The organism is Allobosea sp. TWI1241 (assembly GCF_039673065.1).
In the GTDB taxonomy this organism is placed as follows: domain Bacteria; phylum Pseudomonadota; class Alphaproteobacteria; order Rhizobiales; family Beijerinckiaceae; genus Allobosea.
Window position 1 is genome coordinate 1 of sequence record NZ_JBDJKW010000021.1, and the last position, 55,172, is coordinate 55,172.

The 55,172-nt window shown below is 70.7% G+C and carries 47 protein-coding genes, 1 tRNA gene and 1 pseudogene; 30 read left to right on the forward strand and 19 right to left on the reverse strand.

Annotation, left to right across the window (positions count from 1 at the left end):
• Positions 1–434: 434 nt before the first annotated feature.
• The 3 genes and pseudogenes from nirK (at position 435) to ABE438_RS19095 (ending at position 3,416) form a co-directional block, all read left to right on the forward strand.
• Complete coding sequence (nirK, locus tag ABE438_RS19085) at positions 435–1,562, forward strand: copper-containing nitrite reductase (protein WP_346504260.1); 1,128 nt, start codon at positions 435–437, stop codon at positions 1,560–1,562.
• 73 nt (positions 1,563–1,635) lie between these two features.
• A pseudogene (locus ABE438_RS19090) lies at positions 1,636–2,539 on the forward strand (SUMF1/EgtB/PvdO family nonheme iron enzyme).
• Positions 2,540–2,723: 184 nt separating this feature from the next.
• On the forward strand, positions 2,724–3,416 hold the full coding sequence (locus tag ABE438_RS19095; protein WP_346504262.1) for a Crp/Fnr family transcriptional regulator: 693 nt from the start codon (positions 2,724–2,726) through the stop codon (positions 3,414–3,416).
• Between the two features lie 502 nt (positions 3,417–3,918).
• Here ABE438_RS19095 and ABE438_RS19100 read toward each other — a convergent pair.
• Together ABE438_RS19100 and ABE438_RS19105 are read right to left on the reverse strand one after the other, a co-directional pair.
• Positions 3,919–3,994, reverse strand: a tRNA-Ala gene (locus ABE438_RS19100).
• A gap of 177 nt (positions 3,995–4,171) precedes the next feature.
• Entirely contained in the window at positions 4,172–4,570 is a 399-nt protein-coding gene (locus ABE438_RS19105) for a TIGR02300 family protein (protein ID WP_346504263.1), read from the reverse strand.
• A gap of 236 nt (positions 4,571–4,806) precedes the next feature.
• Here ABE438_RS19105 and cmk point away from each other — a divergent pair, with 236 nt between their 5' ends.
• Both cmk and ABE438_RS19115 read left to right on the forward strand, forming a co-directional pair.
• Entirely contained in the window at positions 4,807–5,490 is a 684-nt protein-coding gene (gene cmk / locus ABE438_RS19110) for a (d)CMP kinase (protein WP_346504264.1), read from the forward strand.
• A gap of 188 nt (positions 5,491–5,678) precedes the next feature.
• Positions 5,679–6,530 (forward strand): DUF1194 domain-containing protein, encoded by an 852-nt coding sequence (locus ABE438_RS19115; RefSeq protein WP_346504265.1) that lies wholly within the window; start codon positions 5,679–5,681, stop codon positions 6,528–6,530.
• A 13-nt stretch (positions 6,531–6,543) separates the two neighbouring features.
• On the opposite strand, the gene ABE438_RS19120 is transcribed toward ABE438_RS19115, so the two are convergent.
• Together ABE438_RS19120 and ABE438_RS19125 are read right to left on the reverse strand one after the other, a co-directional pair.
• Entirely contained in the window at positions 6,544–7,743 is a 1,200-nt protein-coding gene (locus ABE438_RS19120) for a multidrug effflux MFS transporter (RefSeq protein ID WP_346504266.1), read from the reverse strand.
• An 85-nt stretch (positions 7,744–7,828) separates the two neighbouring features.
• Positions 7,829–9,238 (reverse strand): sodium:proton antiporter, encoded by a 1,410-nt coding sequence (locus tag ABE438_RS19125; protein ID WP_346504267.1) that lies wholly within the window; start codon positions 9,236–9,238, stop codon positions 7,829–7,831.
• Between the two features lie 204 nt (positions 9,239–9,442).
• Between ABE438_RS19125 and ABE438_RS19130 the strand changes: the two genes are divergently transcribed.
• Positions 9,443–10,231 carry a class II glutamine amidotransferase gene (locus ABE438_RS19130; RefSeq protein WP_346504268.1) on the forward strand — a complete coding sequence of 263 codons (789 nt, stop codon included), beginning with the start codon at positions 9,443–9,445 and terminating at the stop codon, positions 10,229–10,231.
• Positions 10,232–10,275: 44 nt separating this feature from the next.
• Positions 10,276–12,774, forward strand: coding sequence for an ATP-dependent helicase HrpB (hrpB, locus tag ABE438_RS19135; protein ID WP_346504269.1), 2,499 nt, complete (start codon positions 10,276–10,278; stop codon positions 12,772–12,774).
• 6 nt (positions 12,775–12,780) lie between these two features.
• Here the strand turns inward: hrpB and ABE438_RS19140 are convergent, their stop codons facing one another.
• Positions 12,781–13,575, reverse strand: coding sequence for a HesA/MoeB/ThiF family protein (locus tag ABE438_RS19140; RefSeq protein WP_346504270.1), 795 nt, complete (start codon positions 13,573–13,575; stop codon positions 12,781–12,783).
• 152 nt (positions 13,576–13,727) lie between these two features.
• On the opposite strand from ABE438_RS19140, the gene ABE438_RS19145 reads away from it, so the two are divergent.
• Genes ABE438_RS19145 through ABE438_RS19170 form a run of 6 tightly spaced genes read left to right on the forward strand, consistent with a single transcriptional unit; the run spans position 13,728 to position 19,094 of the window.
• The gene (locus tag ABE438_RS19145; RefSeq protein ID WP_346504271.1) at positions 13,728–14,774 is read left to right on the forward strand and encodes a BMP family ABC transporter substrate-binding protein; all 1,047 of its coding nucleotides are present in this window, start codon (positions 13,728–13,730) and stop codon (positions 14,772–14,774) included.
• Positions 14,775–14,785: 11 nt separating this feature from the next.
• On the forward strand, positions 14,786–15,193 hold the full coding sequence (locus ABE438_RS19150; RefSeq protein WP_465248641.1) for a cytidine deaminase: 408 nt from the start codon (positions 14,786–14,788) through the stop codon (positions 15,191–15,193).
• A 54-nt stretch (positions 15,194–15,247) separates the two neighbouring features.
• Complete coding sequence (locus tag ABE438_RS19155) at positions 15,248–16,060, forward strand: purine-nucleoside phosphorylase (protein WP_346504273.1); 813 nt, start codon at positions 15,248–15,250, stop codon at positions 16,058–16,060.
• Between the two features lie 3 nt (positions 16,061–16,063).
• Positions 16,064–16,825: a deoxyribose-phosphate aldolase gene (gene deoC / locus ABE438_RS19160; protein ID WP_346504274.1), complete on the forward strand. Its 762-nt coding sequence runs from the start codon at positions 16,064–16,066 to the stop codon at positions 16,823–16,825.
• Positions 16,825–18,150, forward strand: a complete 1,326-nt coding sequence (gene deoA, locus ABE438_RS19165) for a thymidine phosphorylase (protein ID WP_346504275.1) — start codon at positions 16,825–16,827, stop codon at positions 18,148–18,150. The genes deoC and deoA overlap by 1 nt, the downstream gene beginning before the upstream one ends.
• Positions 18,147–19,094: a 2-hydroxyacid dehydrogenase gene (locus ABE438_RS19170; protein WP_346504276.1), complete on the forward strand. Its 948-nt coding sequence runs from the start codon at positions 18,147–18,149 to the stop codon at positions 19,092–19,094. Before deoA ends, ABE438_RS19170 begins: the two co-directional genes overlap by 4 nt.
• On the opposite strand, the gene ABE438_RS19175 is transcribed toward ABE438_RS19170, so the two are convergent.
• From ABE438_RS19175 to ABE438_RS19185, 3 genes are all read right to left on the reverse strand, one after another.
• Positions 19,088–19,960: a C40 family peptidase gene (locus ABE438_RS19175; protein ID WP_346504277.1), complete on the reverse strand. Its 873-nt coding sequence runs from the start codon at positions 19,958–19,960 to the stop codon at positions 19,088–19,090. The two genes, ABE438_RS19170 and ABE438_RS19175, sit on opposite strands and share 7 nt — an antisense overlap.
• Positions 19,961–20,008: 48 nt before the next feature.
• On the reverse strand, positions 20,009–20,362 hold the full coding sequence (locus ABE438_RS19180) for a MarR family winged helix-turn-helix transcriptional regulator (protein WP_346504278.1): 354 nt from the start codon (positions 20,360–20,362) through the stop codon (positions 20,009–20,011).
• Between the two features lie 80 nt (positions 20,363–20,442).
• The gene (locus ABE438_RS19185; protein WP_465248640.1) at positions 20,443–21,825 is read right to left on the reverse strand and encodes a leucyl aminopeptidase family protein; all 1,383 of its coding nucleotides are present in this window, start codon (positions 21,823–21,825) and stop codon (positions 20,443–20,445) included.
• 162 nt (positions 21,826–21,987) lie between these two features.
• Between ABE438_RS19185 and ABE438_RS19190 the strand changes: the two genes are divergently transcribed.
• Complete coding sequence (locus ABE438_RS19190; RefSeq protein ID WP_346504279.1) at positions 21,988–22,854, forward strand: tetratricopeptide repeat protein; 867 nt, start codon at positions 21,988–21,990, stop codon at positions 22,852–22,854.
• A gap of 144 nt (positions 22,855–22,998) precedes the next feature.
• On the opposite strand, the gene ABE438_RS19195 is transcribed toward ABE438_RS19190, so the two are convergent.
• From ABE438_RS19195 to ABE438_RS19235, 9 genes are all read right to left on the reverse strand, one after another.
• Positions 22,999–23,979: a type II secretion system F family protein gene (locus ABE438_RS19195; RefSeq protein WP_346504280.1), complete on the reverse strand. Its 981-nt coding sequence runs from the start codon at positions 23,977–23,979 to the stop codon at positions 22,999–23,001.
• A 10-nt stretch (positions 23,980–23,989) separates the two neighbouring features.
• The gene (locus ABE438_RS19200; protein ID WP_346504281.1) at positions 23,990–24,970 is read right to left on the reverse strand and encodes a type II secretion system F family protein; all 981 of its coding nucleotides are present in this window, start codon (positions 24,968–24,970) and stop codon (positions 23,990–23,992) included.
• Positions 24,971–24,992: 22 nt separating this feature from the next.
• Positions 24,993–26,441 (reverse strand): CpaF family protein, encoded by a 1,449-nt coding sequence (locus tag ABE438_RS19205; RefSeq protein ID WP_346504282.1) that lies wholly within the window; start codon positions 26,439–26,441, stop codon positions 24,993–24,995.
• 5 nt (positions 26,442–26,446) lie between these two features.
• Entirely contained in the window at positions 26,447–27,703 is a 1,257-nt protein-coding gene (locus ABE438_RS19210) for a CpaE/TadZ family protein (protein WP_346504283.1), read from the reverse strand.
• Complete coding sequence (locus ABE438_RS19215; protein ID WP_346504284.1) at positions 27,703–28,425, reverse strand: CpaD family pilus assembly protein; 723 nt, start codon at positions 28,423–28,425, stop codon at positions 27,703–27,705. The genes ABE438_RS19210 and ABE438_RS19215 overlap by 1 nt, the downstream gene beginning before the upstream one ends.
• Positions 28,426–28,467: 42 nt before the next feature.
• Positions 28,468–29,937 (reverse strand): type II and III secretion system protein family protein, encoded by a 1,470-nt coding sequence (locus ABE438_RS19220; RefSeq protein ID WP_346504285.1) that lies wholly within the window; start codon positions 29,935–29,937, stop codon positions 28,468–28,470.
• On the reverse strand, positions 29,934–30,713 hold the full coding sequence (gene cpaB, locus ABE438_RS19225) for a Flp pilus assembly protein CpaB (protein ID WP_346504286.1): 780 nt from the start codon (positions 30,711–30,713) through the stop codon (positions 29,934–29,936). The genes ABE438_RS19220 and cpaB overlap by 4 nt, the downstream gene beginning before the upstream one ends.
• A gap of 123 nt (positions 30,714–30,836) precedes the next feature.
• On the reverse strand, positions 30,837–31,349 hold the full coding sequence (locus ABE438_RS19230; protein WP_346504287.1) for an A24 family peptidase: 513 nt from the start codon (positions 31,347–31,349) through the stop codon (positions 30,837–30,839).
• A gap of 116 nt (positions 31,350–31,465) precedes the next feature.
• The gene (locus ABE438_RS19235; RefSeq protein ID WP_346504288.1) at positions 31,466–31,636 is read right to left on the reverse strand and encodes a Flp family type IVb pilin; all 171 of its coding nucleotides are present in this window, start codon (positions 31,634–31,636) and stop codon (positions 31,466–31,468) included.
• Positions 31,637–32,050: 414 nt separating this feature from the next.
• Here ABE438_RS19235 and ABE438_RS19240 point away from each other — a divergent pair, with 414 nt between their 5' ends.
• Entirely contained in the window at positions 32,051–32,599 is a 549-nt protein-coding gene (locus tag ABE438_RS19240; RefSeq protein WP_346504289.1) for a pilus assembly protein N-terminal domain-containing protein, read from the forward strand.
• A 173-nt stretch (positions 32,600–32,772) separates the two neighbouring features.
• On the opposite strand, the gene ABE438_RS19245 is transcribed toward ABE438_RS19240, so the two are convergent.
• On the reverse strand, positions 32,773–34,272 hold the full coding sequence (locus tag ABE438_RS19245; protein WP_346504290.1) for a phosphomannomutase/phosphoglucomutase: 1,500 nt from the start codon (positions 34,270–34,272) through the stop codon (positions 32,773–32,775).
• A 477-nt stretch (positions 34,273–34,749) separates the two neighbouring features.
• Here ABE438_RS19245 and ABE438_RS19250 point away from each other — a divergent pair, with 477 nt between their 5' ends.
• The 12 genes from ABE438_RS19250 to ABE438_RS19305 all read left to right on the forward strand — a co-directional run bounded on the left by ABE438_RS19250 (position 34,750) and on the right by ABE438_RS19305 (position 48,302).
• A complete protein-coding gene (locus ABE438_RS19250; RefSeq protein ID WP_346504291.1) occupies positions 34,750–35,976 on the forward strand; it encodes an iron-containing alcohol dehydrogenase in 1,227 nt (408 codons plus the stop codon).
• Positions 35,977–36,001: 25 nt separating this feature from the next.
• Positions 36,002–37,531, forward strand: coding sequence for an NAD-dependent succinate-semialdehyde dehydrogenase (locus ABE438_RS19255; protein WP_346504292.1), 1,530 nt, complete (start codon positions 36,002–36,004; stop codon positions 37,529–37,531).
• Between the two features lie 92 nt (positions 37,532–37,623).
• On the forward strand, positions 37,624–38,691 hold the full coding sequence (locus ABE438_RS19260; RefSeq protein ID WP_465248642.1) for an Ldh family oxidoreductase: 1,068 nt from the start codon (positions 37,624–37,626) through the stop codon (positions 38,689–38,691).
• 80 nt (positions 38,692–38,771) lie between these two features.
• A complete protein-coding gene (locus ABE438_RS19265) occupies positions 38,772–39,560 on the forward strand; it encodes a GntR family transcriptional regulator (RefSeq protein ID WP_346504294.1) in 789 nt (262 codons plus the stop codon).
• A 139-nt stretch (positions 39,561–39,699) separates the two neighbouring features.
• Entirely contained in the window at positions 39,700–40,884 is a 1,185-nt protein-coding gene (locus tag ABE438_RS19270) for a CaiB/BaiF CoA transferase family protein (RefSeq protein WP_346504295.1), read from the forward strand.
• Entirely contained in the window at positions 40,881–41,663 is a 783-nt protein-coding gene (locus tag ABE438_RS19275; RefSeq protein ID WP_346504296.1) for an enoyl-CoA hydratase, read from the forward strand. Before ABE438_RS19270 ends, ABE438_RS19275 begins: the two co-directional genes overlap by 4 nt.
• Positions 41,664–41,888: 225 nt before the next feature.
• Positions 41,889–42,803, forward strand: a complete 915-nt coding sequence (locus tag ABE438_RS19280; RefSeq protein ID WP_346504297.1) for an NAD(P)-dependent oxidoreductase — start codon at positions 41,889–41,891, stop codon at positions 42,801–42,803.
• On the forward strand, positions 42,800–43,738 hold the full coding sequence (locus ABE438_RS19285; protein ID WP_346504298.1) for an amidohydrolase family protein: 939 nt from the start codon (positions 42,800–42,802) through the stop codon (positions 43,736–43,738). The genes ABE438_RS19280 and ABE438_RS19285 overlap by 4 nt, the downstream gene beginning before the upstream one ends.
• Positions 43,739–43,787: 49 nt before the next feature.
• Positions 43,788–44,786 (forward strand): TRAP transporter substrate-binding protein, encoded by a 999-nt coding sequence (locus tag ABE438_RS19290; protein WP_346504299.1) that lies wholly within the window; start codon positions 43,788–43,790, stop codon positions 44,784–44,786.
• A gap of 74 nt (positions 44,787–44,860) precedes the next feature.
• Positions 44,861–45,469, forward strand: a complete 609-nt coding sequence (locus ABE438_RS19295; protein ID WP_346504300.1) for a TRAP transporter small permease — start codon at positions 44,861–44,863, stop codon at positions 45,467–45,469.
• Between the two features lie 12 nt (positions 45,470–45,481).
• Positions 45,482–46,756: a TRAP transporter large permease gene (locus ABE438_RS19300; RefSeq protein ID WP_346504301.1), complete on the forward strand. Its 1,275-nt coding sequence runs from the start codon at positions 45,482–45,484 to the stop codon at positions 46,754–46,756.
• Between the two features lie 241 nt (positions 46,757–46,997).
• Positions 46,998–48,302: a COG3904 family protein gene (locus ABE438_RS19305; RefSeq protein WP_346504302.1), complete on the forward strand. Its 1,305-nt coding sequence runs from the start codon at positions 46,998–47,000 to the stop codon at positions 48,300–48,302.
• Positions 48,303–48,306: 4 nt separating this feature from the next.
• Here the strand turns inward: ABE438_RS19305 and ABE438_RS19310 are convergent, their stop codons facing one another.
• Complete coding sequence (locus tag ABE438_RS19310) at positions 48,307–48,501, reverse strand: hypothetical protein (RefSeq protein WP_346504303.1); 195 nt, start codon at positions 48,499–48,501, stop codon at positions 48,307–48,309.
• A 952-nt stretch (positions 48,502–49,453) separates the two neighbouring features.
• Between ABE438_RS19310 and uvrB the strand changes: the two genes are divergently transcribed.
• The 3 genes from uvrB to ABE438_RS19325 all read left to right on the forward strand — a co-directional run bounded on the left by uvrB (position 49,454) and on the right by ABE438_RS19325 (position 54,939).
• Positions 49,454–52,267 (forward strand): excinuclease ABC subunit UvrB, encoded by a 2,814-nt coding sequence (uvrB, locus tag ABE438_RS19315; RefSeq protein WP_346504304.1) that lies wholly within the window; start codon positions 49,454–49,456, stop codon positions 52,265–52,267.
• A 104-nt stretch (positions 52,268–52,371) separates the two neighbouring features.
• Positions 52,372–53,862: an ATP-dependent nuclease gene (locus ABE438_RS19320; RefSeq protein ID WP_346504305.1), complete on the forward strand. Its 1,491-nt coding sequence runs from the start codon at positions 52,372–52,374 to the stop codon at positions 53,860–53,862.
• 627 nt (positions 53,863–54,489) lie between these two features.
• Positions 54,490–54,939, forward strand: coding sequence for an endonuclease domain-containing protein (locus ABE438_RS19325; RefSeq protein ID WP_346504306.1), 450 nt, complete (start codon positions 54,490–54,492; stop codon positions 54,937–54,939).
• Positions 54,940–55,172: the final 233 nt, after the last annotated feature.

Here is a 55,172-nt window from a genome sequence, read left to right on the forward strand (position 1 = left end):
CATCGCGGCCGGCGCCTCTTTGTCCTGGGCGCCGCCCGGCCCCCTTGGTCCCGGCCCCGCTGGGGGCGGGCGGCGCGCCCGCGCCGGGACCGGATCATCATCCGCCCCGCCTGGCAGGTAAAGCGCGCAGGGCGCCCCGTCGTGCGCGCTGGCGACGCCGGCCCGGCGCCTATTCCTGGCGCTATCTCGCGCAGGGGCCGGAGCTCTGGCAGGTCGCGATCGGCCGCGAGGCGGCGGCCGACGCCGCCGGCTGCGAGCCCGAGGCAGATGCGGACCATGCCTGCGCCTGTGGCGAATGAGCCGGCGCGGGCGCCTTGTGCCGCGGGGCGCCCGCCATCGTCGCCGATGTTGTCCTGCGACAAAGACCGGGTTCGGCAGGCTCCTAGAGTGGCGATGACCGAGCGTTCTCCGGTCATTCGGCAAGGAGACAAGCCATGGGCAAAGCCCTCAATCTGACCCGCCGCAGCATCCTCGCAGGGGCCGCCGCCGGCGGTGCTCTGATCCAGGCGGCGACCGCCCCGGCCCAGGCCCAGCCGGTGATGAGCAAGGCGACGGCCGCCGATGTGGCCAAGCTGCCGCGGGTCAAGGGCGTGCTGGTCGATCCGCCCTTCGTGCAGGCGCATGAGCAGGTCGCGACCGGCGGCCCCAAGGTCGTGACCTTCGAGATGACGATCCGCGAGAAGAAGATCGTCATCGACGATGCCGGCACCGAGGTCTTCGCCTTCACCTTCAACGGCACGGTGCCCGGCCCGCTGATGGTGGTGCACGAGGGCGACTATGTCGAAATCACCCTGATCAACGCCGAGAGCAACGAGCTCCTGCACAATATCGACTTCCATTCGTCGACGGGGGCGCTCGGCGGCGGCGGCCTGACCGAGGTCAGCCCCGGCGAGAAGGTGGTGCTGCGCTTCAAGGCCACCCGGCCCGGCGTCTTCGTCTACCATTGCGCACCGCCCGGCATGGTGCCCTGGCACGTCACGGCCGGCATGAACGGCGCGATGATGGTGCTGCCCCGCGACGGGCTGAAGGACCATCAGGGCAAGCCGCTGCGCTATGACCGGGTCTATTATGTCGGCGAGCAGGATTTCTACGTGCCGCGCGACGAGACCGGCGCCTTCAAGCGCTATGCCAGCGCCGGCGAGTCGCATGAGGACGTTCAGAAGGCGATGCGGACGCTGGTCCCGAGCCATGTCGTGTTCAACGGCAAAGTCGGCGCGCTGACGGGCAAGAACGCCCTCACCGCCAAGGTCGGCGAGACCGTGCTGATCGTGCACTCCCAGGCCAATCGCGACACGCGGCCCCATTTGATCGGCGGCCATGGCGACTATGTCTGGGCCACCGGCAAGTTCCGCAACCCGCCCGAGCGGGACCTCGAGACCTGGTTCATCCCGGGCGGCTGCGCGGGTGCTGCGCTCTACACCTTCCTGCAGCCGGGCATCTACGCCTATGTCAACCACAACCTGATCGAGGCGTTCGAGCTCGGCGCCGCCGGCCATTTCAAGGTCGAGGGCGAGTGGAACGACGATCTGATGAAGCAGATCACCGGCCCCGTCGGCATCTGAGCCGGCCTCGCGCCTCCCCGCACAAGCGGGGAGGCGTCCTCCTCACCATTCCCCGCCATCGGGACATCGTGACATGGCCATGACGCTGCGCCCGTCGCTGCCGGTCCTGACGACCTCCCTCGGCCTCGCCTTCATGGCGGCCGCCGCCACCCTGCTGCTCGCCGGCCAGGCGCTGCGCCCCGCGCCGGCCCTGCCCGCGTCGCAGACCCTGCCGGCGCCGCAGACGGTGACCGTCGCGCCCGCGACGCTGCTGCACCGGCTCGATGGCGAGTACAGCCGGGCCGGCCGGCCGGTCGACGCGCCGCGGCTTTCGGTCCGGGCCGCGGCGCCGCTGGCGATCATGCGCCACCAGGTCACGGCGGGCGACTATGCGCGCTGCGTCGCGGCCGGCGCCTGCCGCCGGCTCGACCGGCCGGCCGGCCGGGCGCGGCGACGTGCCGGTGACCGGCGTCAGCCATGTCGACGCCACCGATTATTCCCGCTTCCTGTCGCAGGGCACCGGCCAGCGCTGGCGCCTGCCGAGCGATCTCGAATGGGCCCAGGCGGCGGGCTCACGCTTCGTCGACGATGCGCGCGGCCTCGATGCCGGCGCGATCAATCCGGCCCTGCGCTGGCTCGCCGACTATGAGCGAGAGGCCAACCGCAAGGCGGCGAGCGATCCCGCCCCGCGCCCGGTCGGCAGCTTCGGCGTCAACGAGAACGGCGTCGCCGACATGGCGGGCAATGTCTGGGAATGGACGCAGACCTGCCTGCGCCGCGTCAGCCTCGGCGAAGCCGGCCGCAGCCTCGGCGAGACCAGCCATTGCGGGGTCTATGTCGTCGAGGGCCAGCACCGCGCCCCGATGAGCCTGTTCATCCGCAATCCGAAGTCCGGCGGCTGCTCGGTGGCGACCCCGCCCGACAATCTCGGCTTCCGCCTGGTGCGCGAGCGCGGCTGGCGCGAACGCCTCGCCGACTGGCTGGGGCGCGGCGCCTGAGCCGGGCGAAGCGTCCGGGAAACCCGCTCCCGCCCGCTGCCAGCACCGCCGCGCCGGCACCGGGCGCCGGGCTGTCGTGACGCACTTGAACCCCGGGGGCGATTGGCCTCTTATGCCGCGCATCGGCCGGGTGATCGCCCGGCCTTTCGGCCCCGGCGCGGCCGGTGCGAGGAAAGGCGGCTCCGTGGCATTGGATCGCAGCGTGCTGCGCGGCATTCCGCTCTTCGCGGCGATGAGCGACGCCCAGCTCGACCGGATGACCGCGCAGGCCTCCGCCCATCGCGTCCCGCAGGGCGAGGCGGTGTTCGAGCAGGGCCAGGCCGCCGCCGCCTTCCATCTCCTGCTGCACGGCCGCCTGAAGGTCACGCAGGTCACCCGCGACGGCCAGCAGATCATCGTGCGCGTCGTGCATCCCGGCGACCTGTTCGGCTTCACCCGCGCGCTCGGCCGGCCGGACTATCCCGGCACCGCGACGGCGGCTGTCGACAGCCTGGTCGCCTCCTGGCCGAGCGAATCCTGGGACGGTTTCGTCGCGGATAATCCGCATCTGGCGATGAACGCGATCCGCACCATCGGCCAGCGCCTCGACGAGGCCCATACCCGCATCCGCGAAATGTCGACCGAGGAGGTCGAGCGCCGCGTCGCCCATGCCGTGCTGCGGCTGATCGAGCAGGCCGGCAAGCCGGTCGAGGCCGGCACCCGCGTCGATTTCCCGATCTCGCGCCGCGACATCGCCGAGATGACCGGCACAACCCTGCACACCGTCTCGCGCATCCTCAGCGCCTGGGAGGGCCGCGGCCTCGTCGAAGGCGGCCGCCAGAAGCTGGTGGTCTGCGACGCGCCGGCCCTCAGGCGCCTGGCCGAGAACGCCGACTAGGCGGGATCGCGCGGGAGGCGGCACTGCTTCGGCTGGAGCGCGGCGGACGGGCTGGCCGGCAGACCCCGTTATCCCGCGCGGGTTGACAATCGCCTCAGTCGACCCAGGATCGCGGCACGGCGAAGCCTGCGATCGCGCTGGCAACCATCAAGCCCGATATGATCAGGACGTCCATCTCCGCACCTCCGCCGCACCTAACGCGGTTGGTCGGCCGAGGTTTCAGGCGCCTGGGAAAAATTCTCCGCAAACCGCGTGGACGGCAGGGCGCACCGCGCGCCCGCGCCTGCAGGCAGATGAGGCCGCCCATCCGCGCCGCATACCGAAGCGGGACGTGGCGGGCTGGCGCGTCGTCTCTCGGCCGCCGGCCATGGGCGACAGATCGTCATCCGAGCCCGTTCCGGCTCGATCCGAACTTATGCGCTATGTCGGGGTAGGAATTGCAACAGCGCCGAGGCGCTTCTCCGAGAGGCTATGAAACTTCAGCCGATGACCGGAGGAGATTTGGTGGAGCCAGGCGGAATCGAACCGCCGACCTCTTGAATGCCATTCAAGCGCTCTCCCAACTGAGCTATGGCCCCACTGAGCGACCACCTTGGGGAGTGGCCGTAAACGGGAGCGGTCCGATGTCCTTCCGGGCCGGTCCGCGCCCCGTCGCCGCAGCGACGAAGCGCTCTATAGGCAAGCTTGCGACAAGACACAAGCACCGAATGTGACCGACCGCGCGCTTTATTCACAGGCGCCGGTCGGCCGGGCGATCAGGCGTCCTCGTCGCCCTCGATGTCGCTGTCGATCAGGTCCGAGACGTCGTCGTCGCCTTCCTCGTCTTCCTCGAGGAAGGTGTCGTCGTCGTCGCCGGCCACGCCGTCGTCCTCGATCTCGATGTCGTCCTCGCTGGTGACGACGGTGTCCTTCTCCGTCGCCTCGGCGTCGGCCTCGTCGAGCGAGACGAGCTCGACGACGCCGTCGCCGGCCTCGGCCTCGTCTTCATCCTCGACCGGCTTGGGCGCCGGGGCGGCCTTGCCCTGCGGCTCGAACATCGAGCGCGGATACGACTCGCCCGTATAGGGGGAGACGATGGGATCCTTGTCGAGATCGTAGAATTTGCGGCCCGTCACGGGGCAAACGCGCTTGGTGCCAAGTTCCGGTTTCGCCACGGCGTCGGACCTTCGAGTTCGTACGGGGATCTTGAAAAACAGGCGCGTCCGTTAGTCGGGCGAGGCCGTGCTGTCAAATCCTGATTTCCCGCCGGCGGGCCGGGTGCCGCGGGGCGGCGCGGCCCGGCGCGGGGCAGGGCGTGCGAATCGCCCCAGCGGCGCGGCGAAAGCCGTTGCCTGCGTTTCGCCGCATGCTCTAGAAGACCGCGACCTCGTGACCGCGCAGGGATGATGCCGTGACCGCTCCGCAAGCCCCCGTCCCGACGGCGCAGACGCCGGCGCTCGCGCGCCGCCTCGTCATCGCGGTCGACGGGCCGGCGGCCTCGGGCAAGGGCACGCTGGCCAGGCGCCTGGCGCGGCATTACGGCCTGCCCCATCTCGACACCGGCCTGCTCTACCGCATGGTCGCGCTCGCCATGCTCGATGCCGGCCTGCGGCTCGACGATGCGGAGGCCGCCGCCGCCACCGCCGCCGGCTTCGACCAGGGCGCCTTCGAGGAGGCGCGCCTGCGCGGCCGGGCGATCGGCGAGGCGGCCTCGGTGGTCGCGGCGATTCCCGAGGTCCGGCAGGCCCTGATCGCCCGCCAGCGCGACTTCGCCGCCGCCGGGCCGGGCGCGGTGCTCGACGGGCGCGACATCGGCACGGTGATCTGCCCGCAAGCCACCGTGAAGCTCTTCGTCACCGCCTCGCCCGAGATCCGGGCCGAGCGCCGCCACCGCGAACTGGCGGGGCGCGGCGAGACCACGCCCTATGCGGCGATCCTCGACGATATCCGTCGCCGCGACGCCCGCGATTCCGGCCGCGGCACCGCGCCCCTGCGCATGGCCGACGACGCCGTGCTGCTCGACACCTCGGCGCTCGGCATCGAGGAGGCCTTCGCCGCCGCGCGCGCCATCGTCGAGGGCCGCCGCGCCGCCTGAGGCCGGTACGTCTCAGCCCGCCGCGGCGCCCGCCTTCCGTTCGCGTTTGCGTGACCGGGGCGCGATCGGCCTTGGCGGCGGCCGGATCGGCAGGCACAGTTCCCGTCGTATTCGTCTGAAGCCTGCCTTCGCCCGAATCACGCTCTCACCCCGGCGCCGGCTTCCGACGACAGCTGACGGAGGATGCGATGCGGCGGCGGCTGTTCGGTCTCTGGAGCCTGCTGGCGGCGGTCCTGGCCGGCGCGGTGCCCGCCGCCGCCCAGACCCCGCCCCAGAGCCTGCCCCAGAGCCGCGCACAGGCCCAGGCGCCGCCCGAGGAGGTCGACGTCGCCCTGGTGCTGGCGGTCGACGTCTCCTTCTCGATGGACATCGACGAACTCGCCCTGCAGCGCGGCGGCTATATCGAGGCCTTCCGCTCCAAGGCGCTGCACGAGGCCATCGCCAAGGGCGCCATCGGCAAGATCGCGGTGACCTATGTCGAGTGGGCCGGCGGGCATTTCCAGCATGTCGTCGCGCCCTGGACGGTGATCGAGAGCCCGCAATCCGCGCTCGCCTTCGCCGAGCTTCTCGGCGAGGCGCCGACCCGGCGCGGCCGGCGCACCTCGATCTCGGGCGCGATCGAACTCGGCATGGCGCTTTTGGAGCGCAGCAACGTCACCGCCATGCGCCAGGTCATCGACATCTCCGGCGACGGTCCCAACAATGACGGCCGCCCGGTGACCGAGGCGCGCGACGCGGCCAGCGCGCGCGGCATCGCCATCAACGGCCTGCCGGTGATGCTCAAGGCGGTTAGCTATCTCGATATCGAGAATCTCGACCTGTATTACGAGGATTGCGTCGTCACCGGGCCGGGCGCCTTCGTCATCCCGATCCGCGAGCGCAGCCAGTTCGCCGACGCGACCCGCACCAAGCTGGTGCGCGAGATCGCCCAGGCGCCGGAGCCGCCGGGCGCCGCCGCGATCACGAGGGTGCAGGCAAAGGAGCCGCGCGTCCCCTGCATGCTCGGCGAGCGGCTATGGCGCGAGCGCATGGGCCCCTGAGGCCGGGCGCGGATCAGGGGCGGCCGGCGGCGCGGATCGCCCGGCTGGCGTGGAACAGCGCCAGCGCCGCGACGCCGACGCTGGCCATCACCAGCGGCAGCGGCACAGCGCCCGCCTTGAGCAGATGGCCGACCAGGAGGCCGACGAAGGCCGAGAGCAGCATCTGGCACAGGCCGGTCAGCGAGGAGGCGGCGCCGGCCCGCTCCGGGAAGGGCATCATCGCCGCGGCCTGCGATTGCGGCATGGTCAGCCCGACGCCGCAGGCATAGAGCGCCATCGGCACGGTGACGCCGAGATGGCCGCCGAAGCCCGAGAGCACGCAGACCAGCATGGCGAGCCCGCCGCCGGCCAGGCAGGCGACGCCGAGGCCGATCACCCCGTCGAGCCCGCGCCGGCCGACCAGGCGCTGGGCGATGATCGTGCCGGAGATGTAGCCGAGCACGCCGAAGCCGAAGGAGAGCCCGTAGGCCGGCGCCGAGAGGCCGTAGACGCCCATCAGCACGAAGGAGGAGCCGGAGATGAAGGCGAACAGCCCGGCATAGGCCAGCGAGGTCAGCCCGACATAGACGCGATAGGCCCGGTTGCGCAGCAGCGCGCGGTAGCCGCGGGCGATGGCGCGGAAGGAGAGCGGCTCCTCGGCGCGCCGGCGGATCGTCTCGGGCATGATCGTCGCCACCACGGCGAGGATGGCGAGGCCGAAGACCAGCGCCGCCACGAAGGTCGAGCGCCAGCCGAAGGCGTCCTGCAACAGCCCGCCGCCGACCGGCGCCACCGCCGGCACCAGCCCCATGATCATGCCCATGCGGGCGAGCTCGCGCCCGGCGCGCGGCCCGTCATAGAGGTCGCGCACCATGGCGCGGCCAAGCACGATCGGCCCGGAGGCGCCGAGCGCCTGGGCGAAGCGCGCCGCGATCAGCGTCTCGATCGACCAGGCGAGCGCGCAGAGCAGCGTCGTCGCCAGGAAGAGGCCGAGCCCGATCAGCAGCACCGGGCGCCGGCCGAGCCGGTCGGAGAGCGGTCCCCAGACGATCTGCCCGGCGGCGAAGCCGAACAGGAAGGCCGAGAGCGTCGCCTGGGCGCCGGCGGTGTCGGTCTTCAGCGCCTGGGTGATCGCCGGCAGCGAGGGCAGGTAGAAATCCGTGGCGAGCGGGCCGAGCGCCGTCAGCATGGCGAGCACGGCGGTCATCGCCAGCGTGTCGGGGCGCAGTGTCATGGCTGGGATCGCGGCCTCGGCGGGAGCGGGTGGTTTAGGCCCGCCCCCGATGCGCTGTCGAGCCTTGCGGCCGCATGGCGCCGTCTCAGCGGAAGAAGATCAGCGTCTGCAGCAGGAAGATCGGGATCAGGATCCCGCCCGACCAGAGCATGTAGCCGAAGAAGCTCGGCATCGCGACCTTCCGGTCCTTGGCGATGGCGTAGACCATGAAGTTCGGCGCGTTGCCGATATAGGTGTTGGCGCCCATGAACACCGCGCCCGCCGAGATCGCCGTCAGGGTCAGCGCGCCGGTGGTCATCAGTGTCTTGGCGTCGCCGCCGGCCAGCTCGAAGAAGACGAGATAGGTCGGGGCGTTGTCGAGGAAGGAGGAGAGCAGGCCCGTCAGCCAGAAATAGGCGACGTTGTCGGGGCTGCCGTCCGGGTGGCTGACCAGGGCCACCAGCGGCGCGAAGGCGCCGTCGCGGCCGGCCTGCAGCATGGCCAGCACCGGGATGATGCAGGTAAAGATGCCGGCGAACAGCTTGGCGACCTCGAGGATCGGCCCCCAGCTGAACTCGTTGCCGGCGCGCACCGGCTTCGGCGTCAGCACCAGCGAGAGCCCGGCGAGGCCGAGCAGCACCAGGTCGCGCACGAGGTTCTGCAGCTCGACCGTGACGCCGTGCACGCTGAAGGACACGCCCGGCTTCCAGCTCGCCGACATCAGGATCGCGGCGATCACGCCTGCGAGCAGCAGCATGTTGACCTTGCCGTAGAGCTTCATCGCCCGGTCCGGCGTCGGGTCCTTCAGCGGCGGCAGGCTGTCGTCGCGGCGGTAGAGCACGCTGTCGAGCGCGTAGAACAGCGCCAGCAGGATCGCGACCGCGAACAGCGTCTCGGGCAGCAGGTGCCTCGTCGTCCAGAAGAACTCGACCCCGCGCAGGAAGCCGAGGAAGAGCGGCGGGTCGCCGAGCGGGGTCAGCGAGCCGCCGATGTTCGAGACCAGGAAGATGAAGAACACCACGACATGGACATTGTGGCGCCGGTCGTCATTGGCGCGCAGCACCGGGCGGATCATGATGATCGAGGCGCCGGTGGTGCCGACCACGCTGGCCATCAGCGTGCCGATGGCCAGCAGCGCGGTGTTGGTGCCGGGCGTGCCGCGCAGATTGCCCATCACCAGGATGCCGCCGGCGATGGTGAACAGCGCGAAGAGCAGCACGATGAAGGGGATATATTCCAGCAGCGCGGTGTGCAGCAGCGCGCCCAGCGCCGGGTCGAAGCCGCGGAAGGCCACCAGCGGCACCAGCAGCAGCAGCGCCCAGAAGGCGGCGAACTTGCCGTAGTTCAGCTCCCAGAAATGCGGAAACAGCACCGGACCGAGCGCGATCGACAGCAGCATCCCGGCGAAGGGCAGGGCCCAGGTGAGGCCCATGCTCGCCCCGCCGATGTCGCCGGCGGCCAGCGCCGCCTGGGGCGCGAGGCACAGGAGCAGGATCGCGGTCGTCAGTCTGGACATCGGTGTCGGGCTCCCCGGGGTGATGCGTGCGGCGTCTTGCGGTCTTCTTGGTGGTGCCGTCGTCGCGTCGCGACCGGTTATAACCAGACTATGCGCAGGGCAATCGGAATCGGCGCCGCCCTCGCCCCGCCATTGTTACCGCGTTCATCCCTTTCGATTAACGCTGGTGGGCGAACCGCTATCCGTGCCTGATTCGGGGCTGCCATGTGCCGTTTCCTCGCCTATTCCGGCGTACCGGTCTTCCTCGAGGACCTGATCGCCTCGCCCTGCCATTCGCTGATCCACCAGTCGCTGCACGCCGCCGAGGCCAAGACCGGCACCAATGGCGACGGTTTCGGGGTCGGCTGGTATGGCGAGCGGCCGGAGCCCGGCCAGTATCGCGAGCTCAGGCCGGCCTGGTCGGACGAGAACCTGCTGGCCATCGCCCGGCTGGTGCGCTCGCATCTGTTCTTCGCCCATGTGCGCGCCGCGACCGGCACCGCCACCGCCCGCGCCAACTGCCATCCCTTCGTCCATGGCCGGCATCTCTTCATGCATAACGGCCAGGTCGGCGGCTACGGGCTGATCCGGCGCCGGCTCGAGGCGCTGATCCCGGACGCGCTCTACGCCGCGCGCGCCGGTACCACCGATTCCGAGGCGCTGTTCCTGCTCGCCCTGGCCCGGATCGGCCGCGGCGAGGCTCCGGGCGAGGCGCTTGCCGGGGTGCTGGGCGATGCGCTCGCCCTGATGCGCGAGGCCGGGATTCGCGAGCCGCTGCGCTGCGCCGCCGCGCTGGCCGACGGCGACAGCCTGCACGCGGTGCGCTGGTCCTCCGATGATCGCCCGCCGACGCTCTATCTCTGCGAGCGCGGTGATTCGGTGGTCGTCGCCTCCGAGCCGGTCGATGCGGCGCGCGATTGCTGGCAGGCGCTGCCCTGCAACAGCCTGGTCAGCGTGCGGGCCGGCACGGTCAGCGTGACGCCCTTCGGGGTCGGCCTGGCGCAGGCGGCCTGAACGCCCCGCTTGCCTGACGGGCCGGGCTGCGCCACATCGCCCGGATGCGCGCCTTCGACGCCCCTCTCCCGATCGACGCGGTGCTGGAGCCGCTGGCCGCGTCCCTGCGCGCGACGCCGCGCGCCGTGCTGGTCGCTCCGCCCGGCGCCGGCAAGACCACGCGCGTGCCGCTCGCTCTGCTCGACGAGCCCTGGGCCAAGCAAGGCAAGCTGATCGTGCTGGAGCCGCGCCGGCTCGCGGCCCGCGGCGCCGCCGCCCGCATGGCCCGGACGCTCGGCGAGCGCGTCGGCGAGACGGTCGGCCTGCGGGTGCGGCTGGGCTCCAAGGTCGGGCCGAAGACCCGCATCGAGGTGGTCACCGAGGGCGTCTTCGCCCGGATGATCCTCGACGATCCGACGCTGGACGGGGTTGCCGGCGTGCTCTTCGACGAGTTCCACGAGCGCTCGCTCGACGCCGATCTCGGCCTGGCGCTGGCGCTCGACGCCCAGGGCGGGCTGCGCGAGGATCTGCGCCTGCTGGTGATGTCGGCGACGCTGGACGGGGCGCGCGTCGCGCGCCTGCTCGGCGACGCCCCGGTGATCGAGAGCGCGGGCCGCGCCTTCCCGGTCGAGACCCGCCATCTCGGCCGCGATCCGCTGAAGCGCATCGAGGACCAGGTCACGGACGCGGTGCTGCAGGCGCTGAACGAGCAGGGCGGCTCGCTGCTGGTCTTCCTGCCGGGGCAGGGCGAGATCCGTCGCGTCGAGGAGCGCCTGCGCGAAAGGCTGCGCGACGGCACGGTCGAGATCGCGCCGCTCTATGGCGCGCTCGATCAGGCGGAGCAGGACCGCGCCGTGCAGCCGGCGCCGACGGGGCGGCGCAAGGTGGTGCTCGCCACCGCGATCGCCGAGACCTCGCTGACCATCGAAGGCGTCAGGGTGGTGATCGATTCCGGCCTCGCCCGCGTGCCGCTCTACGAGCCCGATATCGGCGTAACCCGCCTCGTCACCCAGCGCGTCAGCCGGGCCGCGGCCGACCAGCGCCGCGGCCGCGCCGGCCGCACCGAGCCCGGCATCTGCTACCGGCTCTGGGACGAGGCCGGCACCGGCGCGCTCGAACCCTTCGCCCGGCCGGAGATCCTCTCGGCCGATCTCGCCCCGCTGCTGCTCGACTGCGCCGCCTGGGGCGTCACCGACCCAGCCACGCTCGCCTTCCTCGACCCGCCCCCGGCGCCCGCGCTCAAGGAGGCGCGCGCCTTGCTGGAGACGCTGGATGCGCTCTCGCCGGACGGGCGCATCACCGCCTCGGGGCGCGCCCTGCAGCGCCTGCCGCTGCCGCCGCGCCTCGCCCATATGGTGCTCGGCGCCGCCCGCTGGGGCCAGGCCGGCCCGGCGGCCGCGCTCGCCGCGCTGCTGGTCGAGCGCGGCCTCGGCGGCGACGGCGTCGATCTCGGCGAGCGGCTGGAACGCTTCGGGCGCGAACGCGGCGGCCGTGCCGCCGACATGCGCCGCCTCGCCGAGGGCTGGGCCCGGCAGGCGGCGCAGGCGGTCCCGGCCGGCGAGACCCGCGCGCTTTCGCCCGGCCTGCTGCTCGGCCTCGCCTTTCCGGATCGCGTCGCCCGGGCGCGCCAACCCGGCTCGGGCCAGTATCTCCTCGCCAATGGCCGCGGCGCCGCGCTGGAGCCGGGCCAGCGCCTGGCGCGCGAGCCCTTCCTCGTCGTCGGCGAGCTGACCGGCGCGGCCCAGCAGGCGCGCATCCTCAGCGCCGTCGCCTTCGACGAGGCGGGGCTGGCCGAGCTCGCCGGCTCCGGGCTTGTGCGCCTCGCGCTGGCCGAGCGCAGCGAGACCCTGTTCGACCGGCAGGCGAAGGCGCTGCGTGCCCGCGCCGCCCGCACCTTCGGCGCGCTGGTGCTCTCCGAGCGCCCGCTGGCGGTGACGCCCTCGCCGGAGAACGCCGTGGTGCTCGCCCGCGGCGTGGCGGGGATGGGCGTCGGCGCGCTGCCCTGGAGCAAGGCGCAGCTGCAATGGCGCGAGCGCGTCGCCTTCCTGCGTGCGGCCGAAGGCGAGGGCGCCGGCTGGCCCGATCTCGGCGACGCGGCGCTGGCCGATGGCGTCGAGGACTGGCTTGGCCCGCATCTCGCCGGCCGGACTTCGCTGGCGGCGATCGCGCCGGGCGATCTCGACGCGGCGCTCGCGGCCCTGCTGCCCTGGGACTTGAAGCGCCGGCTCGAGGAGGAGGCGCCGACGCATTTCACCGCGCCGACCGGCTCGCGCCTCGCCGTCGATTACGGGGCCGAGGCCGGGCCGACCATCTCGGTGCGGGTGCAGGAGCTCTTCGGCCTGGCGCGGCATCCGGCGCTGGCCAGCGGCCGGGTGCCGCTGGTGCTGGAGCTGCTCTCGCCGGCGCATCGGCCGATCCAGGTCACGCGCGACCTGCCGGGCTTCTGGCGTGGCTCCTGGGCGGCGGTGAAGGCCGAGATGAAGGGGCGCTATCCGCGCCATCCCTGGCCGGACGATCCGGCGGCGGCCGCCGCGACGACCCGGGCCAAGCCGCGCGGAACCTGATTCGCGCTAGCCGGCCTGCGCCTCGGGCGCGCCGGTCCCGCTCAGCGGATTCTCGGGATCCCAGCCATAGCGCAGCGTTTCGAAGCGCATCGCCAGCGCATCGACCAGCAGCAGCCGGCCGACCAGCGGCTCGCCGAAGCCGGTGATGGCGCGGATCACCTCCAGCGCCATCAGCGAGCCCACCGTGCCGGCGAGCGCACCGAGCACCCCGGCCTCGGCGCAGGGCGCCACCGTGCCCGGCGGCGGCTCCTGCGGGAACAGGCAGCGATAGCTCGGATTGGGGCTCCCGTCCGGCCCGGTCTCATGGGCGCGGATCGTGGTCAGCGAGCCGTCGAAGCGGCCGAGCGCCGCCATCACCGCCGGCTTGCGTTCGTGGAAGCAGGCATCGGAGACCGCATAGCGCGTCGCGAAATTGTCCGAGCCCTCGGCGACCACGTCGTAGAAGGCGACCAGCGCGCGGGCATTGTGCGGGTCGATCCGCGTCGCATATTCCTCGACCTTCACATGCGGGTTGAGCCGCTCGACGAAGCCGCCCGCCGCCGAGGCCTTGGGCAGGCCGACATCGCGGGTGCGGAAGATCACCTGTCGCTGCAGGTTGGAGAGGCCGACCGTGTCGTCGTCGACGATGCCGATCGTGCCGACGCCGGCGGCGGCGAGATAGGCGATCAGCGGTGCGCCGAGCCCGCCGGCGCCGACAACCAGCACCCGCGCCCGGCGCAGCTTCGCCTGCCCCGGCCCGCCGATCTCCGGCAGCACCAGATGGCGCGCATAGCGCTCGATCTCGTCCTCGTTCAGCATCATGGCGCAAGGCTAAGCCATCGCGCGCCAAAGGGGAATGCGCCGCGCCGCGGCCGCCGTCTTGGTCTCGCCGCCAAGCCGTGCGAGCTTGCCGGCCATCGGCGGGGTCTTCGAGCCCCGCGCGCCAGGGAGGGCGATATCCGGGATATGACGCCATGCGCCTGACAGCTTTCCTCCTTCTCGCCCTGGCGACGGCCTGGCCCGGCGCCGGCCTGCGCGCCCAGCAGCCGGCGCCCGTCCCGGCCGATACCGAGGCGCCCGCGCCGGTTCCGGCTCCGGTGCCGGCCGTGCTGTTCGGGCCGGGCGACGGGCTCGACCATTCGCTGGTCGCGGGCGGGGAGGCGGCGCTGGCGCGCTACACCGCCGAGACCGGCCAGCAGGTGCGCGTCGTCGGCGAGACCGATCCGGCCCAGGCCGAGCAGGCGCTGCGCCGTCTGGCGCAGGAAGGGCACTCGCCGATCCTCGCGGTCGGCGCCGCCCAGGCTCAGGCGCTCGGCAAGGTCGCGGGCGAGTTCCCGGCGCTGAGCTTCGGCCTCGTCGGCGCGCAGGCCGAGGGCGCCAATCTCCGCTCGATCCTGTTCCGCGACCAGGAGGGCGCCTATCTCGCCGGCCTGCTCGCCGGCATGGCGGCCGACGGCGGCAAGGTCGGCTTCGTCGGCGGCATGGACGGGCCGAAGACGCGCCAGATCGCCTGTGGCTTCCTGCAGGGCGCCCGCGCCGCCCGCCCGGACGCGGTGGTCTTCCAGAACATGGCCGGCGACGGCGCCAGGGCCTGGAGCGATCCGCAGCGCGGCGCCGTGCTGGCGCGCTCGCAGATCGACCGTGGTGCCGAGGTGATCTTCCAGGCCGCCGGCGAGACCGGGATCGGCGTGCTGCGCGCCGCCGCCGATGCCGGGCGGCTCGGCATCGGCTTCGGCCTCAACCAGAACGCGCTGCAGCCCGGCCGGGTGCTGACCTCGGTGCTGCGCCGCGGCGAGGTGGCGCTCAGGCTCTCGCTCGAGGCGGCGCGCGAGGGCCGCTTCACCCCCGGAACGGTTTCCTACGGGATCAAGGAGGGCGCTATCGGCTGGGTCTTCGACGAGGCGAACAAGGGCGTGGTCACCGCCCCGATGCGCGAGGCCGCCGACAAGGCGCAGGCCGCGATCGCGGCGGGCGCGCTCGCGGTGCACGACTTCACGGCAGATTCGGCATGCGCGGCATGAGCGGCGATCCGGTGAGCGAGGCCGATCTCGACCGGCTGTTCGTGGCGGCGAAGGCGGTGCAGGCGCGCGCCTACGCGCCCTATTCCGGCTTCCGGGTCGGGGCGGCGGTGCTGTCGGAGGACGGCGCGGTCCATGCCGGCTGCAATGTCGAGAACGCCGCCTATCCGGTGGGCAACTGTGCCGAGGCCGGGGCGATCGCCGCCATGGTCGCCGGCGGCGGCCGGGCGATCCGGGCGGTGCTGGTGCTGGGCGAGGGTGAGGCGCTGGTGACGCCCTGCGGCGCCTGCCGCCAGCGCATCCGCGAATTCGCCGAACCGCAGACGCCGGTCCTCGTCGCCGGGCCGGACGGGTTGCGGGCCCGCTTCACGCTGGAGCAGCTGTTGCCAGCCTCGTTCGGACCGGCCAATTTGCGCCGGTGATTTGCGGGCCTGTCGCCCGCGCAGCGAGAGGCCTCCGCGCCGATGGAACAGACAATGGCGGCGGACGCCCTCTTCACGCGCGCGGCGGCCTTCCTGGCCGAGCGCGGCATCGCCGGCAGGGTCGACTGCGCCATCGTGCTCGGCACCGGGCTCGGCCGCATCGTCGACGACATGGCCGATGCCGTCTCGGTGCCGTTTTCCGAGATCCCGGGCTTCCCGGCCGGCGCGGTCTCCGGCCATGCCAAGCAGGTCTCCTGCGGCACGATGCACGGCCGGCGCGTCCTGCTCTTCGAGGGCCGCGCCCATGTCTACGAGACCGGCGATCCGGCGGCGATGCGCGTGCCGCTCGGCATGCTGCAGGCGTTCGGATCGCCGCCGCTGCTGCTCACCAATGCGGCGGGCTCGCTGCGCCAGGATCTGCGCCCGGGCAGCCTGGCGCTGATCGCCGATCACATCAATTTCAACGGGCCGAATCCGCTGGTCGGCGACACCGGCGACGGCCGCTTCGTCTCGATGATCGACGCCTACGACCCGCATCTGCGGGCGCGGCTGCGCAAGGCGGCGCTGGCCTGCGGCGCCAATCTCGGCGAGGGCGTCTACATGTGGTTCTCCGGCCCGAGCTTCGAGACCCCGGCCGAGATCCGCATGGCCAAGACGCTGGGCGCCGACCTCGTCGGCATGTCGACCGTGCCGGAGGTGCTGATGGCGCGCCGCTACGGCCTGCGCGTCGCCGCGATCTCGATCGTCACCAACATGGCCGCCGGCCTGCATGGCGGCGCGCCCAGCCATGGCGAGACGCGCGACGTCGCCGCCACCGCCTCGACGGCGCTGCGCCGCGTGCTGCGCGCCTTCCTGTCGGAGCTCTGAGGCGTGGCGGATGCCGCCCTCGCCAGGCGCGCTTTGCGCCTGCTCGACCTGACGGACCTCGCCGAGGACACGACGGCGCAGGCGACGCGGGCGCTGTGCGCACGTAGCCTCGCCGCGCCCGGCCCGGTCGCCGCCATCTGCGTCTGGCCGCGCTTCGTCGTCGCCGCGCGCCAGGCCCTGCCGGCCGGGCCGGTCGCGATCGCCACGGTGGTGAACTTTCCCGCCGGCGGCGCCGAGCGCCCGCCCGTCCTCGCCGCGATCGAGACCGCGCTTGCCGACGGGGCCGACGAGATAGACCTCGTCCTGCCCTGGCGCGCCCTGCTGGCGGGCGACGAGGCCTCCGCCCGCGCCATGGTCGCCGAGGCGAAGGCGCAGTGCGGCCCGCACCGGCTCAAGGTCATCCTCGAAAGCGGGGACCTGCCCGACCAGGCGGCGGTGCGCCGCGCCGCCCGGCTCGCCATCGCGGCGGGTGCCGACTTCATCAAGACCTCGACCGGCAAGTCGGGCAGCGTCGCGACGCCGGAGGCGGCCCGCACCATGCTGGAGGAGATCCGCGCCAGCGGCCGGCCGGTCGGGCTGAAGCCCTCGGGCGGCCTGCGCACGCTCGCCGATGCGGCGTGCTATCTGGAGCTGGCCGACGCGCTGATGGGGCCGGGCTGGGCCTCGCCCGTGACCTTCCGCTTCGGCGCCAGCGGCCTTCACGGCGTGCTCGTCGCCGCGATCGGCACGGCCGCCCCTCCCACCGGCGATCACGGAGCCTATTGATGCGCCTGCCGCAGGAAATCATCGCCGCCAAGCGCGACGGCCAGTCGCTGCATCCCGGCGACATCCGCCAGATGGTGCGCGGCCTCACCGACGGCTCAGTCAGCGAGGGCCAGGCCGCGGCCTTCGCCATGGCGATCTTCTTCCGCGACATGGACGCCGAGGAGCGCGTGGCGCTGACGCTCGCCATGCGCGATTCCGGCTCGGTGCTCGACTGGCGCGACCTGCCCGGCCCCGCCCTCGACAAGCATTCCACCGGCGGCGTCGGCGACACGGTCTCGCTGCCTTTGGCCGCGGCGGTCGCGGCCTGCGGCGGCTATGTGCCGATGATCTCCGGCCGCGGGCTCGGCCATACCGGCGGCACGCTCGACAAGCTCGACGCGGTGCCGGGCTATGTCACCCAGCCGGGGCTGGAGCTGTTCCGCCGGGTGGTGCGCGAGCAGGGCTGCGCCATCATCGGCCAGACGGCCGACCTCGCCCCGGCCGACCGGCGCCTCTACGCCATCCGCGACGTCACCGCGACGGTCGAGACCATCCCGCTGCTGACCTCATCGATCCTGTCGAAGAAGCTGGCGGCCGGGCTGCACGGCCTCGCCATGGACGTGAAGTTCGGCTCGGGCGCCTTCCTACCGCCGCTGGAACGGGCCTCCGAGCTCGCTTCGGCGCTGGTCTCGGTCGCCAATGGCGCCGGGCTGCCGACGACGGCGCTGTTGACCGCCATGGACGAGCCGCTGGCCTCGGCCGCGGGCAATGCGCTCGAGGTCGCCTATGCGCTCGACCATCTCACCGGGCGGCGGCGCGAGCCGCGCTTCCACGCCGTCACGGTGGCGCTCTCGGCACAGATGCTGCTGCTCGGCCGGCTGGCGGCGAGCGAGGCCGAGGCGGTGGCCATGGTCGAGCGCGCCTTCGACAGCGGCGCGGCGGCGGAACGCTTCGCCGCGATGATCGCGGCGCTCGGCGGCCCGGCCGACCTGCTGAAGCGGCCGCAGGCCCATCTCGCCGCCGCGCCGATCATCCGCCCGGTCTTCGCCGACCGGCCCGGTTATGTCGAGGCGATCGACACCCGCGCGGTCGGCCTCGCCGTCGTGGCGCTGGGCGGCGGCCGCACCCGGCCAGAGGACGGCATCGACCCGGCGGTCGGCATCGTCCAGCTCGCCGGGCTCGGCGAGCGCGTCGGCCCCGATCGCCCGCTCGGCATCGTGCATGCCCGCAGCGAGGACGGCTTCGAGGCGGCCCGCATCCGCCTGAAGCGCGCCTATCGCAGAGGCGAGACCGCCGTGACGCGCGGTCCGCTCATCATCCCGGTCGAGGAAGGATCCCGCTCATGAGTCTGTTGGTCGCGATGACGGTCTGGCACGTCGAGGACTGGCGCGCCCGGTTCCAGGCCCTGCTGCCCGAACTGCCGATCGTGACGCTGGACGAGCCCTTCGACCGGCGTGCCGTGCATTACGTCGCGAGCTGGAAGCATCCCGAGGGCAGCCTCGCCGGTCTGCCGAACCTGGCGGCGATCTTCTCGCTCGGCGCCGGTGTCGACCATCTCTTCGCCGACAGCCGCCTGCCGGCCGTGCCGTTGGCGCGCATCGTCGACCCGGACCTGACCTTCCGGATGAGCGAGTATGTGGTGCTGCACTGCCTGATGCTGCTGCGCCAGCAGCGCCGCTATGCGCGGCAGCAGGACGCCGGCCTCTGGGAGGACGATCGCCACCAGCCGGCGGCGCGCGAGATCCGCGTCGGCATCCTCGGCCTGGGCGAGCTCGGCCAGGACGCCGCGCGCAAGCTCAAAGTGATCGGCTTCGACGTCGCCGGCTGGAGCCGCTCGCCCAAGACGATTCCCGGGCTCGCCACCTTCTCCGGCGAGGAGGGGCTCGACCAGTTCCTCGCCCGCACCGACATCCTGGTCTGCCTGCTGCCGCTGACGCCCGAGACGCGCGGCATGCTCAACCGGGCGATGTTCGCCAGGCTCGCCCGCGACGGCCGCCTGCCGGGCGGCCCGGCGCTGATCAATGCCGGCCGCGGCGGGTTGCAGGTCGAGGCCGACATCCTGGCGGCGCTGGAGGCGGGCGAGCTCGGCTCCGCCGTGCTCGACGTGTTCGAGACCGAGCCGCTGCCCTCGGACTCGCCGCTCTGGCGCCATCCGGCGGTGACCGTGACGCCGCACAACGCCGCCATGTCGGCACCCGAGACGATCGCGGCGCAGGTCGCCCAGCAGATCCGGCGGTTGGAGGCCGGCGAGCCCCTGCAGAACCTGGTCGACCCGGCCCGCGGCTACTGAGCCGCGCGCGCCGGCAGGCGGCGGATGGCGGTCACCGGCCCGCCGCCGCCGGCGAGGATGCGGTCGCGCGCCGGGCGAAGCGGCTCTGAGATCACGCTCATCGTGTAGGCGGTGGCGTGCAGCAGCGTATCGGGGTCGGTCATGATCCCGACATGGCCCTTCCAGAAGACGAGATCGCCGCGCGCCAGCCCCTCCAGCCCGTCGCAGGCGTCGACCGCCGTGCCGAGCCCGGCCGCCTGCAGGTCGGAATCGCGCGGCGCGCTGAGCCCCGCCGCCGCCATGGAAAGCTGCACCAGCGCCGAGCAGTCGAGGCCGAGGCTGGTCTTGCCGCCCCAGAGATAGGGCAGGTCGAGGAAACGCTCGGCCACCGCGACGAAGTCGGGCTCGTGGACTTGGCGCTCCGCCAGATGCGGCTTGAAGACATGGCCGCCGCCCGCCGTCACCCAGAATTCGCCGCTCTCGCCGCTCACCGCGACGCCGGCGCCGAGCGACAGTGCCTCCAGCGGCGGCAGTTTGATCGAGGGGCCGGGGTAGACGAAGCTGCGCAGCGCCGCGACACGATGGCTCGGCGCCGGCGCGTCGCCGGCGAGGCAGGCCTCCGGCAGATAGCCGACATAGCCGTCACCTGCGAGCTGGACCCAGGCCCAGCCCTCGTTCAGCTCGTAGACGTCGACCGCCTCGCCGGCCAGCGCCTCGGTGTCGAGCGCCGCGTCGCGCCGCGGCTCGCGCCGCAGCGGCGCGCTGGCGGTGACGACGCGCATCGGCAGCGGGTCGGCGAAGGCCACAGCTTCGACCTGCCCCTCGAGGCGGCGGGCGGCGAGGTCGGGCCGGGCGGGGGTGAGGCGGCGGTCGGGAATCGGGCTCATGGCCGCCAGCCTAGCGCGGTGCGGCGCCGGACGGAATCGCCGGCGCGCTCAGCCGGGGCCCTGCTCGCGGGCGCGGCGCGTCACCATGTCGGCCAGCCGCTCGACCGCGAGCGCGCCGGCGACGGTGCGCTGGATCACCACATTGCGCCGGTCGTTCTCGTCGCGCCGGCGCGTCACCAGGCCGAGCTTGCCCATGCTGTCGAGGGCGCGCGTGATCACCGGCTTGGTCACGCCGAGCCGCGCCGCCAGCCCGCGCACCGTATGCGGCGGCAGGTCGAGATAGATGGTCAGCAGGATCGCGACCTGCCGGACCGAGAGGTCCGGTTGCGCATCGTGCACCAGGTCGAGATTGACCTGATGCCAGAGCCTGAGCGCCTGCGACGGCTTGATCTCCAGCGCCATGCGGTCGCCGCCCCCGATCGTTACGGGGCCGTATCATTATCCCGCGCGGCCGCCGCCGCAACCTCTGCCCGCCGACAGGCTTAACGCGCCGGATAGAACTGCTTCGCCAGCGCATAGGTCAGCCGCGCCGCCTGGCACTCGCCGCCCTCCGGCCGGCCGGGCCGCGTCGCCGGATTCCAGCCATAGATGTCGAAATGCGCATAGGAGCCGGCCTTCTCGACGAAGCGGCGCAGGAACAGCGCCGCGGTGATCGAGCCGGCGAAGGCGCCGCCGGAGACATGGTTGAGATCGGCCACCTTGGAGTCGAGCATGGCGTCGTAGGGCGCCCAGAGCGGCATGCGCCAGACCGGATCGGCCACCGCCATGCCGAGCCGGGCGATCTCGGCCGCCAGCCCGTCATCGTCGCTGTAGAAGGGCGGCAGCTGCGGGCCGAGCGCGACGCGGGCCGCGCCGGTGAGCGTGGCATAGTCGATCAGCAGCTCCGGCGCCTCCTCGTCGGCCAGCGCCAGCGCGTCGGCCAGGATCAGCCGGCCCTCGGCGTCGGTGTTGCCGATCTCGACGCTCAGGCCCTTGCGGCTCGCCAGTACGTCGCCGGGGCGGAAGGCGTCGCCGGAGACCGCGTTCTCCACCGCCGGCACGATCAGGCGCAGGCGCAAGGCCAGCCCGGCATCCATGATCATGCGCGCCGCGGCGATCGCAGCCGCCGCACCGCCCATGTCCTTCTTCATCAGCAGCATGCCGGCATCGGTCTTGAGGTTGAGCCCGCCGGTGTCGAAGGCGACGCCCTTGCCGACCAGCGTCACCTTCGGCGCGTCGGGCGCGCCCCAGCGCAGCGAGACCAGCCGCGGCGCCCGCGGCGAGGCGCGGCCGACCGCGTGCACCATCGGGAAGCCGGCGGCCAGCAGGTCGTCGCCGACCACGCTCTCGACCTCGGCGCCGAAGGTGTCCGCGAGATCGCGGATCGCCGCCTCGATCTCGGCCGGGCCGAGATCGCTGGCCGGGGTGTTGACCAGGTCGCGGCCGAGCGCCGTCGCCGCGGCGATGCGGCCGAGCTCGGCGGCGTCGACGCCGTCGGGCAGCACGAGCCGCGCCTGTCGCGGCTGCGGCTTGCGGTAGCGCTCGAAGCGATAGGCCGAGAGCAGCCAGCCCAGCGCCGCCAGCGCCGGATCGCCGGTCTCGCCGGCGAGCGCATAGTCGCCGGGCGGCAGCACGGCCGAGAGCCGCCCGGGCGCGAACGGGTCGTGACGCCGCCGCGCCTCCTCGACGCCGAGCACCACCGCGGCGAGCCCGCCCGCCGCATCCGGCAGCAGCGCATGCGCGCCGGGTGCGGCGGAGAAGCCCTGGGCCCGTGCGAAGGCGGACGCCGGCGGCGGCAGGGTCGCGGCCAGGGCCGGCCAGCCGGCGGCGGTGACGCAGTGGACGGGCGTGGCGGCGTGGCCGGCGGGCAGAAGCAGGGGATGCACGGCGTGTTTGGCTCCGGGTTCCGGCGGCGTCGCGGGGTCTTGCGTCAGGCTTGGTTCGGTGTGCCGCAGGCCCGGCGAATCCGGCCGGTTAACAGTCCGTTAGGGTTAACGTTTTATCACCGTCGGCAACAGCTTCCGCGATTTGTCGAGGCGTTCCGGCCGATGACCATGCCTGCTTCCTCCCCCCGGTTCGCCCGGCTCGCCGCGGTTTCGCTGGCCTGCCTGATGCTCGGCGCCTGCCAGATGCGCGGCGGCCCCGGCGACGTCACCGGCTCGATCTCCGCCCGCCAGACCCAGCCCCGCACGCCCGAGCAGTGGCGCGCCGAGGAGGCGCAATGGGGCAAGCGCTACGAGGCCGACAACCGCAACCGCGACGCCGCCTTCTTCTATGCCCGCGCGCTGCGCGCCCTCGACAAGAACGCCCAGGCGCTCGCCGTGCTGCAGGGCGCCGTGCTCACTCATAACGACGATCGCGAGCTGCTCGGCGCCTATGGCCGCTCGCTCGCCGACAACGGCCGGCTCAAGGAGGCCGACGAGGTGCTCGGCCGCGCCCATACGCCGGAGCGGCCGGACTGGCGGGTGCTCTCGGCCCAGGGCACGGTCGCCGATCAGCTCGGCGAACACGAGCGCGCCCAGCGCATCTACGCCACCGCGCTGCGCTTCGCCCCGAACGAGCCGACGGTGATGTCCAATCTCGGCCTGTCGCTGGCGCTGTCGCGCCAGCTGCCGGAGGCCGAGCGCGTGCTGCGCCAGGCTGCCGGGGCACCGGGCGCCGACATGCGCGTGCGCCAGAACCTCGTGCTGGTGCTCGGCCTGCAGGGCCGCTTCCAGGAGGCCGAGCAGGTCGCGCAGCGCGACATGAGCCCGGCCGAGGCGCAGAGCACCATCGCCTATCTGCGCCGCACGGTGGGCCAGACCAACAGCTGGGAGATGCTGCGCGGCGGCAAGGGAGCCTCCAACGGCGCGGGCAAGGGCACGGGCGCCAAGCCGGCCCGCAGCGCCGCCGTCCCGGCCGCCCCCGCCGGCTGAAGGCCAAGCGTCGTCCGCGCCGGCGGCCGCCGGGCGAAAAGGCCGCGTCTTCGAGGATCAAGCGGAAGCGCTGGAAGCGATATGGGCGGGGTCCTCGGGGACCGCGCCCTTTTTTGTCGTGTCCGCGCGGCGCGCGGCGGTGGCCTACTTCATCGAGCTCATCAGCTTGATCACCGCCGGCGTCATGATCACCACGAACAGCACCGGCAGGAAGAAGATGATCATCGGCACGGTCAGCTTCGGCGGCAGCGAGGCGGCCTTCTTCTCGGCCTCCATCATGCGCTGGTCGCGGCTTTCCTGCGCCAGGGTGCGCAGCGCGCTGCCGATCGGCGTGCCGTAGCGCTCGGCCTGGATCAGCGCGGTCGAGACCGAGCGCACCGATTCGAAGCCGGTGCGCATGGCGAGGTTCTCATAGGCCTGGCGTCGCTCCGAGAGATAGGAGAGCTCGGCGGTGCAGACGGCGAACTCCTCGGCCAGCGCCACCGACTGGCTGCCGATCTCGGTCGAGACCTTGCGGAAGGCGTGCTCGATCGACATGCCCGATTCCACGCAGATCAGCAGCAGGTCGAGCGCGTCGGGGAAGGCGCGGCGCATCGAGAGCTGGCGCTTGGAGATCTGGTTGGCGAGGAAGATCTCGGGGGCCTTGATGCCGACATAGGCCGCCGCCAGCACGATGCCGAGGCGCACGATCACCGGCTGGCCGAAGCTCTCGATCACGAAGACGTAGAACAGCGCGAACAGGAACATGCCGATCGGCACGACCAGGCGGAAGAACAGGAAGCCGATCTCGGCCTGCTGGCCGCGATAGCCCGCCATGGCGAGCTGCTTCTTGGCGGTCTCGGTGCCGAGCCAGTCGCCGAGCTTGAAGCGCTCGACGATGCTGCGCATGAACTCCTTCGGCTCCTGGCGCAGCGAGACCCGGTCGGACTGGCGCGACAGGCGCTCGCGCTCGCGGGCCCGGATCTTGTCGCGCTCGACCGAGACGCTCTTCATGCGCTTGCCGAGCGCGTTGCCCTCGACCAGCGGGGTCGCGACCGCGAAGACGGTGGCGGCGACGGCGATGCCGCCGGCCAGCGCCAGCAGGAAGCGCGGATCGGTCAGCCGCTCGATCAGGAAGGTGATCATCTCCGGCTCCTCAGATCTCGAAGTCGATCATTTTCTTCATCACCGCGATGCCGACCGCCATCCAGACCAGCCCGGCGGCGATGGCGATGCGGCCGGTGTCGCTGAGCCAGAGGATTTCCATGTAACGGGGGCTGGTCAGGTAGACGAGCAGCGAGACCGCCACCGGCAGCGAGCCGATGATCGCCGCCGAGGCCTTGGCCTCCATCGAGACGGCGGCGATCTTGTCGCGCATCTTGCGGCGCTCGCGGATGACGCGGGAGAGGTTGGACAGCGTCTCCGCCAGGTTGCCGCCGGTCTTCTGCTGGATCGCCAGCACGATGCCGAAATAGTTCGCCTCGGCGCAGGGCATGCGGGTGAACAGCCGCGCCGCGGCGTCGGTCAGCGGCAGGCCGAGCGCCTGGGTCTCGACGATGGCGCGGAACTCGCCGCGCACCGGCTCCTGCGCCTCGTTGGCGATGATGCGCAGGCAGTCGTTCAGCGGCAGGCCGGAGCGGATGCCGCGCACGATCACGTCGATCGCGTTGGGGAATTCGTTGGAGAACAGCCGCAGCCGCTTCTTGCGCCGCCGCGCCAGATAGAAGGCCGGCAGGCCGAAGGCGCCGACCAGCACGCCGATCAGTCCCAGGACGCCGTTGCCGGAGACCGCCAGCAGCAGGAAGCCGAGCACCACGCCGGCGATGGCGCAGGCGATCCAGTACTGCCGGCGCGTGCAGGCGAGCCCGGCCTGCTCCAGCCGCGCCTCGAGGGTGAGCTTGTGGCGGGCCTTCTCGCGGTTGTCGATCTCCTTGAGGCTCTGCGCCACCTGGCCGCGCTTGGCCCGGTTCTGCGCCTCGCGCTCGGCATGGCTGCGGATCGCCGCCGGCGAGGCGTATTCGCGCCGGCGCTTCTCGGCGCGCAGCTGGCCGCTCAGCCGCGGATAGAGCAGCGCATAGACGATGCCGGCCGCGGAGGCGGCGGCGAGGATGACGGCGGCGAGCGCTCCGAGGTCCATGGCGCGGCGATCCTCCTCGCCCTCAGCCCGGACCGGGCTCGGTCTGGGCCTCGAGCTCGTCGAGGGCGGCGGCGAGGCGCTGCTCGTCGCCATAGTAGCGGGCGCGCTCCCAGAAGCGCGGCCGGCCGATGCCGGTCGAGCGATGGCGGCCCATCAGCTTGCCGTTGGCGTCCTCGCCGGTGACCTCGTAGGTCAGCAGGTCCTGGGTGATGATCACGTCGCCCTCCATGCCCATCACCTCGGTGATGTGGGTGATGCGGCGCGAGCCGTCGCGCATGCGCTGGGCCTGGATGATCACGTCGATCGAGGAGCAGATCATCTCGCGGATGGTGCGCGAGGGCAGGGTGAAGCCGCCCATGGTGATCATCGATTCGATACGGCTGAGGCACTCGCGCGGCGTGTTGGCGTGCAGCGTGCCCATCGAGCCGTCATGGCCGGTGTTCATCGCCTGGAGCAGGTCGAATGCCTCGGGTCCGCGCACCTCGCCGACGATGATCCGCTCGGGGCGCATGCGCAGGCAGTTCTTGACCAGGTCGCGCATCGTCACCGCGCCGGTGCCCTCGAGATTGGGCGGGCGGGTCTCGAGCCGCACCACATGCGGCTGCTGCAATTGCAGCTCGGCCGCGTCCTCGCAGGTGATCACCCGCTCGTCATGCTCGATATAGTTGGTCAGGCAGTTGAGCAGCGTCGTCTTGCCCGAGCCGGTGCCGCCGGAGATGACGAGGTTACAGCGCACCTTGCCGATGATCTTCAGCACCTCGGCGCCCGGCGGCGAGATCGCCCCGAAGCGCACCAGCTGGTCGAGCGTCAGCTTGTCCTTCTTGAACTTGCGGATGGTCAGCGCCGGCCCGTCGATCGCCAGCGGCGGCGCGATGACGTTGACGCGCGAGCCGTCGGCGAGGCGCGCGTCGCAGATCGGCGAGCTCTCGTCGACGCGGCGGCCGACCTGGCTGACGATGCGCTGGCAGATGTTCATCAGCTGCGCATTGTCGCGGAAGCGGACATTGGTCAGCTGGATCTTGCCGCCGGTCTCGATGAAGGTCCGGCCGGCGCCGTTGACCATGATGTCGGCGATGTCGTCGCGGGCCAGCAGCGGCTCCAGCGGGCCGTAGCCGAGCACGTCGTTGCAGATGTCGTCGAGCAGCTCCTCCTGCTCGGCGATGGAGAGCACGACGTTCTTCAGCGAGATGATCTCGTTGACGATGTCGCGGATTTCCTCGCGGGCCGACTCGCCGTCGAGCTTGGCGAGCTGCGACAGGTCGATCGCCTCGATGAGAGCACCGAAGATCATGCTCTTCATCAGGTAGTAGTCGTCGGACTTCGCCGGCTCGACCGGGACCGGCGCGGCAGGTACCGCGGCGGCCGCCACTTGCTGGCGCCGCGGCTCGCTCGGCGGCGGTGCGGCCACCGGCCGGGCGGCAGGCGCCGTTGGGGCTGCGAGCGGTGCCTGGGGCTGTCGCTTGCCGAACATCGCGCTCAGGCCTTCCGCCGCTTCAGCCGGGCGACCAGCGGCTCGAACAGGCTGCGCTTGCCGCGCCTGGCCTCGCCGCGCCCGGTCAGGGTGGTGGCGATCTGCACGAAGCTCTCGGCCACCTTCCCGCCGGGCTGCACCTCGGCGATCATCTGGCCGTTATTGGCGGCGGTGCCGAAGAGCTGGGCGTCGAAGGGGATGCTGGCCAGGACCTCGCTGCCGAGCGCCTTGGCGAATTCGCCGGCGTCGATCTCCGGGCGCCGCGCCAGGCCGACCTGGTTCAGCACCAGCCGCGGCGGCACGTCGTTGGGCCTGGCGGCGCGCAGCAGGTCGGAGAGGTTCTTGGCGTTGCGCAGCGAGGCGAGCTCGGGCGCGGCGACGATCACCACCTCGTCGGCGGCGATCAGGGTGCGCTTCGTCCAGGCGCTCCAGACATGCGGCACGTCGAGCACGATGGTCGGCACGCTGGCGCGCAGCAGCTCGAGCAGCAGGTCGAGCGCACCCTCGTCGAGATCGATGGTGCGGTCGAGCATCGCCGGGGCGGCGAGCAGCGTCAGGTTCTCGCTGCAGCGCGACAGCAGCCGGTCGAGCATGTTGGCGTCGAGCCGGTCGGGCGCGAACACCGCTTCCGCGATGCCCTGCGGCGGGTCCTGGTTGAAGTCGAGCCCGGCGGTGCCGAAGGCGATGTCGAGATCGACGATCGCGGTCGAGGCGTCGAGGTCGCGGCCCATCGCCCAGGCGATGTTGTGGGCGACCGTCGAGGCACCGACGCCGCCCTTGGCGCCGACCACCGCGATGCTGCGCCCGAGCAATTGCGTCGCCGGGTTGGCATAGAGTTCCGACAGGGTGCGCAGCACGTCGCGCACGCCCAGCGGCGCGATCAGATAGTCGCTGACGCCGCGACGGATCAGGTCGCGATAGAGCTGCACGTCGTTGACATGGCCGATGACCACGACCTTCGTGCCGGAATCGCAGCTCTCGGCCAGCGCCTCCAGATGCGCGACCAGCGCGGTCGGCTCGCTGGTGGTCTCCAGCACGATGACATTGGGCGTCGGCGCGCCGCGGAAGGCCTCGACGGCGGCCGCCGGGCCGCCCATCTGGATGCGCGCCTGCGCCTTGTCCATGCGCCGGTCGGCGGCGACCGTCTGCATGGTGCCGGCGACCTCCGGCGTCTCGCAGAAGGCCTGCAGCGTGATGCGCGGCAGCGGCGCGATCGGCTCCTCGGCCGGCGGCTCGCGCTCCGGTCTGGCGGCTTCGGCCATCACTTGCCTCCGACCGCGGTGCTGATCGCCATCTGCTGCTGGCGGTACTCGGTCGAGGGGTCCTTGCCCTCGCGCAGGCGGGTGATCGCCGCCATGCGCTTCTGGGTGTCGAGCCGGCCCTCGCTGCGGGCGCGCAACAGGTCGAGCGGGTCGGCGACCTGCGCCGCGAAATTGGCCTGGGTGGCGCAGCCGAGATTCCACAGCGGGTAGTTCGAGGAATCGGTGCGGTAGCTCGAGACGCCCGCATCCTCCGGCCATTGCCCGCAGGCATGCGGCAGCCCCGCCTGCAGCGAGGCATAGGTCAGCCGGATCGGCGCGGCGAGGCCGGGATCGGCGGCGTGATAGGTCCTGACGGACAGAGCCGCGGGCGAAACCCCGGCACGGGCGATCGAGCGGCGGATGCCGTCGAGCGTGTCGCGCGCCGCCATCTCGCGCCCGGTGCCGGTCGGCACCTCGGCGACGAGGCCGCCGCGGCCGCTGCGGCGATAGTCGCCGGCGAAGCGCGTCACGTCGTCGGCCTGGCGCGGATCGAGGCCGGAGCCGGCCCGGCCGACGAAGACGTCGAGCGATTGCGGCGCGTCGCGCAGCACGATCGGATGGCGCTCGCGCGTGTCGAAGGGCGCGGTGCCCTCGGCCAGGTCGCCCTTGGCGCAGGCGCCGAGCGCGAGCGCCGCGGCGAGCGCGGCGACGATCTGAAGCCCCATGCTGGTCTGTGTGCTCACGACCGTCCTTCCCCGCGGAAAATCCATCCGGACGCCCCTTCGTCAGTCGGCGATGAAGCCGATGCGGCCGCGATAGGCCTGCGGCACCGGCCCGCCGCTGGTGGAACCGTAGATCTTGTTGAGCCGGCCCATCAGGATCGCCTGGGCGTCATGGGCCTCGACGAAGCCGTCATCCGGCCGATTCACCTGGCCGGGATTCATCGGCTTAACGATGTAGGGCGTCACCGCGATCATCAGCTCGGTCTCCTCGCGCTGGTAGTCGCGCGAGCGGAACAGCGTGCCGATGATCGGGATGTTCATCAGCCCCGGCAGGCCGTTGATCGACTGGCGCGAGATCCGCTGGATCAGCCCGGCGGTGGCGAGCGTGCCGCCCGACGGCAGCTCGACCGTCGTGTCCGACTTGCGGACGCGGAAGGCCGGCGCGTTCAGGTTGTCGTTCAGGCGGATCTGGTTCTCGAAGTCGAGTTCGGTGACCTCGGTGGCGACCCGCATCGAGATGCGGTTCTCCGACATCACGATCGGCGTGAAGTTCAGCGAGACGCCGATCGGCTTGTATTCCAGCTGGATCGTGCAGTTGTTGCGGCCGGAGAGCTGGTCGACATTGCAGTTGACGCCCTTCGGCGTCGGCATCTCGCCGCCGGCCATGAACTTGGCGCTCTCGCCGGAAATCGCGGTCACCGTCGGCTCGGCCAGCACGCGGGCGAGGCCGGCGCGCTCGAGCGCGCGCAGCGTCAGGTTGGTCGTGTTGCCGATGCCGGCGCCGATCGCAGTAGCGGCGAGCGCCTGGGGCTGCAGCGGGAACGGGTTGTCGATGCTCGGCGTCAGGCTGAACTTGCCGAGCCGCCATTCGCCGGTCGAGTTGATGCCGAGCTGCTTGATCGCCTTGCGCGAGACCTCGGAGATCACGACCTTGACCATCACCTGGTCGCGGCCGCGGATGGTCAGCGAGTTGATGACCGAGCCCTTGCTGGCGTTCTGGCCCTCGCCAGAGACGCCGACGAAGGCGTTGGCGATGTCCATGGCCTGCGTCGCCTCGGAGGCGCTGGCGACCTCGCCGACCAGCAGGATCGAGTTGCCGGCCGGCTTAACCTCGACGCGGGCCTGCGGCATCGCGGTGCGCAGCGTCTGGCGCAGCACGTTGAGGTCGCGGCCGACCTCGATCTCCAGCGCGGTGATCTGGCGGCCCTCGCCGTCGAGCACGAACATCGAGGTCGCGCCGTCGGCCATGCCGATCACGAAGAGCTTGCGGGCCGAGCGCACCACGGCGTTCGCCACCTTGGGATTGGCGACGAAGACCTCCTTGGCGTCGCGCGGCAGCTCGACGATCATCGAGCGGCCGATCGAGAGGTCGATGCGGCGCGAGATCGCGTGCTCGCTGCTGCCGACGTTCAGCACCGGCGCGGGCGCGCGCTGCTGGGCGGTGGCCGGCGCCGCGACCAGCAGCGCCGCGAGCGGCAGCAGGGCGAGCGCGTGCAGGCGGGTGGCCCGGGACGGATACCGGACGGGGATCATGGCTTCACGCCCTTGCTGCTGACGCCGTAGCGCACGAGGGTCAGGCCGCCCTCCGAGGCGCCCGCGGATTGTTCGCCGGCGTCCTGCAGGCTGCGCAGCGCCAGCGAGAGCGAGCCGTTCTTCTGGGCCAGGGTGATCAGCTCGACCTGGGCGGCGTCGAGCTCCAGCGTCGCGGTCTCGCCGACCACGACCTTCTCGCCGTTCTTGTCCTGGACGTTCTGGCCGATCGCCAGCACCCGGACATTGGCGACGATCGCCTCGCTGCTCGCGGGCGAGCCGTGGCGGTTGTTGCTCTCGTCTCGCGTGGTCAGGATCACGTCGACGCGGTCGTTGGGCAGGATGAAGCCACCGGCGGTGTTGGCGCCGCGCCCGTCGGTCGGGATGGCGATGGCGCGCTTGCCGGCCGGCAGCGTCGCGGCGAGGAAGCCCGAGCCGTCGGTGCGGATCAGCCGCTCGCGGCGGATCGGCTCGGCTCCGAAGATCTGGGCGCGCGCAACCTGGCCGACGAACTCGGCCTCGCCCTGCGGCAGGTCCTGCTTGCGGATGACGCCTTCGGGCAGGCTGTCGAGCGGCCAGGCGATCCAGCGCATGTCGCCGGCGGCGACGCGGTTGCCGAGCGGGATGTCGGCCGCGGCGACCAGCACCTCGACGGTCGGCGCCTTCTCGTACTTGACCTGCGACGGCCCCGACTGGCGCGACGGCCGGTTGATCAGGACCGCCGCGGCGAGGCCGGCGACGACCGAGACGGCGAGAATGATGATTCGGGCGGGACTCATGAGCGACGATCCACGCCGGCACGGACCGGCTCCTGCCCGGATCGTGGTGGCCAAACGTCAACTTATGGTTAATCGTCCGTGTCTTTTCAGGGTTACCCGCCGGTTAATGCGGGCGCCCGCGCCTCAGCCGAGGATGGCGAGGCGCCAGATCGGGGCATGCGGCAGCACGGCCAGCGCGCCGAAGGCCAGCGCCACGCCATAGGGCACGCCTTCCTGCACGCCGTGCAGGCGCTTGGCCCAGCGCCAGCTTTCGGCCTTGACCGGCAGCGGCGCGGTGCGCAGCTGCGTCAGCACCAGCGTCAGGATGCCGCCGGCGATCGCGGTCGCCAGCAGATAGGCCGGCAGCGGCTCGAAGCCGAACCACAGGGCGGTCCCCGCCGCGAGCTTGGCGTCGCCCCCGCCCATCCAGCCGGCGGCGAACAGGCCGAAGCAGAGCACGAGCACGAGGGAGCCGGCGGCGAGGTGCAGCGCCAGCTGCGGCCAGCCGAGCCCGACCGAGGCGGCGCAGACGGCGAAGCCGGCGGCCAGCAGCAGGCAGAGCCGGTTGGAGATGGTCATGGAGACGAGGTCGCTCGCCGCGGCATAGGCCATGGCGGCGGGGAAGACGACGAAGACGGCGATCTGCGGCAGGGTCATGCGTCTGCTCCGATGTCTGTCGTCCGGGCGGGGGCGCTGCCCCCGGAAACGGGAGCGCCCCGGATGCCGGGGCGCTCGATCTCTCGCCGTGTGGCGCGGTCCGGTCCGGGCCCGGATCAGGCGCCGTTCAGGGCGGTCGAGATGCGGGTCAGGATGCCGGTGAGGCTGGTGCCGACCAGGTTCATGCCGGCGATCGCGACGACGGCGATCAGGGCGGCGATCAGGCCGTACTCGATGGCGGTCGCGCCGGACTCGTCCTTGGCGAAGCGCGCGAAGAGGGTCTTCATGGTAGTCTCCTGTCCATCACGTTTGACGGCTGCCTTCGCTCTGGAAGCGGCGTCGGTCAGCGACAGGGAGGACACTAGCCCGCCCCTCTTGCCGATCGGTTAAAGCGATCAAGGAAAGCAGACAATTCGCGATGTCTTCGGCCGATGGTTAACGGGCGATTTCATGGATCGCATAATTAACGCATCGTCTACATGATGGCGGAAACTGGAATTGAGATAGATTGTCTTTGAAGGAGGCTAGTCAATACTTCGGTCGGCGTGGCATTCGGGCCGCTCCACCCCGGCCGGGCGCGGGTTCCGCAACGCTCACCGCGCCTGACGAGCCTTCCCGCCGGCTGCGCAGAGCCTGCTCTTAGGAAAGGGTTCATCATTTTCGGCTTTCCTCGCGGCATCGGTAATCTTGGGGCGCGCACCATGTCCATTGCGATGTCTGCTTCGCGGCCGGCCGCCATCGTGGCCCGCGGGACGGTCCTCGCCGTGCTGTCGCTGCCCTTCGCGCTCTCCGGGCCGGTTCTGGCGCAGAGCCTGACGCTTCCCGCGCCTGCCGCCGCGCCGGGTTCCATGGCCGAGACCGCCGCCGACACCGTGCTGGTCAAGGTCGACCACGCCAAGGTGGTGCGCCTGCCGGCCAAGGCGCAGACCGTGATCGTCGGCAATCCGGCGATCGCCGACGTCACCGTGCAGCGCAACGGCGTGATGATCGTCACCGGCAAGAGCTATGGCGTCACCAACCTGATCGCGCTCGACGCCGCCGGCGTGCTTCTGGCGGAATCGCTGGTCAGCGTCGCCGCGGCCTCCGATTCGCTCCTGACAGTGCAGCGTGGCCTGCAGCGCGAGAGCTATTCCTGCACGCCGACCTGCCAGCCCACCGCCCAGCCCGGCGACTCCAAGGGCTTCTTCGACGAGATCGGCGGCCAGACCAAGGCCCGCAACGCTGCCGCGACCGGCGGCGACGGCAAGTAGCCTCACCCTCTATCCGCTACGCCCGGTCACGCGCGCCGCCGACGGTCGATCGAGCGCGGCTTACGGCGCAGGATTGTCTCGTACGTCACAACGAACGATGCCCGCCTCGCGGCGGGCATCGTTCGGTTCCTGGACGGCGGGGGAGCCGGGGCGCGGGCGCCCCGGTGGCCTGCTCAGATCGTCTGGTTGTAGGCGCCGACTTCCGGGTTCTCGCGCAGCACGCCGTCGATCGCCTTGAACATCTCGCGCATGCGCGCCTCCGAGACCGGGCTCTCGCAGACCACGACCAGCTCGGGCTTGTTGGAGGAGGCGCGGACCAGGCCCCAGGTGCCGTCCGCATTGGTGACGCGCACGCCGTTGACGGTGACGACGTCGACGATCGCCTGGCCGGCGATGGGCTCGCCGGCGGCGCGCATCGCCTCGATGCGCTTGGTCACGCGGTCGCTGACCTCGTACTTGATCTCGTCGGCGCATTTCGCCGCCATGGTCGGCGTGCCCCAGGTCTTCGGCACGGCGGCGTAGAGCTCGGCCATCGACTTGTCCGGGTTGCGGTCGAGCATGTCGATCACGGCGATGGCGGTGACCAGCCCGTCATCATAGCCGCGGCCGACCGGCGCGTTGAAGAAGAAGTGGCCCGACTTCTCGAAGCCGGCCAGCGCCTGCAGGTCGCGCACCCGGCGCTTGATGTAGGAGTGGCCGGTCTTCCAGTAATCGGTCTTGACGCCGAGCGCCTGGAGCTCGGGATCGGTCGAGAACAGGCCGGTCGACTTCACGTCGACGACGAACTGGGCGCCCTTGTGCAGGCGGCCGAGATCGCGCGCCAGCATCACGCCGATCTTGTCGGCGAAGATCTCCTCGCCGAGGTTGTCGACCACGCCGCAGCGGTCGCCGTCGCCGTCGAAGCCCAGCGCCACGTCGGCGCCGTGCTCCTTCACGGCGTCGGCCATGGCGTGCAGCATCTTCATGTCTTCGGGGTTGGGGTTGTAGCGCGGGAAGCTGTGGTCGAGCTCGGCATCCATCGGGATGACCTCGCAGCCCAATGCCTCGAGCACCTGCGGCGCGAAGGCGCCGGCGGTGCCGTTGCCGCAAGCGGCGATGACCTTGAGCTTGCGGGTGATCTTCGGCCGGCTGGTCAGGTCGGCGATGTAGCGCGCCGGGAATTCGGGCACGAAGGTGTAGGAGCCGCCGCCGACCAGGTCGAAATCGCCGGCCAGCACGATGTCGCGCAGCTGGCCCATCTCGTCGGGGCCGAAGGTCACCGGGCGCTGGGCGCCCATCTTGATGCCGGTCCAGCCATTGTCGTTGTGCGAGGCGGTGACCATGGCGACGCAGGGCACGTCGAGCGCGAACTGGGCGAAATAGGCCATGGGCGACATCGCCAGGCCGATATCGTGCACCTTGCAGCCGGCGGCCATCAGGCCGGTGACCAGCGCCATCTTGATCGACGAGGAATAGCTGCGGAAGTCGTGCGCCGTGACGATCTCCGGCTTGACGCCGAGGCGGCGGATCAGCGTGCCGAGCCCCATGCCGACCGCCTGCACGCCCATCAGGTTCAGCTCTTTCCCGAAGAACCAGCGCGCATCGTATTCGCGGAAGCCGGTGGGCTTCACCATCGGCAGCGATTCATAGGCGGCGGTATTCGGGAAGAGCTCGGGCAACGGCTTCGGAAACATCGGGCCATCCATCTGCGAGGAGCACCGACCGGACGGTCGGCTGAATGCGTGCGGCGACGATCGCGCCGCCGAGACAGGCCACAGGCAACATGAATGCAGCCTGAGCATGGCGCGGCGGGAGCGTGCACAGGGATCGTGCACAGGGATAACGCATCGGCAGGCGCTTGGGCAGAGGCTTTGGCAGGGGGCTTTGGCAGGGGGCTTTGGGCAGGGGGCTTTGGGCCGCGGCTTGGGCAGCGGCCTCGCGCTGGCGCAGGCGCCATGCCGAGACGGCCTGAAAGCTCCGGTCCGCGCCGGCCGGCCGGCGCTGCCACGCTCTCCGGCGCCCCGCTGACAGCCGCCGCGCGATCGGCGCAGGGCCGTCCCGCCGAAAAGCACCCTCTCTTTCCAAATATCATGGATCATATAGGATATTGGAATAGACGGTCACGACCGGCTCCCGCGGCCCCGCCCGCATCGCAAGAGAGAGACCCCGCCATGTTCGGAGCCCTGCGCCTTCCCGGCACGATCCTGTTCGGCAGCGGCCAGCGCCGCGTCGTCGGCACGGCCGCAGCCCGCATCGGCCGCCGGGCGCTGCTCTGCACCGACGCGCGGCTCGGCGCCCATGCCGACTTCCGGCAGATCCTCGACGATCTCGCCGCGGCGGGCGTCGCGACCCATGTCTATGACCGTACCATCGCCGACCTGCCGGTCGAGGGCATCGCCGACTGCGTCGCGCAGGCGAGGGATTTCGCGCCGGATCTGGTGATCGGCGTCGGCGGCGGCAGCTGCATCGACCTCGCCAAGCTCGCCGCGGTGCTGCTCAGCCATGGCGGCGAGGTCGCCGATTATTACGGCGAGTTCGCCGTGCCCGGCCCGGTGCTGCCGCTGATCGCGATCCCGACCACCGCCGGCACCGGCTCCGAGATCACGCCGGTCGCCGTGGTGCTCGACAGGGCGCGCGCCAGCAAGATCGGCGTCGCCAGCCCCTACATCATCCCGCGCATGGCGATCTGCGATCCCGAGCTGACCTTGTCCTGCCCGCGTCCGCTCACCGCCTGCTCGGGCGCCGACGCGCTCGCCCATGCGGTCGAGGCCTTCACCAGCCGGCCGCGCACGGTCGACGCCCAGCTGACCGAGACCCAGGTCTTCGTCGGCAAGAACGTGCTGTCGGACCATTTCGCCCGCCTCGCCGTGTCGAGCGTCTTCCGCTATCTCGCCCGCGCCTGCGCCGATGGCGGCGATGTCGAGGCGCGCGAGGGCATGATGCTGGCCTCGCTCGCCGCCGGCTGCGCCTTCGGCACCGCCGGCACCTCGGCCGCCCATGCGATCCAGTACCCGGTCGGCAACCTCACCCATACCAGCCATGGCGACGGGGTCGGCGCGCTGCTGCCCTATGTCATGCAGTTCAACCGCTCGACCTGCCCTGCCGCCTTCGCCGAGCTGGCCCGCGTCGTCGGCCTGGACGGCCCCGGGGCCGAGGACGATGCGGCGCTGTCGCAGCGCTTCATCGACGCGGTGGCGGACCTCTTCGCCGCGATCGGCGTTCCCCCGACACTGGCGGCGCTCGGCCTGCCGGCCGGCCATGAGGAGGAGGTCGCCTCGGGCGCGCTAAAGGCGGCGCGGCTGGTGCGCAACAATCCGCGCGAGCTCGACCTGCCGGCCATGCTCGCCATCACGCGGGCGGCTTTCGCCGGCCACCGCGCCGCCCTCGCCGACGCCTGACCCCGCAAGCCAAGGGACGACCAAGATGAGCAACGACACCGCCCGAGCAGGCGCGAAGGACATCGGCCAGAGCGACGCCGGACAGAGCTACACGGTTCCCGGCTTCGCCGGCGCCGTCGGCTTCGACATTCCCACCGATCTGCTGATCGGCGGCGACTGGGTCGCCGGCTGGGGCGGGGGCCGCATCGCGGTCCTCGATCCCTCGACCGGCGCGGAGCTGACCTCGGTGGCGGACGGTACCGTCGCCGACGGGCTGGCGGCGATCGATGCGGCCGAGGCTGCGGCGCGCGACTGGGCGGCGACGCCGCCGCGCCAGCGCGCCGTGATCCTGCAGCGCTGCTACCAGTCCATGGTCGACCAGGCCGACTGGCTCGCCCGGCTGATCGCGCTGGAGAACGGCAAGGCGCTGAGCGACGCCCGCTCCGAGGTGCTCTACGCCGCCGAGTTCTTCCGCTGGTATGCCGAGGAGGCGGTGCGCATCAATGGCGAGCTCGCCATCGCGCCCGCCGGCGGCAACCGCATCCTGGTGCAGTACCAGCCGATCGGCATCGCGTTGCTGATCACGCCCTGGAACTTTCCGGCCGCGATGGCGACGCGCAAGATCGCGCCGGCGCTCGCCGCCGGCTGCACCTGCATCCTGAAGCCGGCCGAGGAGACGCCGCTGACCGCCCTCGCCATCGGCGAGATCCTGCTGCGCGCCGGCGTGCCGGGCGGCGTGGTCAACATCGTCAACACCTCCGACCCGGCCGGCGTCTGCAAGGCGATCCTGCACGACCCGCGCGTGCGCAAGCTCTCCTTCACCGGCTCCACCGAGGTCGGCCGCATCCTGCTGCGCGAGGCGGCGGACAGCGTGATCAGCTCCTCGATGGAGCTCGGCGGCAACGCGCCCTTCCTGGTGCTCGACGACGCCGATGTCGACGCCGCGATCGAGGGGGCCATGGTCGCCAAGATGCGCAATGCCGGCGAGGCCTGCACCGCCGCCAACCGCTTCTACGTCCAGGCCGGCATCCATGACCGCTTCGTGACCAGGCTGGTCGAGCGCATGGGCTCGCTGAAGCTCGGGCCCGGCAGCGAGGCGGCGACGCAATGCGGCGCGATGATCAACCCGGCCGCGATCGAGAAGATCGCAGCCCTGGTCGACGACGCGCTCGCCAAGGGCGCGACGCTGCGCCTCGGCGGCAAGGCGGCCGACGGCCCCGGCTATTTCTACCCGCCGACGGTGATCGACGGGCTGAGCCGCGACGCCCGCATCCTGCGCGAGGAGGTCTTCGGCCCCGTCGCCGCCGTGATGCGCTTCGACGATGTCGAGGAGGCGGTCGCCATGGCCAACGACACCGAGTACGGCCTCTCGGCCTATGTCTACACCGGCGACATGAAGCGCGGGCTCCAGCTCGCCGAGCGGCTGGAATACGGCATGGTCGCGCTCAATCGCGGGCTGGTCTCCGACCCGGCCGCGCCCTTCGGCGGGGTCAAGCAGAGCGGGCTCGGCCGCGAGGGCTCGCATCACGGGCTGATCGAATTCACCGAGGCCAAGTACATCGCCGTCGACTGGTGATGCCCGCGCCCGGGCGCCGCGACCCGGCGCCCGGGCGACTGCCATCCGCCGGCGCTGGCGCCGGCCTTGCGGAGAGAGCGATGTCGTCCCCGATCGAGATTGCGCCGGCCGAGATCGAGCGCGTCGCGCTGGCGGCGCTGCGCCGCGCCGGCGTGCCCGAGGCTCCGGCCCGCCAGCAGGTCGCGCTGCTGCTCGAGGCCGAGTTGCGCGGCTATCCCTCGCACGGGCTGCTCCGGCTGCCGCGCATCGTCGAGCGCATCGCCAACGGCGTGGTCGATCCGGAGAGCCGGGGCGAGGCGCACTGGCGCGGCGGTGCGCTGCTGGCGGTCGACGGCCGCCGCGGCCTCGGGCCGGTGGTGGCGCTGGCGGCGCTCGACACCATCTGCGAACGGGCGCGCGAGACCGGCCTGGCGCTCGCCGCGATCCGCGATTGCGACCATCTCGGCATGCTGGCCTGGTATGCCGAGGAGGTGGCGCGGCGCGGCCAGGTGCTGATCGCGCTGACCATCAGCGAGGCGCTGGTCCATCCCTTTGGCGGGCGCCGCGCCATGCTCGGCACCAACCCGGTCGCCATCGGCGTGCCGGCCGAGCCCGCGCCCTTCGTCTTCGACATGGCGACCAGCATCGTCGCCATGGGCAAGATCCACGACCATGCCGTGCGCGGCGAGCCGATTCCCGCGGGCTGGGCGCTCGACGCCGCCGGCAATCCGACCACCGACGCGGCGGCGGCGAAGCAGGGCGCGCTCGCGCCCTTCGGTGGCGCCAAGGGCTATGGGCTGGCGCTCGCCTTCGAGGTGCTGGTCGCCAGCCTGACCGCCTGCGCGCTTGGGCCGGAGGTGCGCGGCACGCTCGATTCCGAGCACCCCTGCAACAAGGGCGACGTCTTCATCGTGGTCGAGCCGGCGGCCGGCATGGCGCAGGCGATCACCGGCTTCCTCGACGCGGTGCGCGCTTCGCCGCCGGCCGAGTCCGGCCGGCCGGTCAGGGTGCCGGGCGACCGGGCGGCGGCGGCCCGTGCCGCGGCGCTCGGCCGGGCGATCGCGGTGGCGCCGGCGGTGTGGCGGCGGCTGCTGGTGCTCGCCGGGGAAGTCCGAGATGTGGCCGGAGATGCGGCCCAAGACCTGGCCCGAGACGAAGCGGGGGCGGGGCGCGCGGCCTGACGCGCTATCGGCGCCCGGCGGCTTGTCCTATATCCTATAGCGTCACGCTTTCGTCGTCCGCAGTTCCGGGTCGCAGTTCCATGGTCGCCAACACCCCCGAGCCCCTGTCCTTCGCGCGCCTCGTGGCGCTGGAGACGGCGCGGCCGGCCTATCCCAAATCGCTGGTCGAGCTCGCCTATGAGCGGCTACTCTCCATGCTGGTCACCATGAAGATCGCGCCCGGCGCCCATATCAGCATCGAGGCGCTGGCCCGCGAGCTGGAGATCTCGCAGACGCCGATCCGCGAGGCGCTGACCCTGCTCGAGGCGCAGAAGCTCGCCCACAAGATCCCCAATGTCGGCTTCCGCGCCGCCGACCTGCTGACGCGGCAGGAGATCAACGACCTGTTCGAACTGCGCCTGCTGATCGAGCCGCGCGCCGCCGCCTTCGCCGCCGAGCGCAGCTCGCAGCAGAGCTTCGAGGCGCTGACCCGGCTCGCCGGCGAACTGGCCCGCATCACCCAGGCCAGCGAGATCGACTACGCCCAGTTCGCCGAGGGCGATGCCCGCCTGCATCATCTCGTCGCCACCGCCAGCGGCAACCGCTTCATCGCCGAGACGATCGAGGGCCTGCACGTCCATCTCCACATCTTCCGCTTCCTGTTCCGCACCAATGCGACGGAGAAGGCGGTGAACGAGCACGCCACCATCATCGAGGCGCTGCTGGCGCGCGATCCCGCGGCGGCCGATGCGGCGATGCGCGCGCATCTGCAGGCCTCGCATGCGCGCATGGACCAGGTGCTGGCCGAGCTGGAGCGGGCGGGCGAGGCCGGGCCGGCGCCGGCCGAGAAGGGCCGCGGCCGCCAGCGCCGCGAGCGCCGGCGCGACTGAGGCTGGCCCGTTGCCGTTTGGTGCTTGCGCCTATATCATATAGGATATACAGAATAACCCGAGACGGAGAGGCCCGGCATCCACGCCGTGTCGCGACGGGGCGACGCGCTCCGCGCGAAACCCCGTCCGGGAGGATACGATGGCGCTGCCGCTCGCTGGCATCAGGGTTCTCGACATCTCGCAGGTCATGGCGGGGCCGTTCTGCTGCATGCTGCTGGCCGATATGGGCGCCGACGTCATCAAGATCGAGCCGCCCGGCACCGGCGATTCCACTCGCCATTCCATGGGCTTCCGCCTCAAGGGCAGCGACAGCCCCGGCTTCCTGGCGCTCAACCGCAACAAGCGCAGCATCGCGCTCGACCTCAAGGCGCCGGAAGACCGCGAGGTGCTCTATGCGCTGGTCAAGACCGCCGACGTGCTGATCGAGAACGCCCGTCCCGGCGTCTCGGCGCGGCTCGGCATGGACTACGAGACGCTGCGCGCCATCAATCCGCGCCTCGTCTATGCCAGCATTTCCGGCTTCGGCCAGACCGGCCCCTGGTCGCAGCGTCCGGGCTTCGACCTTATCGCCCAGGCGGTCTCGGGCGTGCTGTCGTCGAACGGCTTTCCGGGCATGGAGCCGGCTAAGAACTCGATCGCGGTCGCCGATCTCGGCGCCGGCCTGTTCACCGCTTATGCCGTGCTCAGCGCGGTGATCGGCCGCCAGACCTCCGGCGAGGGGCAATATGTCGACGCCTCGCTGTTCGAGGCGGCGCTGGCGCTGTCGATCTGGGAGACCACCGAGCTCTGGGGCACCGGCAAGTCGCCGGTGCCGATCGGCTCGGCCAACCGGATGTCGGCGCCCTATCAGGCGGTCGAGGCCGCCGATGGCTGGTTCGTCATCGGCGCGGCCAATCAGGGCCTCTGGCTCAAGCTGCTCGCGGTGATGGGCCGGCAGGAGCTGCAGGAGGATCAGCGCTTCTCGACCAATGCCGCCCGCGTCGCCAATCGCGAGGCGCTGATCGCGGTGCTCGCCCCGACCTTCCGCGAGCGCGAGCGCCAGGCCTGGATCGACGCGCTGCTCGAGGCCGGCGTGCCGGCCGCCCTGATCCTCGACTATGGCGAGGCGGTGGTGAGCGAGCAGGCTGAGGCGCGCGAGATGGTGCAGATGGTGCCGCATCCGGTCGAGGGCGAGTTCAAGGCGCTCGGCTTCCCGGTCAAGCTCAGCGCCACGCCTCAGCAGATCCGGCGGCCGCCGCCCCTGCTCGACGAGCATGCCGACGAGATCCGGCGCGAGCTGGTCGAGAAGGGGCTGCTCGCCCCGCAGCAGGGAGACAAGGCATGACCGCTCCGCGCATCGTCTTCGAGAAGACGGGCGACGTCGCCCATATCCTGTTCGACAACCCGGCCGCCTTCAACGCGCTGACCGCGCGGATGTGGCTCGATCTGCGCGACGCCGCCGCGGCCGTGGCGCAGGACGAGACGATCCGCGTCGTGGTCTTCCGCGGCGTCGGCGGCAAGGCCTTCGTTTCGGGCACCGACATTTCCGGCTTCGCCAAGTTCAGCGACGGGGCGGACGGCGTCGCCTACGAGACCAATATCGACGCCTGCATGCGCGTGGTCGACCGCATCCCGGTGACCACCATCGCCGTGGTCGACGGCTGGGCGGTCGGCGGCGGGCTCAACATCGCCGCGGCCTGCGACTTCCGCATCGCCACCCCCGATGCCCGCTTCGGCTCGCCGATCGGTCGCACCCTCGGCAACTGCCTCTCGGCGCTGAGCGTGGCGCGCATCGGCGGCGCGGTCGGGATCGGCATCGCCAAGCGCATGGTGCTGCTCGGCGAGATCGTCTCGGCGCCGGAGCTGCTGGACAGCGGCTTCCTGCTCCAGGTCGTCGAGCGCGACGGGCTCGACGCCGCCGTCGAGGCGCTCTGCCGGCGCGCCGCCGAGAACGCTCCCCTGACCACGGCCGCGACCAAGGAGATGATCCGGCTGATGGCGCTGGAGGGCCTGCCGGACGTCGATGCGCTGATCGCGCGCGTCTATGGCAGCGCCGATTTCCGCGCCGGCGTCAGCGCCTTTCTGGCGCGCACCAAGGCGCTGCCGGCCTGGACGGGCCGCTAGGCCCGGATCGATCCGAATCGCGGGACGCCTGCCGCGGCCCGGAGCCGCGACGGGGCGATTGACACCCCTGCGGTTTGGTATGCAAGATTTCTGCGATCGCAGACGATCGCAAAATAAAACGACAAGCGCCAGGAAATGGCGTTCTCACAGCGTGTTTCTGGCATGCAAGGCGTGCCGGGCAGCGGGTGGCGCGAGGGGCGCCGCCGGTGACGGGAGGAGCGACGCATGAATGGGACATCCGGCAAGCCGCGGATCGGCTTCATCGGGATCGGCATCATGGGCGAGGCGATGGTGCGCCGCCTGCTCGATCTCGGCTATCCGGTCACCGTCTGGAATCTCGAGAGCGAGCGGCTCGACACGGTGGTGCCGCACGGCGCGGTCGCCGCTGCCTCGCCGGCGGCCGTCGCCGCCGCCAGCGACGTGGTGATGCTCTGCGTGCTGCATATGGAGGCGGTCGAGCGCTGCGTCTTCGGCGAGGACGGCGTCGCCATGGCGACCCCTGCGCCCCGGCTCGTCATCGACTTCTCGACCGCCGATCCCGAGGGCACGCGCCGCGCGGCCCGGCGCCTGAAGGAGCTCACCGGCGCCGGCTGGGTCGATGCGCCGGTCTCCGGCGGGCCGCAGCTCGCCCGCACCGGCCAGATGACGGTGATGGCCGGCGGCGCGCCGGAGGATTTCGCCGCCGCCGAGCCCATCGTCGCGCAGATGGCCGGCAACCTCACCCTGATGGGCCCGGTCGGCGCCGGCCAGACCACCAAGATCCTCAACCAGGCCATCGTCGGCACCGGCTATGTGCTGATGACCGAGGCGCTGATGCTGGCCGAGGCGGCCGGCATCGACGCGGCGCGCCTGCCGCAATGCCTCGCCGGCGGCCATGCCGATTCCAGCCTGCTGCAGCGGCTGTATCCGCAGATGCAGCAGCGCGCCTTCGACCCGCCCTCGAGCTATGCCCGCCAGCTGCTCAAGGACCTCAAGGCGGTGCAGGCCTTCGCCGAGGGGCTCGGCCTCGAGCTGAAGCTGATCGAGAAGGGCGTCTCGCGCTACAAGGACTATGTCGCGCTCGGCAACGAGATGACCGATTCCGCCGCGGTGCTGAAGCTCTACGAGCACGAGGCGGCCGCGCGGGCCGGGCGCCGATGAGCGCGCTGCCGCCGAGCGCGCTGCCGCCGCGCCCGCGCGCCGTCGTCGACGCCCATCACCATGTCTGGGACCTCGCCAACGACCTGCCCTGGCTGAAGGGCGAGCGCATCCCGTTCCGCTATGGCGATTACGGGCCGATCTGCCGCGACTACATGCCGGCCGACTATCGCGCCGACCAGGCCGGCTGGCCGGTGGTCGCCTCGGTCTATGTCGAGGCGGAGTGGAACCGGGCGCTGGCGGCGCAGGAGAGCCGCTGGGTCGCGGCGGTGGCCGCCGCCCATGGCCTGCCCTCGGCCGTGGTCGCCTGGTGCGACCTCGCCGCGCCCGACGCCGCAGACCTGCTCGCCAGCCATGCCGAGCTCGGCATCGTGCGCGGCGTGCGCCACAAGCCGGCGGCGGCGGCCTCGCAGGCCGACGCCCGCCGCGGCCAGGCCGGTTCGATGGACGATCCCGCCTGGCGCGCCGGCTATGCCGAACTCGCCCGGCACGGCATGTCCTACGACCTGCAGACGCCCTGGTGGCATCTCGACGCCGCGGCCGAACTCGCCCGCGACGTGCCGCCGACCACGCTGATCGTCAATCACACCGGCCTGCCGGCCGATCGCAGCCCCGAGGGGCTGGCGGGCTGGCGCCGGGCGCTCGAGGCGGTCGCCGCCCAGCCCAATACGGCGCTCAAGATCTCCGGCCTCGGCATTCCGGGCCGGCCCTGGACGGTCGACGCCAACGGGCCGGTGATCCGCGACGCAATCGCGATCTTCGGGGTCGCGCGCTGCATGTTCGCCAGCAATTTCCCGGTCGACCGGCTGATCGGCGATTTCGACACGATCTTCACCGGCTTCCTCGCCGCGACGGCCGAGCGCAGCGATGCCGAGCGGGACGCCCTCTTCCACGACAACGCGACGCGCTTCTACCGGTTGCAGGCGCCCGCGGACTGACAAGACGGCAACCAACGATAAAAACGAAGCAAAAACGAGGAGGAACGCGATGAACAAGAGGCAGATCATCAAGACGCTTGTGGCGGCCTGCGCGGTGACGCTCGGGCTTGCAGCCCCGGCCGCCGCGCAGACGACCATCCGCTACGCCCATGTCGGCTCGGAAGGCGACATCCAGTACTGGTATGCCGAGGAGTTCGCCAAGCGCGTCCAGGCCCGCACCGAGGGCCGCGTCAAGGTCCAGGTCTTCCCGAACTCGCAGCTCGGCGGCGCCTCCGAGACGGTCGACGGCGTGCGCTCGGGCGCCATCCCGCTCGCCCATCACGAATTCGGCTCGCTGACCCGGCTGATGCCCGATATCGGCGCCTTCGCCGCGCCCTTCATCTATCGCGACGGCCGCCACGCCATGGCCGCCACCGACCCCAACAGCTCCGAGATCATGAAGGAGATGTCGGAGAAGATGGTGAAGCAGGCCAATATCCGCATCATCGGCCGGCTCTATCGCGGCGCCCGCCAGATGACCGCGAAGATGGCGGTCTATTCGCCGGCCGACCTCAAGGACAAGCGCTTCCGCGGCGTGCCGCTGCCGCTCTGGACCACGATGATCAAGGGCATGGGCGCGATCCCGACCCCGGTCGAGGTCGCCGAGCTGCCGACCGCGCTGATGACCGGCATGGTGATCGGGCAGGAGAACCCGCTGACCATGATCAACGCCAACAAGCTCTACGAGGTGCAGACCCACGCCATGCTGACCGGGCACATGCAGAACGTGCTGCCGGTCTTCATCAACGAGCGCGTCTGGCAGGCCCTGCCGGACAAGGACCGCGCCATCGTCGCCGCGGTCGCGGCCGAGGTCGGCGAGGAGACGTTGGCGCTCGGGCTCGAGGCCGAGGTCAAGCTGATCGACGAGCTGAAGAAGAAGGGCATGACCTTCGTCACCGAGAAGGACGGGCTCAAGGTCGACGAGTTCCGCAAGGCGGTCTCGGCCCAGGTCAATGCCGACTTCCCGAGCTGGAAGCCGCTGACCGCCCGCATCGTCGCCATGCAGTGAGCGGAGCGGCCGGGGCCCTAGCGCCCCGGCCGGCCCGCCGCCGCGACGTCCTTCCTCTGCCGACGGGGCTTCTCGTGCACACTTCCGATATCGTCGTCGACGCGCCGCAGCCGGTGAGCGCGGTCGACAGCCGGACCTACGCCATCGACCGGGCGGTCGAGCCGCTGCGCTGGGTGTTCCGCTGGGGCAGCCTGGTCATGCTGTTGGCGATGGTCACCCTGCCCTTCGTCCAGGTGGTCTCGCGCGAGATCCTCTCGGCGCCGATCGTCGGCGTCGAGGAGCTGGCGCGCTTCATGCTGATCTGCTCGGTCTTCCTGGCGCTGCCCTATGTGGTCGCGGCCGGGGCGAGCATCCGCATGGAGGAGATCCTGGCGATGCTGCCGAAGCCGGTGATCCGGCTCCTGCGCATCGCGGCGGCGGTGCTGTGCACCGCGACCTTCGCCGCCATGGCCGCCGCCAGCCTGATCGCCATCGGCACCAATCTCGACAACGCCACCCCGACGCTCGGCATCCCCTACTGGATCTTCCTCGGCGCCGCCTTCGTCAGCTTCGCGATGACCACGCTCGAAAGCGGCATCCAGCTGGTCAAGGCCCTGCAGGACAAGCCGCTCTACGTCACCTTTCCGCAGGAGCAGGAGCCCGAGGAAGAGATCGACCTGCCCGAAGAGATGCGTCCGCACTGAGGGCCCTGCACCATGGCGATCATCATCATCCTCGCCTTCATGGCGCTGTTCATCCTGGGCCTGCCGGTCGTCGTGGCGATCGCGGTCCCGGCCCTGCTCTATGTCGCCTTCGCCGGCTTCCCGCTGGAGCTGATGGCCCAGCGCATGACCTATGCGCTCGATTCCTTCCCGCTCGTGGCGGTGCCGGTCTTCATCTTCGTCGGCAGCCTGATGAACCAGGCCGGCATCACCAGCCACATCTACAAATTCGCCCACAAGCTCGGCGGGCGCGTGCCGGGCGGGCTGGCGCAGGTCAACGTCATCGGCTCGCTGGTGTTCTCGGGCACTTCGGGGGCGGCGCTGGCCGATATCGGCGGGCTCGGCCGCATCGAGATCCGCGCCATGACGCGGGCCGGCTTCAGCCGCGCCTACTCGGCGGCGATCACCGGCGCCTCGGCGGTGGTCGGGCCGATCTTCCCGCCCTCGATCCCGCTGATCATCTACGGCTCGGTCACCAGCGTCTCGATCGTGCAGCTGCTGGTCGCGGGCATCGTGCCGGCGCTGCTCTACACCGCGCTTCTGATGATCACGGTGGCCTGGCTGGCGCATCGCCACAAGCATCCGCGCTCCAAGCGCTGGCCGACGCTGAAGGAGCTCTGGACCACCTTCGTCCCGGCCTTCCCGGCGCTGATCACCCCGCTCCTGCTGGTGGGCGGCATGCTGGAGGGGCTGTTCACCCCCACCGAGGCGGCCTCGATCACCGTCGCCTACATCCTGTTCATCACCCTCGTCTTCTATGGCGGCATCAGCTGGGAGCGCCTGCGCTTCGCCCTGTTCGACACGGTGAAGACCACCTCGGCGGTGCTGATCATCGTCTCGGCGGCGGCGCTGTTCGGCTGGGTGATGGCGGTGGAGCAGTTGCCGCAGAGCTTCACCCGCAGCCTGCTGGCGATCTCGACCGACCCGCTGATGCTGCTGCTGATCGTCAACGTGCTGCTGCTGATCGTCGGCATGTTCCTCGACTCGACCACGGCGACGCTGCTGGTGGCCCCGCTGGTCTCGGCGCCGCTGGTGATGGCGGGGGTCGATCCGGTGCATCTCGGCATCATCTTCGTCTTCAACCTGATGATCGGCCTGCTGACGCCGCCGCTCGGGCTCGCGCTCTTCCTGCTCTCCGATATCGCCAAGGTCTCGATGTGGGCGGTGTTGCGGGCGACGCTGCCCTTCTACATCCCGCTGTTCTTCTCGCTGTTCATCATCACGATCTGGCCCGAGCTGACGCTCTGGCTGCCCAGGATGATGCGCTGAGCCGCGAAGCCGGTCCCCATCGCCGAGGCCCCCATCGCGGGGGTCCCGGTCCGCGCAGCCCGGTCGCCCCCGCGCGGCCGGGCTGTCGCGTTCGGGCGAACCCGGCTCAGACCGCCGCAAGCCCGGCAGAGAATACCGCCGCTCGGCAGCGCCCGGCCCCCTTGTGGGCTGCCGCCGTGACGCGGTTGTCAAATCGGCGCGCCTGGGTTTCCTTGGCGCCATGACGGAGATGTTTCGCCCCGTGACGCGCCTGGCGACCCTCGCTGCGCTGGCTATGTTCGCGCCGGCCTTGCTCGCCCCCGCTCTGGCCGTGGCGCAGGACCAGCGCGCGCAGAAGCCCCCTCCGCCCGAGCCGATGCGGATCGCGGTGGTGCGCGAGGCAGGGCCGGGCTGCGAGCCCGGCTGCCGCGAATGGATCGCCGCGCAGGGCGGGGTGGTGAAGGGCTCGCTCGAGGAATTGCGCCGCACCATCGCCGGGCTGCAGGGCCGCAAGCTGCCGGTCATGCTCTATTCGGTCGGCGGCGACGTCGCGACCGCCATCGCCATGGGCGAGCTGATCCGCCGCAGCGGGCTCGACGTCGCGGTGGCGCGCACCGTCTTCGCCGAGGGCGAGCCCGGCCGCGCCACGCTCGACGAGCGCAGCCCGCTCTGCTCCTCCGCCTGCACCTTCGTGCTCGCCGGCGGCGTGCGCCGGATCATTCCGTCCCAGTCGCGCATCGGCGTGCACCAGCAGACCATCGTCGAGACCGAGACCACCACGGTGCGCGACTACCAGATCGTGCGCCGCCGCGAGGGCGACCGCATCGTCGAGCGCCGCGAGCTGGTCAAGGAGACCAAGGAGCAGCGCACGGTTCGGCAGGAGCTCGCCACCGGCGAGATCGACGAGAAGATCGCCAGGCATTTCGACGCGATGGGGCTCGACCGCTCCTTCCTGACCATGACGGTCCAGACACCGGCGGACACGATGCGCTATCTGACGCCGGCGGAGATGACCGCGACCACCATCGCCACCCGCGTCGCGCCGGCCTCCGCCGCCTTTGCGCGGCCGCACCCGCTGCCGCCGGCGCGCCAGCGCTCCGGCGAGGCGCCGCCGGCCGGGACCGCCCCGGACGCCGCCCCGGTGCGAGCAGCCGCCCTGCCCGGCGAGGTGCCAACTCAGGTGCTCGGCCATGTGCCCTTCGGCGAGTATCGCGGCCGGCCGCTGGCGCTGGAGCTGGCGGCGCAGCGGCTCGACGACCCGCAGGTCGTGGCGCTCGGCCTGCGCCTGCTCTTCGACGGCACGCCGCTCTCGACGCGGCTGCGCACCGTGACGTTCGGCCTGCCGGACCAGCCGCCGTTGGTCGCCGACAATCTCGACGCCGCCGCGCCGGAAGGCTCGATGGTCGCCCGCCTCGGCCGCGATCTGGTCTGCCGCATCGGCGACAGGGCGCAGGTGCTGGTCCGCATCGACCCGCCGGAGGAGGATGCCGGGCGCGAGCGCTGGCTGCGCACCGGCCCGGCCGCCGAGCTGCTGCTGGCGCCGGCGCTGCGCCGCGCCGTCTGCTGAGGGCTCAGCCGCTCGCCAGAAGCCGCCGGGCGAAGCGCGTCCCGGCCTCCACCGCCGAGACCTCGCCGACCCGCGCCAGCGACACCAGGATTTCGCGCACCGCCCGCTCGACCTTCAGCCCCTGCCGGAAGCCGCGGGCGATCGCGGCCGCGTCCAGCGGCTCGCGCGCCGCGCCGAGCGCCGCCAGCACCGAGGCCACCCGCTCGACCGGGTCGAGCGGGAAAGGCCGGCCGCATCTCCGCGCGCTGCGGCAGCCCGACCAGCTCGCCCGCCTCGATCTGCTCGCCGGCCGCCTCGCGCCCCAGCCGCGGGCGCTGGAAATCCGGCCGCAGCCAGCGGGTCTCGCCGCGCGCCTCCTCGCGCAGGCGCGTTGCGTTGAGCGCCACCAGCCCGGCGAGGATCGCTTCCTCGGAGACGGTCTCCGGCCAGCCATAGGCCTCGGCCACGGCGCGATCGAGCGCGGCATGGTGCTCGTCGAGGATCAGCACCAGCCCGCGGTCGCGGATCGCCGCCTCCCGCGCCGTCAGGGCCCGGCCGGCACGCAGCGCCTCGCGGACATTGTAGAGCCCCGTCAGGGTCAGCTCGGGATGCTCCGCCAGCACCTGCCGGCGCAGCGCGTCGAGCGCCTCGGCCGGCGCGCGGATCGCCTGCTTGCGGGCCTCGGTGGCATCGGGAAAGGGGAAGGGATCGAAGCAGCGCGACTTGGAATAGCGCGGGTCGTTGCCGACGCCGAGCCAGCCGCCGCTGCGCAGCGCCCAGACGCCGTGGATGCGCGAGGATGCGGCCGGTGCTGCAGCCACCCTCGGCGTCGCGGAACTTCACCGGGTGCTCGAAACGGTAGCTGTCGGCCTCGCCGTCGCTGGTGGGCGGATCGGGCGGTGCCACGCCGATCAGCCCGCAGAACTCCCTGAGGAACAAGGCGTAGGCCGCCCGCTCCGCTCCTTCCGAGGCGCGCCAGCGGGTGATGAACGCCGCGACCCGCGCCTCGTCTCCGGCCCCGCCCCCCGACATGGCCGCCTCCTTGACGTGCAGATATCAATGAATGCAATCAAAGGTTGAGTAGATCGGTCCTGTCAACTCCTGTCATCTATCGGCTGTGCCGGCCGCCGCGTCCCCTCGCTTCCGCCGGCATTCGCCCCCATATTGCCGCCATGCCGAAGCGCCCCGACCTCCCCGCCGCCGATCCTGCCGCCGCCGATCCCGCCGCCGCCCCGGCCAAGCCGGCGCGTGCCAAAGCGGCCGCCAGCAAACCGGCGAAGATCCGCACGCCGAACTCCAAGGCGAGCAAGCCCGCGCTCAAGCCGCTCGAGGGCTATCTCGCCGACCTGCTCAACCCGGCGATCAACCGCGGCACGGCGGTGCCGGGCGGCGCCTCCGGCTTCAGCGACGCGCCGCAGGCCGGCTATGGCGCGCCCGAGGCGCAGACCGAGGCGGACGCCGCCGCGCCGGCCAAGGCCCGCGCAGGCGCCGGCGAGACGCGCCCGGGCGCCGGCAAGGCCCGCAAGCCCTCGAAGAAGGCCGACGCCGCCTTCGCGGAATCGGACGGCGAGACCTCGGCCTCGCTGACGGCGCAGTCGCTGCAGACGCTGCTCGAGACCGGCAGCCCCTTCATCGAGCCCGGCAAGCCTTGGACGCCGCATCGCCCGGCGCGGCCCGAGAAGTCGGAAGGCGGCATCCGCTTCACCATGAAGAGCGAGTTCGAACCCTCGGGCGACCAGCCGACGGCGATCGCCGAGCTGGTCGAGGGCGTCGGCCGCCATGAGCGCGACCAGGTGCTGCTCGGCGTCACCGGCTCGGGCAAGACCTTCACCATGGCCAAGGTGATCGAGAAGACGCAGCGCCCCGCGCTGATCCTGGCGCCGAACAAGACGCTGGCGGCGCAGCTCTACGGCGAGTTCAGGAGCTTCTTCCCCGACAACGCGGTCGAGTACTTTGTCTCCTATTACGACTATTACCAGCCGGAGGCCTACGTCCCGCGCTCGGACACCTATATCGAGAAGGAATCCTCGATCAACGAGCAGATCGACCGGATGCGCCACGCGGCGACGCGCTCGCTGCTGGAGCGCGACGACGTGATCATCGTCGCCTCGGTCTCCTGCATCTATGGTATCGGCTCGGTCGAGACCTATACGGCGATGACCTTCTCGGTGAAGCTCGGCGAGCGCATCGAGCAGCGCCAGCTGATCGCCGACCTCGTGGCGCTGCAATACAAGCGCACGCTCGGCGATTTCTCGCGCGGCTCCTTCCGGGTGCGCGGCGATGTGATCGAGCTGTTCCCGGCGCACTATGAGGACCGGGCCTGGCGCATCGGCCTGTTCGGCGACGAGGTCGAGTCGATCGCCGAGTTCGACCCGCTGACGGGGCAGAAGACCGGCGAGCTCGAATTCATCAAGGTCTACGGCAATTCGCACTACACCACGCCGCGGCCGACGCTGAACCAGGCGGTGAAGTCGATCAAGGAGGAGCTCAAGGCCCGCCTCGACGAGCTCAACCGCATGGGCCGCTTCCTCGAGGCGCAGCGCCTCGACCAGCGCACCACCTTCGACATCGAGATGATCGAGTCGACCGGCTCCTGCAACGGCATCGAGAACTATTCGCGCTATCTCACCGGCCGCAAGCCGGGCGAACCGCCGCCGACGCTGTTCGAATACCTGCCGGACAATGCCCTGGTCTTCACCGACGAGAGCCACGTCACCGTGCCGCAGATCGGCGGCATGTATCGCGGCGACTTCCGCCGCAAGGCGACGCTGGCCGAATACGGCTTCCGCCTGCCCTCCTGCATGGACAACCGGCCGCTGCGCTTCGAGGAATGGGACGCGATGCGCCCGCAATCGATCCACGTCTCGGCGACGCCGGGCAGCTGGGAGATGAAGCAGACCGGCGGCGTCTTCACCGAGCAGGTCATCCGCCCGACCGGGCTGATCGATCCCCCCGTCGAGATCCGCCCGGCCAGGCACCAGGTCGCGGACCTGCTCGACGAGGTCAAGGAGGTCACCGAGAAGGGCTATCGCACCCTGGTCACCGTGCTGACCAAGCGCATGGCCGAGGACCTCACCGAATATCTGCACGAGAACGGCGTGCGCGTGCGCTACATGCACTCCGACATCGACACGATCGAGCGCATCGAGATCCTGCGCGACCTCAGGCTCGGCACCTTCGACGTGCTGGTCGGCATCAACCTGCTGCGCGAGGGGCTCGACATTCCCGAATGCGGCTTCGTCGCCATTCTCGACGCCGACAAGGAGGGCTTCCTGCGCTCCGAGACCTCGCTGATCCAGACCATCGGCCGCGCGGCGCGAAACGTCGACGGCAAGGTCATCCTCTATGCCGATCACGTCACCGGCTCGATGGAGCGGGCCATGGCGGAGACCAGCCGCCGCCGCGAGAAGCAGCTCGCCTATAACCAGCAGCACGGCATCACGCCGCAGACGATCAAGCGCGCCATCGGCGACATTCTCGGCAGCGTCTACGAGCGCGACCGCGTCACCGTCGACAAGGGCCTGGTCGACGCCCCCGTCGCCGGCCACAACCTCAAGGCGGCGCTCGCCGATCTCGAGAAGCGCATGCGCGAGGCGGCGGCCGACCTCGAATTCGAGACCGCGGCCCGCCTGCGCGACGAGATCAAGCGCCTCCAGGCCACCGAACTCGCCATCGCCGACGACCCGATGGCGCGGCAGAGCGATGTCGAGGGCAGTGCCGGCAAGTACAAGGGCGAGCGCAGCTACGGCGCCAGCGCCAACCTGCCGACCCGCGCCCGCAAGCCCACCGACGCGGATATGGGCCCGCACAACTGGGGCGGCGGCGAGGGCAAGCCGAAGGCCGGCACCCCACCCAAGCGCGGCGACAAGCCCAACCCCCTGCTCACCGGCACCTCACGGGTGCGGAAGCCGACCCTGGACGAAATGGGCCCGGTGCCGGAGCAGCGCCCGAAGGGGGCGGAGGAGAGGAAGCGGCGGGGGAGGTAGGATAGGGACGATGGAAAGACTAACGTTTAACTAGGATATACTTTCTAGATTGGTGTTCATATTGTAACTTTCGCTCCGAATCAGGTTGGGGAGCGAGAGCCAAAATGTCGTTCAAAAGCGAGGTGCGCCATAGCACCATCAACGGGTTGATCGAGCGAGCTAGAGATCGTTCCTACAAGCAATATTTGGCTAGACTAACCCTTAAGAAGGTTCGTGGATTTTCGGATGAGCCGATTTCATTCGACTTCCCTGTGACTGCGATTATTGGCCCAAATGGCGGTGGAAAGACTACGGTTCTCGGTGCCGCGGCAATTATCTATCGAAGCGTGCCGCCCCGTGCCTTCTTTGCAAAGAGCGGTAAGTATGATGGTGGGATGCAGGATTGGTCGATCGAATATGAGATTATCGATCGCGATTCTGCGCCAAAGGGGTCTCTTCAAAGAACGGCAAGTTTCAAGAATCTCAAGTGGAATCGAGATGCTTTAGCTCGTGAAACTCTGCTTTTCGGTGTTTCCAGAACAGTGCCTGCGAGTGAAAGGCGTGAGCTTCTGATCTGTACAGCGAGGAAATTTCAGGTTCCCGATAACAGGGTTGTCGATCTAAGTAAAGATGTTTGTGAATATATATCTCGTATTCTCGGGAAGGACGTGTTTGGATTCAAGCAACTAAAAGTTTATGAGAGTGGGGATGTTACATTATTAACAGGTAAGACAGGAGATGGGGTTGGGTATTCTGAATTTCATTTCGGGGCAGGTGAATCTAGTATTATTCGCATGGTTGCCGCTATCGAAGCGGCAGAAGACCAGGCGCTTGTTCTAATTGAGGAAATCGAAAATGGCCTGCACCCAGTAGCTACTATTCGGCTTGTCGAGTATCTAGTTTGGGCGGCTGAGCGTAAGAAAATACAGGTGATATTTACGACACACTCGAATGAGGCGCTCAAGCCTCTCCCAAGTAAGGCTGTTTGGTCTGCGACAAAAGACAAGTTGTTTCAAGGTAAATTAGATGTCGCCTCTCTGCGGGCGATAACCGGCCAGGTCGAAACGGCATCAGTGATTTTTGTAGAGGACGAATTCGCAAAGATCTGGATGGAAGCGATATTAAGACAATCTTCGAAACCGATAATCGAGCATTTTCAGGTTCATGCGATGTCCGGTGACGGTGCTGCCGTGTCGATGAATAAGTACCATAACGCAAATCCGGCAATTAAATTTCCGTCAGTTTGTGTCATCGATGGGGACTCGCGTCAGACTGATAATGAAGATGAAAAAGTGTACCGGTTGCCGGGCGGCAGCCCAGAAGCGTTTGTGTTTGACAAATGCATCGAGCTCTGGCCCCAGATTGGAGGAAAGCTGTCCGTTGCTCTTCTCCAGCGATTTGAGGACAGCGAGAAGGTTCTCAGTGTGTGCCGAGAAGTGAGAACAACAAATTTAGACGCTCATTTGTTATTTTCTCAGGTTGGCGAGCGGTTAGGCTTGGTGCCCGAAAAGACGGTGTCCTCGGCATTCACAACGCTTTGGTCACAAGCAAATCCAAATGATGTGAGTGTCTTGTTGTCTGACATAATGAAAGGCGCTGCGATCACTAGTGGTTAATTTTTATCACTCGCGATCTCGTTACATTTTCCGCCCAACCGCAGGATGATCGGAGCAGGCTTTAGCATTGTGCGGCGGCGCCCTTAACTGCCGTGAGGTTCCCTCTCACAATCATTCACGCTTCGTTCAATCTCGAACGCTTCCTGCTTAGTAAGTGATAAAGTAGGGCGCGGGGAACCCCTCTCTCCTCCGGGAGAGGGGCAGTGGTGAGGGACCGCCGCTGATCGTCTGACCGCAACGGCGCCGCTGCGGCCTTCTGTGGTGAGCGCACACCCTCATCCGGCGCTCCGCGCCACCTTCTCCCCGCCGGGAGAAGGAAGGCCGAGGTTCCGGTGCTCTCTGGATGGCATAGGCGCGGGGAGCCCCTCTCCCGCATCGAAGTCGGCTGTTGCCGACTTCGACACTTTGAGTGCCGATCTCGGGCAGACCCGAGATCAGAGAGAGGGGCAGGGGTGAGGGACCGCCGCCGGTCGTCCGAACGCAACGGAGCCGCTGCCGCCTTTTGTGGTGAGCGCACACCCTCATCCGGCGCTCCGCGCAACCTTCTCCCCTCCGGGAGAAGGAAGGCCGAGGTTCCGGCGTTTTCTGGATGTCATAGGCGCGGGCGGTTCCGGCGCCTCCCCCGTCATGGTCGCCCTTGTGGCGACCATCCACGTCTTGCGGCGCTGCTGGCGGGTGTTTCGTGCGTTTCCGGCGAGGCCGTTGCGCTTCGGGCTTTCGCCGGAGCATCCTCCCGACATGACCACCGAGCAGCGCCGCTTTGCCCGCAGGCTGCGCCGGCAGGCGACGCCGGGCGAGGCGGTCGTCTGGGAGCTGCTGCGCGATCGCCGGCTCGACGGCCTCAAGTTCCGGCGGCAGGTGCCTCTGCTGCGCTATACCGTCGACTTTCTCTGCATCGAGCGCCGGCTGATCGTCGAGCTGGACGGCGTGCAGCACGCGCATGAGCGGGACTACGACGCGGCGCGGACGCAAGAGATCGAACGCCACGGCTTCACCGTGCTGCGCTTTGCCAACCGGCAGGTGCTGGACGATCGCGATGCGGTGGTCGCGGCGATCCGGGCGGCGCTGCGGCGTTAGGCTGGAGAACCGCGGGGAACCCTTCTCCCGCATCGAAGTCGGCTGTTGCCGACTTCGACACTTTGAGTGCTGATCTCGGGCAGGCCCGAGATCAGGGAGAAGGGCAGGGATGAGGGCCTGCACTATCCGGATGATGCCGCAGCGGCGCCGCCTCGCCCTGATAATCGGCGGCGGTCCCTCACCCCTGCCCCTCTCCCATCCGGGAGAGGGGTTCCACGTCGAGGTTCTGGTGC

What these genes read in the sequence shown, in the direction of transcription:
- ABE438_RS19235 (WP_346504288.1), bottom strand. Translation starts at nt 31,636, where the DNA reads ATGAAGACCCTCTTCGCGCGCTTCGCCAAGGACGAGTCCGGCGCGACC.
- ABE438_RS19125 (WP_346504267.1), bottom strand. Translation starts at nt 9,238, where the DNA reads ATGTCCAGACTGACGACCGCGATCCTGCTCCTGTGCCTCGCGCCCCAG.
- ABE438_RS19170 (WP_346504276.1), top strand. Translation starts at nt 18,147, where the DNA reads ATGAGTCTGTTGGTCGCGATGACGGTCTGGCACGTCGAGGACTGGCGC.
- ABE438_RS19285 (WP_346504298.1), top strand. Translation starts at nt 42,800, where the DNA reads ATGAGCGCGCTGCCGCCGAGCGCGCTGCCGCCGCGCCCGCGCGCCGTC.
- ABE438_RS19220 (WP_346504285.1), bottom strand. Translation starts at nt 29,937, where the DNA reads ATGATCCCCGTCCGGTATCCGTCCCGGGCCACCCGCCTGCACGCGCTC.
- ABE438_RS19115 (WP_346504265.1), top strand. Translation starts at nt 5,679, where the DNA reads ATGCGGCGGCGGCTGTTCGGTCTCTGGAGCCTGCTGGCGGCGGTCCTG.
- ABE438_RS19280 (WP_346504297.1), top strand. Translation starts at nt 41,889, where the DNA reads ATGAATGGGACATCCGGCAAGCCGCGGATCGGCTTCATCGGGATCGGC.
- ABE438_RS19175 (WP_346504277.1), bottom strand. Translation starts at nt 19,960, where the DNA reads ATGAGCCCGATTCCCGACCGCCGCCTCACCCCCGCCCGGCCCGACCTC.
- ABE438_RS19265 (WP_346504294.1), top strand. Translation starts at nt 38,772, where the DNA reads ATGGTCGCCAACACCCCCGAGCCCCTGTCCTTCGCGCGCCTCGTGGCG.
- ABE438_RS19205 (WP_346504282.1), bottom strand. Translation starts at nt 26,441, where the DNA reads ATGTTCGGCAAGCGACAGCCCCAGGCACCGCTCGCAGCCCCAACGGCG.
- hrpB (WP_346504269.1), top strand. Translation starts at nt 10,276, where the DNA reads ATGCGCGCCTTCGACGCCCCTCTCCCGATCGACGCGGTGCTGGAGCCG.
- ABE438_RS19140 (WP_346504270.1), bottom strand. Translation starts at nt 13,575, where the DNA reads ATGATGCTGAACGAGGACGAGATCGAGCGCTATGCGCGCCATCTGGTG.
- ABE438_RS19255 (WP_346504292.1), top strand. Translation starts at nt 36,002, where the DNA reads ATGAGCAACGACACCGCCCGAGCAGGCGCGAAGGACATCGGCCAGAGC.
- ABE438_RS19270 (WP_346504295.1), top strand. Translation starts at nt 39,700, where the DNA reads ATGGCGCTGCCGCTCGCTGGCATCAGGGTTCTCGACATCTCGCAGGTC.
- ABE438_RS19325 (WP_346504306.1), top strand. Translation starts at nt 54,490, where the DNA reads ATGGTCGCCCTTGTGGCGACCATCCACGTCTTGCGGCGCTGCTGGCGG.
- ABE438_RS19145 (WP_346504271.1), top strand. Translation starts at nt 13,728, where the DNA reads ATGCGCCTGACAGCTTTCCTCCTTCTCGCCCTGGCGACGGCCTGGCCC.
- ABE438_RS19290 (WP_346504299.1), top strand. Translation starts at nt 43,788, where the DNA reads ATGAACAAGAGGCAGATCATCAAGACGCTTGTGGCGGCCTGCGCGGTG.
- ABE438_RS19120 (WP_346504266.1), bottom strand. Translation starts at nt 7,743, where the DNA reads ATGACACTGCGCCCCGACACGCTGGCGATGACCGCCGTGCTCGCCATG.
- ABE438_RS19130 (WP_346504268.1), top strand. Translation starts at nt 9,443, where the DNA reads ATGTGCCGTTTCCTCGCCTATTCCGGCGTACCGGTCTTCCTCGAGGAC.
- nirK (WP_346504260.1), top strand. Translation starts at nt 435, where the DNA reads ATGGGCAAAGCCCTCAATCTGACCCGCCGCAGCATCCTCGCAGGGGCC.
- ABE438_RS19200 (WP_346504281.1), bottom strand. Translation starts at nt 24,970, where the DNA reads ATGGACCTCGGAGCGCTCGCCGCCGTCATCCTCGCCGCCGCCTCCGCG.
- ABE438_RS19190 (WP_346504279.1), top strand. Translation starts at nt 21,988, where the DNA reads ATGACCATGCCTGCTTCCTCCCCCCGGTTCGCCCGGCTCGCCGCGGTT.
- ABE438_RS19240 (WP_346504289.1), top strand. Translation starts at nt 32,051, where the DNA reads ATGTCCATTGCGATGTCTGCTTCGCGGCCGGCCGCCATCGTGGCCCGC.
- ABE438_RS19275 (WP_346504296.1), top strand. Translation starts at nt 40,881, where the DNA reads ATGACCGCTCCGCGCATCGTCTTCGAGAAGACGGGCGACGTCGCCCAT.
- uvrB (WP_346504304.1), top strand. Translation starts at nt 49,454, where the DNA reads ATGCCGAAGCGCCCCGACCTCCCCGCCGCCGATCCTGCCGCCGCCGAT.
- ABE438_RS19210 (WP_346504283.1), bottom strand. Translation starts at nt 27,703, where the DNA reads ATGGCCGAAGCCGCCAGACCGGAGCGCGAGCCGCCGGCCGAGGAGCCG.
- ABE438_RS19195 (WP_346504280.1), bottom strand. Translation starts at nt 23,979, where the DNA reads ATGATCACCTTCCTGATCGAGCGGCTGACCGATCCGCGCTTCCTGCTG.
- ABE438_RS19245 (WP_346504290.1), bottom strand. Translation starts at nt 34,272, where the DNA reads ATGTTTCCGAAGCCGTTGCCCGAGCTCTTCCCGAATACCGCCGCCTAT.
- deoA (WP_346504275.1), top strand. Translation starts at nt 16,825, where the DNA reads ATGCGCCTGCCGCAGGAAATCATCGCCGCCAAGCGCGACGGCCAGTCG.
- ABE438_RS19250 (WP_346504291.1), top strand. Translation starts at nt 34,750, where the DNA reads ATGTTCGGAGCCCTGCGCCTTCCCGGCACGATCCTGTTCGGCAGCGGC.
- ABE438_RS19230 (WP_346504287.1), bottom strand. Translation starts at nt 31,349, where the DNA reads ATGACCCTGCCGCAGATCGCCGTCTTCGTCGTCTTCCCCGCCGCCATG.
- cpaB (WP_346504286.1), bottom strand. Translation starts at nt 30,713, where the DNA reads ATGAGTCCCGCCCGAATCATCATTCTCGCCGTCTCGGTCGTCGCCGGC.
- ABE438_RS19300 (WP_346504301.1), top strand. Translation starts at nt 45,482, where the DNA reads ATGGCGATCATCATCATCCTCGCCTTCATGGCGCTGTTCATCCTGGGC.
- ABE438_RS19155 (WP_346504273.1), top strand. Translation starts at nt 15,248, where the DNA reads ATGGCGGCGGACGCCCTCTTCACGCGCGCGGCGGCCTTCCTGGCCGAG.
- ABE438_RS19180 (WP_346504278.1), bottom strand. Translation starts at nt 20,362, where the DNA reads ATGGCGCTGGAGATCAAGCCGTCGCAGGCGCTCAGGCTCTGGCATCAG.
- ABE438_RS19320 (WP_346504305.1), top strand. Translation starts at nt 52,372, where the DNA reads ATGTCGTTCAAAAGCGAGGTGCGCCATAGCACCATCAACGGGTTGATC.